Below are 57,671 nucleotides of genomic sequence, written 5' to 3' on the forward strand. Positions count from 1 at the left end.
TTGGATTGGCGAGGTGGATTGCCCTGGGGTCCAACGGAGAAGCTTTATGCCCGGTCCTTATGTCGCCCCCGTTGCCGGTGACGAGACTCTACCCAAACGGGTGGATGTAGTCGTTATTGGTGGAGGCATAGTCGGCAGCTCGACCGCTCTGGAACTCGCGGAGCGGGGGCATTCGGTCGCCATATGCGAAAAGGGTGGAATCTCCTGCGAGCAGTCCAGCAGGAATTGGGGTTGGGTACGCCTGTCTCGCAGGGATGTGCGCGAGATGCCGCTGATGCTCGAGGCGAGGAAAATATGGAGCGGCCTCGCCGAGCGCACGGGCCACGAAGTTGGTTACCGCCAGACGGGCATCGTCTTCACCGCGGCCTCCGATAGAGTGCAGGCTCAAAACGCACGGTATCGTGATCAACTCCAAGACTTTCAGGTGCCGAGCAATATTCTATCGGCGAAGGAAGTAAGTGACAAATACCCTGAGCTCGATCTCCCGCTTTATGGTGCCTTGTTAACGCCCGACGATGGTCGCGCCGAACCACAGCTTGCCGGACCGGCCATCGCCCTGGCTGCTCGCGATCGTGGAGCGACCATTCACCTGGAATGCGCCGTTCGCGGCTTGGAGCTCTCCGCTGGCCGGGTCTCTGGCGTCGTAACCGAACGCGGGACGATCGCGTGCGACTCCGTTGTGCTCGCCGGTGGCGTCTGGAGCAACTTTTTCGCCCGTCGGTACGGCATCGATATTCCACAGCTCAATGTTACGGCCTCGGTGCTGCGAACCGACCCTTTGGAGGGGGGACCCGAAGAGCCGATCTGGTGCGAGGAATTCGCCCTGAGGAAGCGTCTGGACGGTGGCTACACGATTGCCTCCGGTCACGAGAACGTGGTCGATATCGTGCCGCGGTCATTTAGATACATGTTCCAATATCTGCCGGCGCTTCGTTCGGATTGGAAGTCTTTGAACTTCCGGATCTCCGGCCAATTCTTCAAGGACATGTTTGACGCACAGCTTCGGCCATTGGATGAGGCCAGCGCTTTCGAATACACCCGTGTCATCGACCCAGTACCTTCAAAGCGGATGACCGACGGCGCTCTCAGGGCGCTCGCAAAGCGTTGGCCGGTCTTCACACGAGCGACGATCGCGCAACGCTGGGGCGGGCTCATCGATGTCACCCCTGATGCCATTCCTGTAATCGACGAGGCGGCAATGGTCCCAGGCTTTTTCATAGCCACGGGCTTTTCCGGTCATGGGTTTGGGATAGCGCCCGCGGCAGGCCGACTGATGGCGGACCTTGTTACCGGCACGACACCGATCGTTGACCCGACCGCATTCAAATTGTCGCGCTTCAGCGACGGGACCAGAATCATTCTTTCGCCCGAACAGCCCTGAGGGCCGGCCGTAGTCGCAGGAGACAGCTCTTTGGAATATCGTTCGCTTAGACGTTCCGCGCCCAGGACTTCGGCTGCCCCGTTCGGCGGCGAGGGTTGGGTTATGCAAACAGACGGTCTTGGTGTGTCTCGGGTTGAGACCCTTCCCCGGTCAGCCAAGCCTTACTGGCATCAAGCGACGGGCCGAGCCAGGCGAACCTGGCATTGCTCGCTCGACACGTGAGGTGAACCCGGGGGGCAACTTAGAATTTCCCTTTGCCCTCAAGACCCACGGACCAACGCCGCGCGGTCAAACCAATTCCGGACTTCGCCTTGTGTAGGGCCGAGCCGGAGAGCCGGGGCGCCCTCGCCCCGTATTCCAACCGAGTGCCAATTCACGGAGAATGCAATGTCGAACCTTACAACGTTCAGCCTAGACGTAAACACGCTTCCGGCTCCGACCGGCCGCAAGCCGGTCGCGCCCGAACTCATCTCGGGCGATCCATCCTTCCGAAGCTGGATACAGGATGAGTCGTTTGACGGAAAGGTGCGCTCCGGAATTTGGGAGGCAACACCGGGGCTAACGCAGTGCCTCAAGCCACATACCTACGAGTACTGCTACATTATCGAAGGTGCAGTCGAGATTTCCGAAGAAGGCGGCGAGACTACGATCTATCGGACCGGCGATTCCTTCGGGCTGAAGCCCGGATTTGTGGGGACCTGGCGAACCCTGGAGACGTTGAAGAAGTTCTACGTGGCGGTCACTCTGTGATCTGAGGCAATTGTCGCGTAAGCGAGGACGAAGGCAAAAATCCTGCTGCGCGGCCTTGCGCGCAGTAGCGCCTCACATGCATGTAGTTGGGCCCCGCGCTAGATGCGTGCCCAATGATTGAACGAACATGCCCACTGCATCAAACGACGACACGACCAAGAAGGTGGCCCGTGGGCGCCCACTAAGGATGGCCGACATCGCTCGCATCGCGGGCGTCGACATTTCGACGGTGAGCCGGGCCCTCTCTGGAAGCCCGCGCGTCACAGAGGAGACGCGGGCCAGAATCGACGAGATTGTCCGCGACACCGGATATGTCGTGAACAAAACGGCTCGTACTCTGCGTGACGGCCGCGCCAACCAAGTACTTGTCATCATTCCTGATCTTTCGGCGTCTTTTTACCCCGAAGTCGTTCAGGGGATAATTGAGACCCTCGCCAAGCACGGAATCAACGTTCTGCTGGGTGCCACAATGCGCCAGGCGAAGCGCGAGGCCGAACTCGGTCGGCGCCTGATGACTGGCGTTGTGGACGGTATCATCACCATCACGGGAAGCGTTCCCGAGACGATCCTCAATCTGCCGGACTTCGCCGGCAAGGTCGTGGCCCTGGCCCGTCCCGTCCCCCACGACGGCATCCCCTGGGTGACGATCGACAACTACGCGGCCACCCGACAGGTAATGGAACACCTTCATGACATGGGGCACCGGCGCATCGTCCACATCGCAGGACCAAGTCGCTCGGAGACCTTCCGTGATCGTTCCGCAGCCTATGTTGATTTCATGCGCGACAAGGGCCTGGCTGAACTGACAGACGTGCGCTCGACCGAGCAGTTCAACGCCGACGCCGGCGTCAAGATCATGAAGGCTATTCTAGACGATGGCCGACGCCCGACCGCGATCTTCTGTGGTTCCGACGAGTTGGCGTTCGGCGCGATGGCAGCCGCACGTCAGGCCAATCTCAGCATCCCCGATGACATCTCGTTCTTCGGGTTCGACGACCTTAAGCTCGCAGGGCTGATGTATCCCCCACTCTCGACAGTCTCGGTTCCCCGCTTCGAGATGGGCCGCAAAGGCGCGGAGGTGATCTTCAACCGTATCTACAAGGGAACTCTCGAGTCGCAGAAGATCGTGCTGCGGCATCGGCTGGTCCTTAGGGACAGCGTCGCGCGAATCAGCTGATCCCGTGCGATCCTGATAGCCGCCCCGACGCGTACCGACGAAATGAGGATGCGATCTCGATCTCTCACGGCGTTAGACAGTGGGCACTCCGCGCGATGTCCCGCATTGGCGATTGACAATCCAACCGATTGTACAGCTACTACAAACGATTGGATTTCGACGTTGCCGTTTCTGACTCGGCGTGGAGTTACATGCCTTCTCGCAATGCTTCCCCGGTACTACCCGTTGGTCAGCAGCTCCGCCACTCTCGTAGTGGGCAGAGTTGGCCTTCGCTCATGGCGAAGGTCACCCAGCCAGACCTGTATTCCCTGTCGCAGTGAGCGGGACGAGAACCCACAATGCCCACTGAATCAAAGGACGATACGACCGAAAAGGTGGCCGGCGGGCGTCAACTGCGGATGGCCGACATCGCTCGCATCGCGGGCGTCGACATTTCGACCGTTAGCCGAGCTCTCTCAGGAAGCCCGCGCGTCACTGAGGAGACGCGCGCGCGGATAGCGGAGATTGTCCGCGACACCGGCTACGTCGTGAACAAGACGGCCGTCACACTGCGCGATGGCCGCACCAACCAAGTGCTGGTCATCATTCCGGACATCTCTGCGTCGTTCTATCCCGAGGTCGTCCAAGGTATCGTCGAGGTACTTGCCAAGCGCGGCATCAACGTTCTGTTGGGCGCGACGATGTACCAGGCCAAGCGCGAGGCTGAACTCGGAAAGCAATTGTTGACCGGTGTCGTAGACGGCATCATCACGATCACCGGAAGCGTTCCTGAAACGATCGCCAACATGGTCGACCTCGATCGCAAGGTCGTCGCCCTGGCGCGGCCGGTCGCACATCAAGGCGTGCCGTGGGTGACGATCGACAATTACGGGGCAACCAAGGAGGTGATGGAATACCTCCATGGCATGGGGCACCGCCGCATTGTCCACATCGCAGGACCAAGTCGCTCGGAGACCTTCCGTGATCGTTCGGCTGCCTATGTCGATTTCATGCGGGACAATGGCCTTGCCGCGCTTACGGACGTGCGCGAAACCGAGTTGTTCAATGCGGATGCTGGCGTCGAGATGATGAAGGCGGTGCTTTGCGATAGCCAACGTCCCACGGCGGTTTTCTGCGGCTCTGATGAGCTAGCTATTGGCGCTATGGCCGCCGCCCGTCACGCAAAGCTCAGCATCCCCGATGACATCTCGTTCTTTGGGTTCGACGACCTCAAACTGGCCGGGCTGCTGTATCCACCGCTCTCAACAGTGTCGGTTCCGCGCTTCGAAATGGGCCGAAAAGGCGCGGAGGTGATCTTCAACCGAATCTACAAGGGAACCCTCGAGTCGCAGAAAATCGTGCTGCGGCATCGGCTCGCGATTAGAGACAGCGTCGCGCGGATCGGCTGATCGGTAAGGGAAGCTGTGTGACGGGCGCCCGTGGGACCAGACGGGGACCCAGTGGCGCGCCAATCTCGCCAAAGCTCGGCGCCCCGCGAGCACGACAGGCCAGCGTCCAACGAGCGTTCCATTTGGCCTATGTCGAGCTGATCTACCGCAAGGCACCTTAGCGGCGAGCGCGTGCTCGGCTGTCCATTTACAGGAAGCCAGCCAAACGTCCGCTGCCTGGGAAGGACGGACGCCTTCGAGAAATCTCAATTGACAATCCAATCGATTGTACAGTTAATACAACCGATTGGATCAACGTCCTCGCTGTGCGGGTCCCGCCTACGCAAACGGAAATCAGCTGTGACACACAGGCATAGTGCGCTCGACATGTGCAAACGGCCCTGCCGGCAAGACGGGGGTGCGTCGAACGTTATTCCTTGCTGAACCGATATCCTGGCTGAGCGGCGGCATAGCCAGGACGCCGGTGGGCGTCGATCCTCCCCGGTTGGCCCACCGGCGACTTCTTTAAGCAGGACAGCTCGGCGCCACCGTCGGACCGTTCGTCCTCTTCTCCACATGACAAAAATGACGATCGCTGGTGCCTTGCAGAGCGTGCTTGACGAGATTGTCGCGGCATTAGCCCAGACCACCGATCGTGGTGTGGTTGCTGACTACATTCCGGAGCTCTCTCGGGCGAACCTAGCGATGTTCGGAATCGCGGTCGCCTTGCCGGGTGGCGAGGTGCTGGCCGCCGGTGACGCCGACACCCCGTTCTCAATTCAGAGCATCTCCAAGGTATTCACCTTGGCCATGGCTCTGGGGCGGCTCGGCGAGGGTCTTTGGCGCCGCGTTGGACGCGAACCGTCTGGATTGGCCTTCAACTCGATCCTCCAGCTCGAGCAGGAGAACGGACGCCCGCGCAATCCCTTCGTCAACGCTGGGGCGATCGTCGTCACCGACGCGATTCTTGCTCACAATGAACCCCGGGAATTGCTTGCTGAACTGCTGCGGTTCGTGCGCGAGGCGGCGGGGGACGACGATATTCATATCAACAGGGACGTAGCTCGGTCGGAAGCCACCACTGGTCACCGCAACTTAGCTTTGGCCCATATGCTCAAGGCACAGGGCAATCTGCACAACACACCCGACCGGGTGCTAGGCACCTATTTTCATCAGTGTGCCATCGAGATGAGTTGCGTGCAGGTGGCTCAAGCCGGGCGCTTCCTGATCGGCGCTCGCGAAACTGCACTCATCGCTGGGGACAACGTCAGGCGCATCAATGCACTGATGATGACCTGCGGTCACTACGACGGGTCGGGAGAATTTGCCTATCGCGTGGGCTTGCCGGCCAAAAGTGGTGTCGGCGGCGGCATACTGGCCATTGCACCTCGCCGCGCATCCATCGGCGTCTGGTCATCAGGGCTCAACGCTCATGGCAACTCCAAGATCGGTACCTTGGCCGCCGAGATGTTGGCCGATCGGATGGGCTGGTCAGTGTTTAACTAGGGAGACCCCATCCCCCTGTGGAAGGAACCGATGACCGATCTTGTAAACGGGGACGGAGTCCTGACGATTGGAAAAGGCACCTACGAAAAGCTCGCGAGTGCCGGCAGAGCATCGGCGAAGGCAGGACCTATTGGGCATGCGCCTGACCTTGGCCTGTCGGAGCAGGCGCGGTGCCGCCCTAAAAGCGTTCGCACAAACTCCTCCGCCGAAAAGCACTCACGCTGGCGCCGGAAATTCTCGTTTGGAATTGCTCGAGGTCCGCGGAGGCTGACGCCGCTCCTATTTCGTCTCGAGTGTCAGTCGCGCAGGGCAATGGTCCGAGAGTCGCTTCGGGTCCGCGGCGGTGGCAGGAGCCCATACGATCTGCTCTTCGGTACTTGGGTCGATGAGAGCGGCCGCTTGCTTGCCAAACACGAAGAACTCAATCGGGCTCATGTTGTAGTCGTCAGCATCTGCAAGCGTCGTCGGATAGGGGTTGGCAAGGTCGGCCCAACACAGCGAAGGCTTCTTGTAAGGGGCGCGGAAAAGCTCGGTGTCGGGCCGCGCATCACGGTCCAAGCCGTCTGAGCCAGGCGAGTACGCTGACAGGGCCTGCCAGACTTCGTCCTGGAAGGTCCCGGCCCCAGCATCGAGCCTGCGATTGAAGTCGCCCACGATCATCCAGGTATCTCCGGCCTCCTCCCGGGCACGGAGCCACTTATGAAGAGGGTACATCTGGCGCGCTATGGTGTTGCAGCTACTGCGCTCCGGCGGGGTGGTCGCCGGATCCACCGTAAAAAACTTGAAATTCATGAAGTCGTCGAAGCAGCCGGACTTCAGATGCACGACAAGCACCCGCACGGCCGTCTCGCCACTGTGAAGGGTAACGTCCAATCCCCATCGAACATTGCGGATACCCTGGGGATCGTCGGAGCGAACGTTGAGATCGGCAACGTCAACGACGGAATCGACGGTGACGCCGGCCGAGGGACGCCATGCGACGCCGGTATATTGTGTCCTCGTTTCTCCAGCAGGCTTGATTAGGTTGTCGCCGGCCTTGGTGCAGATCGGCCCCTGCGTCAGATTTTCATCCTGGGCGAATTGCCCGCTGATGCAGTGCTCCCATCCATCGGCGACCGGGAACACTTCGTTAAGGGCGGCGGGGCTTGTCACTTCCTGGAGGAAGAAGACCGGCGTAGCAACCTTGTCCCGCCATGACCGCAAGTCGGCAAAATCGGCTGGCTGGCGCACATGATCGTCCGGGAAGACGGTGTGTGGATCGCCGGCATAGACCAGCGTTTGGATGTTCCAGTTTGCGATACGGACCTCGGCCGCAGCGCCCTGGCCGATGGAGCAAATAAGGATCGATGCCGCCATTGCGGCCAAACGAGCAAGGCTCACAATATCCTCCTAAAATCGGCGAGAAAAAAACTCCCGGCGGACGGAGCGCTCTGTGCTTCCAAAGTAGTCAGACCACCAGCGGTCCGTTCTCAACGGTTTGGGCGGATCGGCAGGATCGCGCCAGGCTAGGGACTCGCGGAAGGCGTGATGCGAATAAAGGCGCATGAATTCGCCGAGATAGATGTCGGCGACGCGCGTGTTCCCGACGACGATGAGCATGTTCTCGTCATTCTGATCGGTGGACGCGTCACTAAAGTTTGCCGAGCCAGCGACGACCGCAGGATTGTCCGACATCGGGTCGATCAACATGAACTTGTTGTGCACGTATTTCACGTTGCTGTTGAGGCCAGAAAGGTGCTCCTGGACCCAGCCGTCGATCTTGTTAGTGGCGATCAAGGATCCGATCGCGAAGGTGTTTTCGGGCATGTTGCGCAGCAGTTGGATAGCCTCTTCCTCCGCTAGGCGCTCCGGGCTGCCCTCCTTCAATGGACGCGTCGCTTTCTCGAGCAGGGCGAGGCGAAAGGGCGCTGTGCTGTTGCGGTAGACGTTCTTGAAGAGATCGTGCATGCCGAAGGCAAAGGTCATGAACACGCCCTCGCGGGCTGTCATGGCTAGGTCCGCGTACCATTGCAGCGCAGTGAGGTCGGAGCGCGGGCTGAAAATGAGGCTAGTGCCACCTGGCGGGGGCATGGCGGGGAGCGGAGTTAATTCCTCCGTGATGTCGTTGAGCTTGCCGTTGGTGGGGTCGCCGTGCAGCGCATCCCAATATTTACGATAGAGATCAGCCGTGTCGGGATCCTCGACCACGTGCGCCACGTTCGAATGGCCGAAGATACCCCCGTCTGAAAAGTTCGTGCCTCCCGTCCAAACCGAGATTGGAGCGCCGTTCTCCAGCTTCACAATGAACTTGTTGTGCGAAATGTAGGTTTTGTTGGTCCTGCGCTCCATGCAGTGGTCGGCGAGTGCGACGCCGCCGGCCTCGTCGACCTTGGAGACTGCAAGGCGATTGTCATCTCCGGGCTTTGCCTTGCGGGCATCGTAGATGATCTCGACATCCACGCCCCGATTGATGGCGTCTTTGAGCACCTTGAGAAAGGGTTCGTAGTTGAACTCATACGCCGCAACTCGCAGCGCGTGGGTGCCGGCCACGGCGTCATTAACGAAGGCAGTCATGGCCTCATAAAGGCCCCGAGACAGCCAAATCCAGGCTTGCCCATTTTGCACCTGCTCTGGCCGACGGTTTCCGAAGCGGGCAACATAGGCCTGCGAGGCAGCCACACCACGATTGAAATAGACATCGTGGTTGCCATTTTCAGGGCTCTCGGTCGTCACTTCGACTGCGACTTCGGCGAAGGTAGCCAAGGCAGATGGCGAGCCGTTCAGGGCGGTGATCGTGTAAGTGTAACGGTACCCTGGCTTGGCCGAGTAGTCGGCCCACTGAAAGCTTTGAACGGGCTGTTGGTTTGTCGGGTAGGTCGCGCCGGCCGGAAAACCCGGATCAGTCTCCGCGAAGCACTTCATGCCTTCAAGGTAGTAAGCTTCGTTCTCCTCATGATCGAGCCGATGGATTGCAAAGCCGAGGAGGCCCTCGCACTCCACTTCAGGCAGGTCAAAACCCAGGGTGACCACGTAGGTGCCGGCGACGGCTGTTACCGCCAATGGACCGTTACTATTCCACGCACGCATGCCCCCTCCGCGTCGCTGAATTATTTGCAAGAACAGTAACAGCATGCCCTGTCACAAAGAAGGCTATTGTAGCGAGCGCCCCATAAGTTTGCTGTCTTTGAGTGCGAAAGGTCCGCTACCCTGCGGAACAGCGTGCCGGCACTTCACAACGCCAGCGGGGGGCATGCCCCGTTTGCTCTACATTAGCTCACAACCCCAAGATCGCGATCGCTGGCCGCCGCCTGCCGCAGTGCCTGAAAGAGTTCCTGGACGACCTTTCTGGAAGATCGATCTCTCGCCAGCTCGACGACATAGTTTCCGGCACCAGCAACCCCAGGAATTCCTGAGCAGACCGCTAGTCCCATAGATTGCAGAAGTTGCCGCGAGACCGGCCACGGCACCAGGGCCAGTACGAGTCCCTCACGCACCATTGCAAGGGCGAGCGGGGTGGTCTCGACCGCATCGATCTTGAATACATGTCTCTGCGCGAGGCCCGGGTAGCGAGCTAGAAGCGTGTTCCATCCCACGGCATGTGAGCGCACCTCCAGCAACCTAAACCGCGCCAGATCATCAGCTCCGTGAATTTCCGCCACGTCCGTCGGTCGACCCACGACAACATGGGTCAGGCCCATCAACCAGCCCGGATGTCGAACTGAACCCGGCTCTTCGGAGCACCGTATCGTCAGGTCGGGGACGACCTGGCGTTGGATATCCTCCATCAGCAATTCGACTTGGGCGGACGGCTGGGTCTGCTCGAAAACCGAGACGACACGAGGCAGCCAGCTCATGGTCATCAGCTGACTGGCCACCAGGGTCACGCGCTCTACGTCTTTCCGCGGAAAGAGAGCTGCCGCCTTGGCTTCGATGGCGCGCAGTGAAACCTGCACCGTGGGAAGAAACTCGTCGCCCTCTATGGTGAGTCGAACGCTATTCGCGCTCCTCTCAAAGAGCGGCCTTTTGAAATATGTTTCGAGAGCCAGGACCTGCTGGCTGACCGCAGCAGCGGACATGTTCAATTCGCGCCCGGCCGAGGCGAAGCTTTGATGCCTCGCGGCCGCATCAAAGACGCGTAGCCAGTTTAGTGAGGGAATGCCGCTCATTTGCATGACCTAGCATAAGCAGAACTTACGCTGAGGGCCAACAGATACAGGATGTCCGATTGCCCGCCCGGAGCGGTACAAAAATGCTGAGCCCGGAGTTCAATGGACAAATCATGAAAAGGGGGACCTCGCTATGCTGAAGCGTACGACACTGCTTGCGCTTGCGCTCGTACCGCTGCTCGCAGCCAACGCCGCTGCCGGCGAACTGCCGAAACAGATCACGATCGCCACCGAAGGTGCCTACCCGCCGTGGAACTACGTCAACCCTGACGGTTCGGTCGCTGGTTATGAAATCGACCTCATCAACGCGCTCTGCCCCAAGATGCAAATCGAATGTAAAGTCGTCACCCAAGACTGGGATGGGATCATCCCAGGGCTGACCGTTGGCAAATACGACGCCATCGTCGCGTCGATGGGTGTGACTGAAGAGCGCAAAAAAGTGGTCGCCTTCTCGATCCCCTACGCCAAGGCGCCCAACGGTTTCTTGACGACCGGGTCGGGCGGTCTCACCCATCTTCCGGGCACCGGAGCGTCGTTCGACCTCGCTATCAAGCCTGACGAGGCCACCAAGGCGATCAATGATTTGAAGGCCGCACTCACCGGCAAGAAGATCGGCGTCCAGTCCGGCTCTACCGCGGCCAATTTTGCCGACGAGTATCTCAAGGATCTCAATCCCATCGAGTATCCCTCGTTCGAGCAACTTGGGCTCGAGCTGACCGCCGGCCGGCTGGATGTCGCCATCGCCAACGTCACCGCGTTCAAGGCAGTGATCGATGCCAACGCGCCCGGCACTTTGGCTCTGACGGGTCCTACCTTTTCGGGCGGTGTGCTCGGCTTAGGCACGACCAATGTCGCCCTGCGCCCCGCCGATGAGGACCTGCGCAATGCCTTCGATGCCGCCATCGATGCCCTGAACAAGGATGGCACCAACAAAACACTTACCGAGAAGTGGTTCGGCGTGGACATCTCGATCCACGATTGACCGCTGACGATGCGGCCTCGCCCGCCTCCCGGCGGGGCCACCATCTCATCAATTCGCTGAGCCGCTGGAGCGGCCACCTCCCACTCCGGATGCTCAAATTGTTCGTACCCGTTGGCCCCAACGTCACATCCATAACCATTCATGTCGACGACCGACCAGTCGCCGCGCGAAGCGGAGAAACTGTGGCGGCCTGCCTCCTTCGGGAAGGAACCACGTACTTTCGCACGACGCCGGTCTCGGGCTCGCCGCGTCTTCCGTACTGCATGATCGGACACTGCTTCGAATGTCTCGTCGAAATCGATGGGGCGGGAAATAGGCAGGCTTGTCTGATGATCGTAGCCGAGGGCATGCGCGTGCGCCTCCAGCATGGCGCTGCGTCGATCCCGGAGCGCGCCGCATGACGATGGACGATAGCAAGGGCACCGGGCCTGTTCTGCCTCGGCCAGACGCTGACGTAATCGTTGTTGGGGCTGGGCCCGCCGGGATGTCAGCGGCGAGCGAGCTTGCTGCAGCGGGATGCTCGGTTATCGTCCTCGACATGCAGCCGAGCCCCGGCGGCCAGATCTTTCGCGGCCTTGAAGCGAATGTCTCGGAAAAGGGGCAGGCTTCAGATCTGCTGCGAGCACTGGGGGAGAGCTATCGGGCGGGGTCCGCGCTCATCACGAGGTTTCGCGCGGCTCGATCCATCGACTACCGCGATCAGACGACGGTCTGGGAGGTGCGGCCCGACGGCACCGTGGGCTGGCTACGAGGGGCGGACGCTGGCTATCTGCGCGCGCGTCACGTGCTGCTGGCTCACGGTGCCATGGAGCGCCCCGCGCCGTTTCCCGGCTGGACGCTCCCTGGCGTTATGACGGCAGGCGCCGTCCAGACTTTGCTCAAAGCGGGCCGCATGAAGCCGGTCGGCCGCGTTGTGCTCGCCGGTTCCGGCCCATTGATCTTGCTGCTTGCAGACCAGCTTCGACGCCTCGGATCGCCGCCCGTTCTCATTGCCCGGACTGACCGACTTTCCGATAGCGTGGCCGCAATCAGACACCTTCGGATCCCCGCGATCGGTGATTTCGCAAAGGGCGTTAAATGGCTTGCTGAGCTGCACGGCGCCCATATCAAAATGGCCTCCGGTATCTTGGATCTTGAGGCGCTAGGGCAGGATAAGGTCGAGGAAGTCCGCTACTCGATCGGCCGTCGTCGGTCTGCAGTCCGATGCGACCTTCTCGTGGTCCATGACGGCATCATTCCTTCACTCGATCTTTCGGTGGGTGCTGGCCTCACGCTCGAGTGGGACGGCCAGAACGCGAGTTGGCGACCGCGCACGCGTGAGGACGGCACAGCCACCGCAATCGATGACAGCGGGCGACCGGATCAACTGTCTCGAATCCGCGTGACCGGCGATGCGCGCCGCATAGCAGGTGCCGATGCGGCAATTGCGCATGGTCGAGTGGCGGCACTGGCAATCTTGGAGGAATTGAACAAGCCAAGAACCCGCTCACACGAGACAGCGCAGGCAGCCATGAGCCGGGCCATTGCAGCACGGCCATTCCTTGACGCTGCTTTTCCGCCTGGTCTGTCGACCCACTCCATTGCCAACGAGACGATCGTTTGCCGATGCGAAGAACTAAGCGCCGGACTCCTCCGCGAACGCATCGGAAGCGGGGCTACCGATATCAATCTCTTGCGGGCCGAAACCCGCTGCGGAATGGGCCCCTGTCAAGGTCGCAACTGCATGACGACCCTCTCGCGATTAATCGCCGAGCAGGGGCCCGGTGCGACCGCCGCGCCAGCGTTTCGAGGCCGTCCGCCAATCCGGCCGTTGCCGCTTCGCGCCCTGGCGCACCTTTCCGGTCTCGATCCCGTGGCCGCGCAGATGAAGACGCTCGAAGACAAGCCTGACGCCGGGGAGCCCCCGCATGCCTCTGCTTCGTGAGACCGTACTTATCGTGGGAGCTGGGCTCCATGGCTGCGCGATTGCCCTTTTCCTGGCTCGCGCCGGCGCAAAAGTCGTCGTCATCGAGAAGAACACTGCCGGCCGCCACGCGTCCGGCGTAAACGCGGGCGGACTCCGGACCCTCATGCGAGACGTTCGGGAGTACCCACTCTCACAGAGAGCAATGGCGCTCTGGGGCTCTCTCGAGGACGTGGTGGGAAGCGACGGTGCGAGAGCTGCGGAAGTCCGACTCGGAGCCGGCCAAGTTGCTGTTGCGTTTGACGAGGCGGAAATTGCCTGGGCGGAGGCTCGCTCCAAGGATGTCCGTAAGCGTGGCCTCGGCGACGAGGAGCTCCTTTCGGCCGATGACGTGCGTCGCCTCCTTCCCGGTATCTCCGCCACGGTCTTGGGCGGGCTGATCGTCCGCGGCGATGGGCATGCCAATCCCGCCGGGGCCATGGGCGCATTTCGGGACGCGGCAAAAAGAGCGGGCGTCACCATCGTCGAAAACAGCCGCGTTCTAGGTCTCGATCGAGCGCGGGGAGGGGGGTGGAAGGCAGAAACCACGAGCGGCGTCTTCGAAGGGGGAATTCTCATCAACTGCGCAGGCGCATGGGGACGCAACGTGGCCGCCCTTGTCGACGAGGATCTGCCTCTAGCGGTCGCGGCGTTGTCGATGATGGTGACGATCCGGGTGCAGCCCTTCGTCACGCCAGTGGTCGTCGGCATCGATCGCACTCTGTCGTTCAAGCAGAGTGCGGCGGGCTCACTGGTTATCGGGGGCGGTATTTTCGGAAATGCCTGTACCGACCGCGATACCTCCTTCACGATCATGGACCGGATGGCGCAAAGTGCGGCAGCAACCGTCGCGGCATTTCCCGCCCTAGAGGAAATTCCGATTCTTCGCACGTGGACAGGGCTCGAGGGCCTGACCCCGGACGGAGTGCCCATAATCGGACCTGGGGTACGACATCCTGACCTGTGGCACGTCTTCGGTTTCTGCGGCCACGGATTCCAGTTGGCGCCTGCGGTCGGCGAGGCCGTGATGCGATCGCTGGCTGAAGGGCAGACCAGCAATCTCCTCGCACCCTTCTCTCCGCAACGGTTTACAGCCTCTTCCGTCCGGCGTTCGAAAGGAGCGGCTTGATGAGCCAGGGCCCGTTCACGTTACTGGGCTTCGGACCCGAGGGATGGGGTCTGCCATTGCTAACGGCAGCAGGCCTCACGCTAGCTGCGGCAGTGTGTGGCTTCGGCGTTGGAAGCATCCTCGGCATCATCGGTGCCACGCTAAAACTTTCGCGCGCTCTGCCGCTGCGCTGGATCGGCAACCTCTATACGACGATCTTTCGAGGCGTCCCCGAACTCCTGATTGTCTATCTGTTCTACTTCGGCGGCTCGGTTGCGGTCACTCAACTGATGAACCTCGGCGGGTTCCCCGGGTTCTTCTCCGTGCCGTCGTTCCTCACAGGCATCCTGGCTATTGGCTGTGTTTCCGGCGCCTACCAGACGGAGGCCTTCCGCGCCGCATTCCAGCGTCTCGACCGAGGCCAGATCGAAGCGGCCCGATCTTGTGGCATGTCCGGCCTGCTGCTTTTGCGGCGGATCGTTGCGCCCCAGGCCCTGCGCTTTGCGCTGCCCGCTCTGGGGAACATCTGGCAATCGGTCCTGAAGGAGACCGCACTGCTCTCAGTAATCGGCCTGATCGAACTCCTGCGGCAAGCCAGTACGGCCGCCGGCTCAACAAGGCAGCCTTTGGTGTTCTATGCCGCCGCTGCGCTCCTCTACCTCGTTATCGGGCGCATCACCGGACTTATCCTGCGGAAGCTCGAAGTCCGCCTTGCGCACCCTTGGAAGCGATAAGATGGATTGGTCATTCCTCATCGACGTCGCGAAGCAGCTGGCATCTGGCGTTCCGCTTACGCTCCAACTCGCGGCGACCTCCATCGTCGTCGGATTTTGCCTCGCGGTTGGCATATCGGCCGCGGCTTCGAGCCGCTGGAGAATACTCCGTTGGTTGGCCACGCTCCACGTGGAGCTGTTTCGCGGCACCCCACTGTTGGTCCAGATCTTCCTCATTTATTACGGGCTAGGCCAGATACCCGAGCTTCGCGCCTCTATTCTGTGGGTATTTCTCTCGCAAGCATATTGGTGCGCGATCCTCGCGCTGTCGCTCAACACCTCGGCCTACGGTGCTGAAATTATCCGTGGGGCAATCGCGGCGGTGCCGGAGCAGGAAGTTGAAGCGGCGCGGGCCTTGGGCATGTCGGGCTTTCTTCTTCGCAGGCGCATCATCTGGCCGATCGCATTGCGACATGGGCTGGCCAACTACGGCAGTGAAGCCATTCTCATGCTCAAGGCAACCTCACTGGCGAGCGTGATCACGCTGATGGAAGTGACGGGTATCGCCCGCAAGCTGATTTCCGCCTCTTATCGAGCCTTCGAAATTTTCATCGTCAGCGGCGCGATCTATCTGGCGCTCACGTTTTTGCTCACCGTCATCCTGCATTGGGTGGAATGGCGGCTCAATCCCCACAGGCGGACTTAACCAGCGGAGGCCACCATGGCGGCAGACATTGAAACCCAGTCGAATAGGTCGATACCTGGCTCCGTACCCGCGATCAGGGTGGAAGGTCTCGTAAAACGCTACGGGCAGCTCGAGGTCCTCAAAGGCATCGATTTCGAGGCACGGGAAGGAGAAGTGATCTCAATCCTCGGTGCGTCGGGGTCGGGCAAGTCTACCTTCCTGCGCTGCCTCAATCTTCTTGAGCTTCCAACTGCGGGGCGGCTGCACGCATTTGGGGAAGAGATCCGATTGCGATCGCAAGGAGACAGACTGCAAATCACTGATACCAAGCAGGCCGACCGTCTGCGCACCAAAGTTGCAATGGTGTTCCAGAACTTCTGCCTCTGGAGCCACAAGACAGTGCTCGAGAATCTCATCGAGGCCCCCATCTACGTTCAGCGACGCAATCGCAGTGAAGTAAGGTCCGAAGCCGAGGCGGCCCTCGCCCGGGTGGGTCTGCAGGATCGGGCTGCATCCTATCCGGCGCAGCTCTCGGGTGGGCAGCAGCAACGCGCTGCGATTGCCCGCGCGCTCGTCATGAAGCCGCGAGCCCTCTTGTTTGACGAGCCTACATCGGCGCTCGACCCGGAACTGGTGGGGGAAGTGCTCAAAGTTATGCGCGATCTAGCTTCGGAAGGTCGCACCATGTTGGTCGTGACCCACGAGATGGGCTTTGCCCGTGATGTGTCGAGCCGCGTCCTGTTCCTGGAGAGAGGTGAAATCCGCGCGCAAGGGCCCGCCAGAGAGCTCTTCTCTGGCGGTGTAGACGCACGGTTCGATCAATTTGTCGGTCTGTTTCCACCCAGTTGAAACGGGCTTCTACGACGAGCTAGACCCGCTTGCCGGTATCGACAATCCAAGGGATTTGTTCGGAATGGTGCAGCGAGCGGCGACCTCCTAGGCGCCGCACCATGGCCAGATATTGGCGGCGGTATCAGGCCGCTTTCGTCAGCTGCAGCTTCCCAAAGGTCTCGGCAAAGGACGTCGCGAGCTTTCCTGCCGCGATGTCATAGGCGGTCGCGTCCGGCCAGTTCGCCCGCGGGTCTAGTTGACGTTTGGCCAGACCTTCGACCGACAGGGGGATATCAAAGCCAAAGAACGGGTCTCGGCGCATGGGGGTCCCAATGAGTTCCCCCGAGACCGCCGCCTCGACCAGCCGGCGCGTGGCAGCAATGTCGATGCGGGTGCCGACGCCATAGGGGCCGCCGATCCACCCGGTGTTGATCAACCAAACGCGTGCCCGGCTCTTATCCAACCGGTCTGCGAGGAGTTTTCCATAAACCTGAGGGTGGTGCGACATGAACGGCGCGCCGAAACACGCTGAGAAGGTTGCCGTGGGCTCCGACACGCCTCGTTCTGTACCCGCAAGCCTCGCTGTGTACCCTAACAGGAAGAGCCGGATCGCTTCATCCGGACTGAGCGATGCGATTGGCGGCAGCACACCGAACGCATCGGCGGTCAGAAACACGACGTTATTTGGTGTCGGGGCCGTGCCGGTCTCGACCACACCCTTCAACGTCGAAAGCGGGTAGGCGGCCCGTGTATTCTCAGTCTGGGACAAATCCGCATAATCGGGTTCGCCATTCTCGATCACAACGTTCTCCAACACCGCGCCGAAACTGTGGGTTGCGGTGTAGATTTCTGGCTCGGCTGAGGATGAGAGTTTCGCGGTTTTTGCGTAGCAACCCCCCTCGATATTGGCGATGCCTGCGTCACTCCACAAATGCTCGTCATCACCCACCAGCGCTCGTTTCGGGTCCGAGCTGAGTGTTGTCTTGCCTGTCCCACTTAAACCAAAAAACAGCGATGTCTCGCCTGCTGCATTCATGTTAGCCGAACAATGCATGGGCAGAATTCCCATGAGGGGAGCGTGGAAGTTCACGAGCGAGAACACCGATTTCTTGATCTCGCCGGCATAGGCAGTGCCCCCGATCAGAACGACGTTTCGACTCATATCCAGGGCGATGACAGTGCCGGTACGCGTCTCATGCCTTGCCGGGTCCGCGACAAAGCTCGGAAGGTGCAAGATGGTGGCATTGATGCTTGCGGAGCGACTCCGGGGCCTAAGCAGGTTGCGGATGAACAGCGCGTGCCATGCCGTCTCCGTCACGATGTCGACGTTCGCCTGAAGCGAGGGATCAGCGCCGGCGCCGAGTTGTTCCAGATAGAGCTCCCGTCCCTGCACATGCTCGAGCATATCAGTGAGCAACAGATCGAAGGCTGCAAGCGTCATGGCAGCACCGTTGTCCCACCACACATGGGGGTCGGTTAGTTCGTCACGTACGATATATTTGTCCTTGGGCGATCGTCCGGTGAACGGCCCGGTTGATACCGCGACGGCACCTGAATTGGTGAGCTGCGCTTCTCCCCTCTCGCATGCTCTCATCACCAACTGCGCGCGAGTGCTTTCGCGACGAACTCGCGCCAATTTTTCGATGCGGTTGACCAGTGTCAGAGTGAGGGGCATGGTGTCTTCCAAATGGGAGTTCAGTTGAAGCGGGTTCTATCGGAGCAGCAAACGAATGACACTTCGAAATGCGTCGTAATACTGAAGTAGTGTCATCAATTTCTATTTCGGAAAACATGACGCCGCATCGCCCGCATATTGAACGATCTTCGCGATGTCGAAGTGGTTATTACGACTAGTCTACATAGACGACGACATTATCGTTTGGTGGTTCATCGCGGGTTTCCGCCTCGGCGCGGAGGGCTGCGGCCGATGGTGGGCCGCCATGCGAGAAGGCCAGGTTGATGCACCTCCTCACCGCTTCCTGCCTGCTGACGTATTCCGACTGTTCTGCAATCCATGCGTCGACCCGCGCCAGCATCTCGGGGGTCATCCGCACTGTGATCCGATCGTCCATCTGCCCATCCCTGAACATGCCATCGCAGCTGCTCCCTAGATACCGATCGCGTCGTAGTGTCCTTTGATGCGGTTGAGGGCGATCACGTACGCCGCCGTGCGCAGATCAGTGACTTCAGGATTGCCGTTCCACAGCGCTGACATTTGCGCGTAGGTCGAGCGCATCTTTTCCTCGAGGCCCGAGCGCACCAGGTCGATCTCCGATGCTCCGGCCAGAAAGCGAGCCCGGCGATCGGTGGGGACCGGTGACCCCAACATGGTCTCGAGCGTCTGCAACAACTGTCGGTTCTCGTGTTCGCGCTGCCGCCGCTCCATAAGTCCGAAGGGCATGTGGGTAATATTCTTGACCCACTCGAAGTAGCTAACCGTCACGCCGCCGGCGTTGGCGAAGAGATCAGGGATGATGACGATGCCCTTCTCCCGAAGGATCCGATCAGCCGCGAAGGTGACCGGGCCGTTTGCGGCCTCAACGATGAGACGCGTGGAAAGGCGCGCGGCATTGCCTTCGTGGATCACACCTTCGAGCGCTGCAGGAACAAAGATATCGCACGGCGTCTCAAGAGCGCCCAACCCATCGGCACTGTAGCTGCCGCCCAAGAAACGAGCGACGCCGCCGGTCGCGACGAGATGTTGCTTCAATGCTTCTATGTCGAGCCCATCGGCATTGCTGACTGCACCATCCCGCTCAATGACACATACGATCCTGCAGCCGTCGTCGACGAGGAACTTCGCCGCATGGTAGCCAACATTGCCCAGACCCTGCACGACCACCCTCAAGCCGGTGAGACTGTCCGGCAGTCCTGCCCGTTTCCGATCAGCAGGCGTGCGGAAGAACTCCCGGATCGCATATTGAACGCCCCTACCGGTTGCTTCCGACCGGCCCGCGATTCCCCCGGCCGCGATCGGCTTACCCGTGACGCAGGCCGCGGCATTGATGTCGTGGGGGTTCATGCGCTGGTACTCATTGGCCATCCACACCATGGTCCGCTCCGAGGTTCCCACATCGGGCGCTGGCACGTTCAGTGAGGGGCTCAGGAAATTCTGGCGGGCGAGCTCCTGCGTGAATCGCCGGGTGATCCGTTCGAGTTCGGCGTCAGTCCATTCGGACACGTCGATCTTAAGCGCGCCCTTCGAGCCGCCGAACGGCAGATCCAGGAGGGCGCATTTGTAGGTCATAAGGGCGGCCAGCGCCTCGACCTCATCTTGATCGACGTTGGGCGCATAGCGGATCCCGCCCTTGGCTGGCGCGGGATGGTTGGTGTGTACCGCCCGCCAGCCCTCGAATGTGTACATGCGCCCGCGCAGCCGCACCCCAAAGCGTGTGATGTAGGTCTCGTTACACACCCGGATTTTTTCCGCGAGGCCGTCCTGCATCGGGACGAGCGCCGAGGCGCGACGGAACATGGCATCCACGTCGGCAAGAAAGCTGCCGTGCTTTTGGTCGGTGATGACCGGTTCATCCTTTAGGTCCAGCAATTAGGTCTCCGGCCCGCCAGCAGAGGCAGGCGCTTATCAAGAATTCAGATAGGTCCTGGTGTCCCAGGATGGTCAGGGCGCCCAAGCCCTTGGCGGAGCCCGACCGGCTCCATCCGAACGATTGGGTTCAGTCTTCGGACCAATCCTTGTCCAGGGCAGCATTGCCGACGCTGGCGAAGGACTTGACCAGTACCGGCCTCTCGCCCGATTGCTTGCGTGACGCGGGTTTGTCCCTCGTGTTCAACACCTCTGGTTCAGAACCCTCGTCGATTAGGAAGAGGTCGACGATCCGGTCCAGGTCGGAGGCTTGCGCCTCGGTCTGCTCGATGGCCGCATTCGTCTGCTCTACCAACGCGGCATTGTGCTGCGTCATCTCGTCGAGCTGCCGAACGGCCATGTTCACTTCCTCGATGGCAAGAGCCTGCTCCCGGCTCTCTCGAGCGATAGCCTCCATCAACTCGTTCTGCGAACGAGCGGCCGCCAACATGCTGGCGAGCTTGTCACTCGCTTCCGCAACGAGCTTTGAACCCTGTCCGACGTCGAGCGCCGATTTCTCGATCAGCCCCTTGATCTCGTTGGAGGCAGTCGCCGCTGACTGGGCAAGTCGCCTCACTTCGACGGCCACCACAGCAAAACCCTGACCCGCTTCGCCAGCTCTCGCCGCCTCGACCGACGCGTTGAGCGCCAGTAGATTGGTCTGGAAAGCGATGTCTTCGATCATTCCCACGATGTCGGCGATTTTGGAGGATGACGACGTGATCCGGTCCATGGCGTCATTTGCCCGGGACATGACCTCGGCGCCTTCTTCGGCGGTCCGCGATACGCCACGCGCACTCCCGGACGCTTCTTCGGCCTTCTTAGCGTTCTCGGTCACCGTAACCGCCAGTTGTTCGACTGCGGCCGACGTCTCTTCGATGGTCGCCGACTGCTTGGTCGTGCGTTCCGACAAGTCATTGGCGCCCGAGAGGATCTCACCAGTGGCGGTCTTTACCCCGCGCGACGTCTCTCGGAGCTGGCGCACAACGGCGCTCAGCCGATCGGCTACCGCATTGGTGTCGAGCTTCAGCCTCTCGAACGCACCTTGGAATTCACCTTGGACCCGGTGAGACAGATCGGTCTCGGCGACGGCTGAGAGCACCCTGCCCGTTTCGGCCAATCCACGATCGACCGTCTCTACCAAGTCATTCACGCTCGCTGCCAACGCGTTAAGTGCGGCATCGGGGAAGGTCGCATCGACTCGCTTGGAGAAGTCACCCGCGATAGCCGCATCTACAACCTCGCCGAATGACAGCTGCAGGGATTGCATCATTTCGGTACGTTCGAGCCGGCGTTGAACGGAGGCCTGTTTCTCCTCGTCAGTCAGCGCTTCAACCTTGCGACCGTTTTCGCGGAACACCTCAACCGCTCGGGCCATGTCGCCGAGCTCGTCACGGCCTCCGACGCCGGCAATCGCGACGTCGTAATTGCCTCCAGCGAGAGCCTTCATTGTATCGGTCAAACGCGTGATAGGCCGTGTGACAAGCCGCGAGACGAGAATGCCAATGACGATCGCGGCCGCCAGCACGATCAGTCCCCCGATCGTGAGACCGACGGCCATGGCGCGCACGGGCTCCAGACTCTCGGTCGCTGTACGTTCGGCTACAACTGCGAATTGCTGACCAAGAATGCTGATGGGCGAGGCCGCGACCATCACTTCCTCGCCATCGGGGCGAGTTTCGGTCCCATTGATCGTGCCGGCCGAGCTCGCGCTCTCTTCGATAGTGCGGTAGTCGAGCCGCTCGGTGAGCGGTGACACCTCGGGTCGGCGCGGCAGAGTGGTCAACACAAGCCCATCAGGGGTCGAGAGAAACGTCTGACCGGTCAATCCCAACCCGTCAGTCGGCCCCAGGATCGTGTTGAAGAATTCCTCGTCGAGCCGGATCGCAACTGCGCCGTAGAACGCTGGTTTACTACCAAGCTGCTTCCACACAGATTGGATCAGGAAGATCGCGGGTTTGTCTTGATTGTAGGCATATCCGGCAAAAGCGGAGGCGACTTGAGTGCCGTCCGGGCTGCCTGAGACTTGCTTAAATAACTCGTCCAGGGTCGTCTTTCCAACGCGCTCGTCATCGTCGGCGGGCAGAAAATCGTCGGACTTCGTGACGCTGTAGACCACCTTGCCCTGCTTATCGAGAACATAGATGTCGCCATAGCCGCCGTTCTTCCAAACCGTCAAAATGCCATTGTGCAGTATGGCGTGGCGATAGGCGTATATCGGAGCCAGACCGTCTCCCGTCAGCGCGGCGCGCTCCTCCGGAGTGCCCGGGGCGGAGAAGTAACCCTTGATGGTCGGATTATCGACCGGCACCGTGGAGAGATAGGGCCCGATTTCTCGCAGCAGCTGATCGACCGCGCTACCGCTGGCCAACGATGAGAGATCGCCAACGGCGGAGCTGACCCGCAGTTCCAGCAGGGCCTTGCGAGAGCTAGAGAGGGTTTGCAGCTCCGAGGCGGTGGCCTTGTTCAAACCCTCCAAACCATTAACATAACCGATAACTGCCATGGAGAGGCACGTACACACAGCTATTCCCACCACCACCAGCGGCAGTAAAACGGACTTTTTGGCTAGCTGTGTCCTCAGCCCCTCTAGTGTGGCCATAAGACCTCCCCCGTGATCTGATCAATAGATGTCACGCCGCACGACGCCATGGTGCGATCGAGTTCCTTGTGCAGGATATCCAAGGCCGTCGTCACACCGGCCTCACCGTTGGCGGCGAGGCCGTAGAGCGCCGCGCGACCAATGAGGACACCCTTGGCCCCCAGGGCGAGCGCTTTCAGAATGTCCTGGCCGGTCCGGACACCTCCGTCGAGCAGGACTTCGATGCGCGAATTAACGGCTTTTGCGACGTGCGGCAGGGCCGCGATCGAGGACGGGGCAGAGTCCATCTGCCGTCCGCCCAAATTGCTGACGCTTATTGCGTCTGCGCCGATAGAAATTGCTTCAAGGGCATCTTCTGGATCGAGAACCCCTTTGATGATCAACTTACCCGGCCACATGTCGCGAACGCGTTTGATCTCCTCCCACCGCAGGTCGAGCGAATAGGGGTCTTGCGCGTACCAGCGCGCGAAAGATGCCAGGTCGTGCACCCCGTCGACGGAACCTGTAAAATTCCCGAAACCGCGGCGCTTGGCCCGCAGCATCGATAGCAGCCAGCGAGGATGGGTGGCGAAATCGAAGACGCTGGACGGGGTGATCGGTGGGGGGATCGTCAAGCCGTTCTTGATGTTGACGTGCCTTTGCCCTTCAACATGGAAGTCTATTGTCAGGATCAGTGCACTGCAGCGAGCTGCCTTCGCGCGATTGATCTGACTTTCGAGGATGCGCCAGTCCTTGAAAATTGAGACTTGTTGCCAAATCTCACCGTCCGAAACCGAACGGACATCCTCGACGGAGCACGTGCTCAACACCGATAGCCCAAAGGCGACGTTGCGTTTGTATGCGGCTCGTGCCGCCGCCATTTCCCCATCGGGATAAAGGAAGCCGGCGACCCCCGTAGGCGCGATCGCCACGGGCATTGCAAATGGCATCCCTAGAAGGGTCGTCGCCGTGCTTCGACCCCCAACATTCTTTCCCACCCGCTGGCGCAGCCTGATGTCGTGAAAGCCGGCTTCATTGGCTTGGTAAGTGATCTGTGACCAAGAGCCGCTGTCCACGTAGTCGTAGAGCATCCGCGGCACGCGCCTTTGCGCGAGAACGCGTAGATCGTCGATGGTCGTCACTGGGGTCGGTCGATACTTTCGCGTTTGCATTCGTCCCCACCGCCTTTAAGCGGCTGCCTGTTTGGCGGCCCGCAACAACATGCCATAGAGATCTCGCGGCTCGTCGGGGTCAGCCAGAAGGTCAAGGTCCTGGTAGAGGGGCGTGGTTTTGAGCTGTTCGCTGACGTAGCGCAGCGCCGAAAAGTCCTCGATAGCGAACCCGACGGAATCGAACAGGGTGATCTGATCGTTGGAGCGGCGCCCCTCCGACTGCCCAGACATCACCTGCCACAACTCGGTGACCGGATGATCAGGCGCAAGCTGCTGGATCTCACCCTCGATCCGAGTCTGCGGCGTGAATTCCACGAAGATTCCGGACCGCATGAGAATATCCCGGTGCAGTTCGGTCTTGCCGGGACAGTCGCCGCCAACAGCGTTGATATGAACGCCGGCGCCCACCATGTTGTCGGTAAGGACGGCGGCGTAGTGCTTGTCGGCGGTCACCGTCGTGACGATGTCGGCGCCCTCAACCGCTTCCTGGCCGCTCGAGCAAATGGTGACATCAAAGCCCATGCCCGACAGGTTGCGGGCGCACTTCTCAGAGGCCCAACGGTCGATATCGTAAAGCCGTAGTCTGTCGACGCCCAACAGGGCTTTGAAAGCGATTGCCTGAAACTCGGACTGTGCGCCGTTTCCGATGATGGCCATCGTTCGAGCGTTTTGGCGCGCCAGATATTTTGCGGCCAAGGCCGACGTCGCCGCGGTGCGAAGCGCCGTGAGGATCGTCATCTCTGTCAGCAGCATCGGGTAACCCGAACCAACATCGGCGAGGACGCCGAACGCCGTCACCGTCTGCTTGCCGTCGCGCGTATTCTTGGGATGCCCGTTGACGTATTTGAAACCGTACAGATTGCCATCGCTAGTTGGCATAAGCTCGATGACGCCATCATCGCTGTGAGAAGCGACGCGCGGCGTCTTGTCGAAGAACTCCCAGCGGTGGAAATCTTGCTCGATATAGGCGGCGAGCTCGGTAAGGAACCGCTCGACACCAATAGCGAGCACGAGCTTCATCATGTGGTCCACACTGACGAAGGGAACGATTGCGAGACGAGAAGGGGAGGTCATTGTACCAACTCTGAAGCGGCTTGGCGGGAAGCAGCCAGGCCTAGGAGGCGCCCATCTTGGAAGAGCGGGGGGAAAGTTCATCGGACAAAACGGCGCTCAGCCGGGCGGCCCAACGATCGGCACCTGCCTCGTCCGCGATCAGGTCGTTTCTGATCTCAAGAAGCACTGCGTCGATCTGACGGTCGTCGCCATGCACCGGAATGGCATAGTCGCTATCCCGGCTCACAACATAGGGTTGGTTCAGCGCGGCGTTGATCGAGGGATTTTCTCTGATCCCGTTGAGGACGTCTTTCGCGAACCCCTCGGCGCGGCCGAACAACACTCCGAAGTGCCAGGGTCGGGCGACCCCGAAGTAGATCGGGGTAAAACTGTGGATGGTGACGAGCTTGGTTGCCCAGCCTTTCGCTTTGCGGCCGTCGAGATAGCCGCTCACCGCACTGTGGAAGGGTTCGAAAATCATCGCCTCGCGGCGGGCGATTTCGCTGGCCGGAAGACCTTCATTGCCGGGGATCGCGGTTCCTTCAGAGTGCGCTGGGACGCTATCGCTGCTGCGCAGCGGCCTGTTCAGGTCGATCAAAAGTCTAGAATAAGTTCCCAGAAACGCGGGCGCGCCTAGAATTGCGGCGAGTCGTCGAGTGACTTCGGCGGCTCCGATGTCCCACGCGATGTGACGTCGAAGCGCTGCGTCGTCCAATCCAAGCTGCCGGTACTCGTCAGCGATGAAATTAGAGGCATGCTCGCAAAGCAGCACGATCTCTCCAGCTCTCGTCTCCTCGACGAACTCCAACGCGGGACGCGCTGACGCATAGTTTGGAGTGGACATTAGTAGAGCCCCCCGTAGAGGTTGCAAACCTTGTCCGGCTCCAGGCTGGCGCAGTGCTCGATCTCGGCCAGCTTGACGCCCACAAAGCTCTGGACCAGCTGCGGGGCAAACCAACTCGTTACCGTCTCGCTGGCCTTTAACTCGTCGATCGCTTCCTGAAGGGATTGCGGAAGACGACGAAGGCCGAGCGTGCCGCGCTCCTCGACAGTCAACTTTTCGGGATCGCCGGAGAAAAGTGGCGGGGTTGCCATCTCGGTCCGGATGCCATCCAGGCCGGCTCGAACGATTGCCGTCATCGCCAGGTATGGATTGGACGTTGCGTCGGCGACCCGATACTCGATGTTGTACTGCTTCGAAGGATCGCGATTGCCCATCGTCACGGTTGGACAGATGCGTAGGCTCGCTTCTCGATCCTGCTGGGCCAGCCAGGTGTACGACGAACTCCAGCTGTGTGGCTTCAGGCGATAGTAGGAAGGAACGGCGGAGGCGGTCAGGCATGTGATCGCCGGCAAGTGCCGAACGACTCCTGCGCAGAAGGCCGCGGCTATTGGCGATAGGCCGCCGGGCCCTGCTGGGTCATAGGTGGCAGGGTTGCCCGATCCGTCGGCGAAACTGAAATGGATATGCACACCATTGCCGACGGCGGTCGGGGCTGGTTTCGGCGTGAAGCTGGCGCGCCAACCAGAGTTGCGAGCGAGCTCCCGAGTGATTTCGCGAATGACGACCGCTCGATCCGCAGCGACGAGCGCGTCGACGGGCGCATTTGTAATCTCGAACTGGTCCGCCCCGAATTCGGCGAGAACCATTTCGGGCGCAGCGCCGGCCTCACTTAGCGCCGCAAACAGCGTTGTGGGGAATGGATCAGTGCGGCGCAGGGCCGAGATCGAGAAGGGGTGCGCTGGAGCTAAGGCACCATCGAGAAGTTGGAATTCCTGCTCGAATGTTCCGATAATGGAGTGACCGGTCGCGGCTGTAAAATCCGTCAGCGCCGCCTTCAGCAACGAACGCGTACAGCCGATCCACGGCGCGCCGTCCAACTCCACCAGGTTGCCGAGCACGATGTCGAACGGGGTCGCGGAACCCGTCAGCGCAGTGTGATATCGAGCATCGAGATCGGGAATGAGACGCAAGTCCCCCGCCGATCCCCAGGGATTATCTGCAACGATGCCGCCGAACGGTGTCAGTGAGAGGTTTGCGGGAACCCAACCCACTCCGGACCCGACCGACTTCTCCAACTGGCTGGCAGGGACCGGCCGGCCTCGCGTTATCGCCGTCAGGTCGGTGGTAGCGATCGTAACCAGATGCTCGATTGTCATTTGGACCGCTCCAACTCTGCAAAGCGCCCAACCACGGTCTCGGTGTCAGTTGCCCAGCAGTAGCCGCCGAAGGCGGCGAGCGCGCTCCGATGCCGCTCCTCCGTTTCGGCTGCGCACGCATCCGAAACGCACGTAACGAGATACCCACGGTCCGCAGCGTCACGAACGGCCATGTCGACGCATTGATCCGTCATGATCCCGGCGATGACGAGTTGCGCCACGCCGAGGTTTTTCAGAATGTAATCGATATTGGTAGAGTTGAAGACGCCAGACGACGTCTTCGGGATGAGGATCTCGTCCCCTCTGGGCGCCAAGTCGGCCACGGGCAAGCCCTCTGCCAGGCTCGGAGGCACATGTATCGGAGTAAGCTTGTGGTCGAGCGAGCGGTCACGCCCGTCTTCCGTCAGGCTTTGGATGATTGTCTGGATGACCTCCACCCCGGCGGCGCGAGCGGCCTCAAGCAGGCGCTTCTGGTTCGGGATCGTTACCGTCGACGTCCAGCGATAGAAATCGTGGTCCGCTCCGCGCTCGGGATGTGATGGGTCAAGCCCAGGCTCGAGCCAAATCCTCTGCATGTCGACAAGCAACAGGGCGGCCTTGCCATGCTGAAATGGGCCATCGCGGGTGGGAAGAGCTTGTTTCACAGTATTGTATCCGGCATTCGAGCTATTAGGATTGGGCAACATCGTCTTGATCACCTGCGTCATCGAAGGTGATCCTGTTCGCCTTGCGGACCGCCTCGAAACGCTGCATTCGCGCTAGGGGCTCGTCGCCAGAGATGGCCAGGATGTTTGCAAGCACGGCCTCGGTCTGGGCGATCGCGGGAGCCATCGTGTCGAAAGGCGATTCAACATCGAGGCGGCTAACGACCGACACTTCGGCCACTTGCGAGATCGGCGACAGCCATTGATCGGTGAAGAGAACGACCCGCGCGCCCTTTTCCGCCGCTTGACGCGTGTAGGAAGTCACGTCGTGCTGGTACCGTCTGTAGTCAAAAGCCACGACGACATCTTTGCGTCCCAGGTCGGCCAATGTGTCGAATGCCGACGCTGACAGGTCGTCAACGCTCTGCACGCCTGGCCGCATCTGACGAAGGTACTCGGCCAGCATTCCCGCGATGAAACGGCTAAAACGACCGCCTAGAACGACGACCCCGCCCTTGGCTTCCATGATCAGGCGCGCGGCACGCTCATACGAAGCGTGAGGCGTCAGCGACTGCGATTCATGCAGGGCAGTTTCTACAGAGGAAAGGTACCGCAGTGCCACGCCCGACTTCTCGGTACCTCGCTTCGTTTCCATCATCTGCAATGGCGAGTGCACACGCTCTTCAACCTCCGCAAGGAGGCGCCCCTGAAAGTCCGCAAAGCTTGGGAAGCCGAGCTTCGCAACGAACCTCGCAACGGTCGGATCGCTCACCGCAGCTCGTTTCGCTAGCCGCGATGCTGGCCCGAGGCCCGATGTAGGGTATTCGGCGAGCAGTAGATGAACGATCTTCTGCTCGGCTGGTGTGAGCGAAAGGCCTTCGCTCATCAAAACCTCCCTAATACTCATCGCCTTCGCCCCCGATGCCGCCGTCATGATCATCCGCCCACCCACTACCGTGGCTCAGTTTTGTTGCCCTGGTAGGGCATGCGAGGCGCAGAGCGTCGGGCCCTCGCCGTTGATAGATACCTGACATTTTTTATGTATTCCGTCAATCACGAAAGAAACTTGACATTGCACCCTCTCCGTCGCACCTTGTGCTCCGGCCCGTGCTGCGAGTGGGAACAAAGCCAAGGTCAACAGCAAGTCCCCGCCCCTTTCAGCAGTCGGGCCGGATTGGGGAGATCGAACAATGGAGGTACATACATCGTGAAGAATGACAAAGGTGCAATTGATCGCGGACCAGAGGCCCTCGCCGTCACCCGCCGCCGGTTTCTAGCAGCCGGTGCTGCCGCCGGCGGCCTGGTGTTTCTCGGCTCGTCCGGAGGATTGCTGACGGCATCCTTCGCCGCGACGCCGCCCACCCAGCCAACCGGACAGATCATCGCCGGCCTATCGCAGGAGCCGACTGTCTTCATGCCGTCAATCCCGCATGCGGACGTTGATTCAGCGGTCTACTACAACCTGTTTAGCGCTCTTTGGAGCGTCGACCAGACGGGCACCTTCCAACCCGACTTGGTGACTGAGGTGCCAAGCCTCGAAAACGGGGGGATCTCGGCGGACGGCCTCAACTGGCGGCTGAAGCTCAACCCTGATGCCAAGTGGCATGATGGTACGCCGTTCACGGCCCAGGATGTGAAGTTCAACTTCGAGCTGATCCAGAAACCGGACTTCCCGGCGGCCCTGCGGGGCGGCATCGAACTGATCACCAACATCGTCGTCGTCGGGCCGAATGAGCTGACCTTCAGTCTCAGCAAGCCCTATGCCCCCTTCCCTTCCATCATCGCCTGGACCTTCTTGGTACCCAAGCACCTGATGGAGAAGGAAAGTGACCCGGCAAAGCCAACCAACTTTATCGCGAACCCTGTTGGTACCGGTCCGTTCAAATTCTCCGAGCGCGCGCCAGGCGACCATGTCACCCTGGTAGCGCATACCGACTACCACGGGACCGGTCCTTACGCTCAAACTCTCGTCTTCAAGTACATCCCCGACCAGACGGTACTGTACACCCAATACCAGACCGGCGAGATCGACTATGTCGGCCTCCTGGGTATCTCGCCGGACAAGTATGAAGAAGCAAAGCGTCTACCGCAGCGCGTGGTTACCGCGTCGCCGCTGCCGATGATCGAGACCGTCCTGTTCAACGTGGGGAAGCCCGTCTTCCAGGATGCCGCCGTGCGCGAAGCACTGTACCTCGCGACGGACAAGCGGGGCGTCATCGACCAAATCTACTATGGCCTACCCAAGGACGCAGAAAGCTTCTTGCCAGAGGGGTCCTGGGCATTCAACGCTGACCTGCCGACACACGAGTACAACGTGGAGAAGGCCAACAAGCTGCTCGACGATGCGGGCTGGATCCGTGGTGCGGACGGCGTCCGTGAGAAAAATGGGCTGAGGCTCGAGTTCACGAACTCGACGACGGCCGGGAACCATGTCCGCGAACAGACGCAGCAGCTCCTGCAGCAGAACTGGCTCGATATCGGCGCCAAGATGACGATCAGCAATTTCCCCGCTGCGGTTATCTGGGGCGATTTCTGGAACCTCTCGCAGTTCGACTCCGTCATGGCCGGCATCAACTTCATGGTCGGTCCGGATCCGGATGCAACGAGCTGGTTCACCAGCGGCGCCACGCCGGCGAAGGGCGGAAGCGGCAACAACACTGCTCAGTATGCCAATTCGGAAGTCGACGCGCTGTTTAGTCAGGGTGCTACGACATTCGACCACGATCAGCGCAAGACGGCCTATCTCAAGGCGCAGGAGATCATTCGTCGGGAACTGCCTTACCTTCCGCTGTTCCAGTACAACATGGTGCAGGGTGTCAAAGAAGGGCTCGAAGGCTTCACACCGAATGTGAATGTCCAGGAGAACTCCTGGAACGCCAAGGCCTGGTACTGGGCGAGCTGATCTGCCGCCGCAGCGGGGCGGATTGCCCCGCTGCCTATTTGGCCGGATCCGATTCTGGAACAACGGCCCCTGTGATAGGCTGCTCCCCCTGAGGAGCACCCCATTGGAACAATGACATGGCGAGTTTTTTCCTCGGCCGCCTCGTGCAGAGCGCCGTTCTATTATTCATAGTGTCGATCATTGGGTTCGGTGTGCTCCACCTCGCTCCAGGCGGCCCGCTCGCGCAGTTCGCATTGACTCCTGGCATTTCGCAGGATGACCTCGCCCGAATGGCCCATGAGATGGGCCTCGATCGACCGCTTCCGCTGCAGTACCTCGAGTGGCTGTCACGCATCCTTTCCGGGGACTGGGGCCACTCCTATCGTGATAACCGTCCTGTTCTCGAGATTATCGCGGGCCGGCTTCCAGCTACTCTAGAGTTGGTTGCGAGTGCGACGTTTCTCGCCGTTATTCTCGGCGTTTGGATCGGGGTGATGGGCGCGATCCGCCGCTATTCCGTATTCGACATGCTGGCGACCGTCGGCGCCATGGTCGCCCTCTCGATCCCCACCTTCTGGTTCGGACTGATAGTCATCTACACATTTTCCGTCAGTCTCGGCTGGCTACCCGCGGGCGGTCGGGCGACAATTGGTGGTGACGGTTCCTTCTTGGATCATCTGCATCACCTAGTTGGGCCCGCATTGGTCCTGACGTTGGTCGAGGTAGCTTTATGGAGCCGCTATATGCGCAGCTCCATGCTCGACGTTATAGGCCAGGATTACATTCGAACGGCCCGCGCCAAGGGCTTGCCCGAGCGCGAGGTGCTTTGGCGCCACGCAATCCGCAACGCTCTCTTGCCGATCATTGCCCTGGCCGGCGTTGAGATACCGGCCCTACTCAGCGGCGCGTTAGTCACTGAAACGGTTTTCACTTGGCCCGGTATGGGACGGCTCCTGCTCGATTCACTTGGTTACCGCGATTACCCAGTTGTGATGGGCATCCTCATGGTTGCTGCAGTGCTCGCCCTTGCCGGCAACCTTATCGCCGACATCACCGCCGCCGTCGTCGACCCGCGCATCCGGCTTACGTGAGCAAACCCATGACCACTGGCATTCATCTAAACGGCTCTCTGGCCGCATCCGGGCGAAACAACGGCAACCGCGTTTGGCGCAGGTTCCGCCGCCACAAACTTGCGGTCGTTGGCATTGTGCTCATCACCGTGCTGGTGATGTCTTGTGCGGCGGGCCCGTTGGTCCTCCCCTTCGACCCGCTGCACATCGACATCCATCAACGGTTCACTCCCCCGACCCTCTCCGCACATTTTTTCGGTACAGATCAGCTAGGCCGTGATCTTTTGGTGCGGGTTTTGTCAGCAGGTCGCATCTCTCTCACGATCGGCCTCGCGGCGATGGTCGTCAGCACCGCCTTTGGCACCCTTGTCGGCATTCTCGCCGGCTATTATGGCGGGTGGGTTCGCATGGTGCTTATGCGCTTCGTGGACGCCATGCTGAGTTTCCCTCAGATCTTTCTTTTGCTGGTTCTGGCCGCCTTTATCCAACCCTCGATCCTGACCATCACGCTTCTCGTCGCTGCCACCACTTGGATGGAAGTCGCGCGGGTCGTCGAAGGTCAAATTAGATCCCTGCGCGAGCGGGATTTCGTCCACGCGGCCGAAACATTCGGCGCTTCCGGCCGATATGTCATGTTTCGGGAGCTGCTTCCGAACGCCATGGGCCCCATCATCGTTGCCGGCACGCTCGCTATCGCTCGCGCCATCCTGTTGGAAGCCTACGTGAGCTTTCTCGGCTATGGCGTCCAGGCGCCTACTGCGAGCTGGGGCAATATGCTCAATGATGCCCAGCAGTATCTTGGTTCTGCGCCTTGGTTAGCGATTTTCCCGGGACTGGCGATCACCTTGGCAGTTGCGAGCTTCAACTTCGTTGGCGATGGGCTTCGCGATGCTCTCGACGCCCGCGGCGATCTACACTGAGGTTATGATGATGAATATCAGCCAACGAGCAGAAGCGTCCTTCCCTTCAGCAATGGCGCCCATCCTGGGCGTCAGAGATCTCTCGGTTTCGTTCGGGACCGAGAATGGCGTAGTGCATGCGGTACGTGACGTATCGTTCGACCTCCATCCCGGCGAAACGCTCGCCCTCGTTGGGGAATCCGGATCAGGCAAGAGCGTCACGAGCCTCGCGATAATGCGCCTCACTCCGACCGGTTCAAATGTGCACTTCGGTGGACGAGTTCAGCTCACGACCGCGGACGGAAAACAGCGCAGCCTGCTCGAGCTTCCAACTGACGAGATGCGTCAGATTCGCGGCAATGAGATCGCGATGATCTTCCAAGAGCCAATGACGTCGCTTAATCCTGTCCTGACCGTCGGGTACCAGATCTCCGAAGCGCTTGTTGCGCACAAGGGCCTTACTCGATCAGCCGCGACAGCAGAGACCGTCCGCCTGCTCGACAAAGTTCGCATCCCTGATGCGAGGTCTCGATTGAACCAGTATCCACACAATTTCTCAGGCGGCATGCGTCAGCGAGTCATGATCGCAATGGCGCTGGCCTGCAATCCGAAGGTGCTGATCGCCGACGAACCAACAACCGCACTCGACGTCACGATTCAGGCGCAGATTCTCGAGTTGATCAAGTCTTTGCAGAAAGAGGAAGGCATGGCCGTCCTCTTCATCACGCATGATATGGGCGTCGTGGCTGAAATAGCTGAACGAACGGTCGTCATGTACAATGGGGAAGCCGTTGAATCGGGGGAAACAGCGGATATCTTTGCCCGACCAAGACACCCCTATACCCGCGCGCTACTTTCGGCCGTGCCAAAGCTCGGCTCCATGCAGGGTCACGGTAGGCCGATGCGTTTCCCTGTTGTCGATCGGACGACCGGAAAAGCCGACGTCCCTTCCGAGGTGCCAGAGACAGTCAAGCAAACCGCCAACCCATTGCTTGACGTGAAGGGCCTGACCAAGCGCTTCGAGTTGCGTTCAGGACTGCTTGCACCGCTTAAGGGTCGCGTCTATGCGGTTCAGGACGTGTCGTTTCAGTTGAACGCGGGGGAGACGCTCGCGCTTGTTGGTGAATCCGGCTGCGGCAAGTCGACGACGGGGCGAGTTATGATGCGTCTCACCGAACCAAATGCAGGCTCTGTGGTGGTCGACGGCATCGACATCCTCAAGCTCAATCGTGGTGAGCTGCGAAGGCAACGTCGGCACATGCAGATGATTTTCCAGGATCCATTTGCGAGCCTCAATCCCCGCATGAATGTGGGAGACGCCATCGCAAATCCGCTCATCATCAACCAACTAGCCACAGCTTCTGAGGCGCGTGACAGAGTCGCCGACCTGTTGCAGCGCGTGGGGCTCGAGCCGGAAATGGCAACTCGCTACCCGCACGAGTTTTCCGGAGGTCAACGCCAGCGCCTTTGCATAGCGCGTGTGCTCGCGCTGAAACCCAAGATTATCATCGCCGACGAGGCTGTTTCCGCGCTCGATGTTTCGGTGAAGGCGCAGGTAATCAATCTCATGCTGGACCTGCAGGCGGATCTCGGCCTCGCCTACCTGTTCATCTCGCACGACATGGCGGCCGTCGAGCGCGTGAGCCACCGGGTCGCCGTCATGTACCTAGGTGAGATCGTCGAGATCGGACCACGCGCCGCCATCTTTCAAAATCCCCAGCACCCGTACACCAAGCGCCTGTTGGCTGCCGTGCCCGTGGCAGACCCTGCCCGGCGCCTCCAAGAGCGCACGATCGTCGCAGATGAGATCAAGAGTCCAATTCGGTCTCCCGCTTATGTCCCACCAATGCGCACCTACCGCGAGGTGTCACCAGGACATTCGGTCATGGACGGGGCCGAGCACTGGACATAGGCAAGCGCCCGCTCCCCGGGGCCCCAGCGTCGACATCCAGGCGCTTCATGGCCTCCTCCACTCTCGACGCTTTCCGATTGAGCAATCGCAGCGGCGCAGCCAAAACAAGGAACAAGCAGTGAGCAGCATTCGTCGCTTTGAAACCAGTCCCCGCAGCAGCAAGGGCGTTGTCCACAACGGAATCGTCTATCTCGGGGGCACGACGGCAGGCGACTACAGCCTAGACATCCGCGGTCAGACGAAACAAACGCTAACCGAAATCGAAAGGCTATTGGTCGATGCCGGCACGGATAAGAGTCGTCTGCTGACCGCGCAGATCTGGCTCAAGGACATCGTTCGCGATTTTTCCGCCATGAATGAGATGTGGGACAGCTGGACGGTGCCCGGTGAGGCGCCGACCCGCGCGACCGCACAATGCGAAATGGCCGCACCGGAGGTCTTGATTGAGATCATCGTAACGGCCGCTGCCGCCGCGTCGGGGTCGTAAGAGCGGTTTCAGTGGGGCTCGTCTTTGACGGCTTGCATCGAGACGTGAGTTGAAGTGTTTGCCACATGGGGCAAGGCGGAAATCCGCTCACCGAGCACCTCCCGGTAGGACGCAATATCCTTGGTGCGAACTTTGAGCAAATAGTCGAAACTCGAAGCGATCATGTGCGCCTGCTCGACCTCTGGCAGCTTGCGCACGGCATTGTTGAAGGACTCCAGCGCTGCCTTGCGGGTGTCACTGAGGCGAACCTCCACAAAGGCCACGTGAGACAGGCCCAGCCGACTAGGATCCACTACCGCGCGGTACCCCAAAATGTAGCCCGCTTTCTCGAGTCGCTTCATTCGCGCCTGGCAAGGCGTCTTCGACAGATTCACCCTCCGGCTCAGCTCCGTGACGCTAATTCGACCATCCGAAACGAGCTCGGCCAGGATCCGGCGGTCAATCTCGTCGATTTCACTAAAAATGCTGTCTTTCATAGGCAGTCCGATCTGAAATAACCACGAGCTTTGATGCGAACGGGAGATATTTGTCCTCACTTTAGAGGAAACGACTGCCGAGTCGATGGCATTCTGCCCCAGAGGAAATCCGGTAAATGCCGCTCAGTGGCATCATCGCATTCGCCTCGCACGATCCCTCAAATGGCGCGGCTCATGAACACCTTGCAAAGCCTTCGAACCGCTATCCGCCAACAGCACTTTGCCACCGAGGCAGAGTGCATTGCGGCACTCCTCGACACGCACGCGCCTACACGCGAGCAGCGGCAAGCAATATCGGCGCGAGCAGCATCCCTCATCACTGACATTCGCGCTGACGCTCGTCCGGGGTTGATGGAAGTCTTCCTTGGACAATACGGGCTCTCGACAACCGAAGGTATCGCCCTGATGTGCCTCGCAGAGGCCCTGCTGCGCGTGCCGGACGCCGCCACCGTCGATGAGCTCATCGAAGACAAGATAGCCGGTGCGAGCTGGGCTGAGCACCTCGGGAAATCTCCCTCGTCGCTGGTCAACGCCTCGACATGGGCGCTGATGCTCACCGGCAAAGTATTGGATGACGAGTCGTCGCGAGGCCTGACGCAGGCCCTCCGCTCCTTGGGCAAACGATTGGGCGAGCCGGTCATACGCATCGCAGTGCGTGCCGCGATGAAGGAACTCGGCAACCAGTTCGTGCTGGGTGAGACCATAGACAGTGCACTTAAGAGGGGCCGCTCCCTCGAGCGCAAGGGATACACCTATTCGTTCGACATGCTCGGCGAGGCAGCCCTGACCGCGTCGGACGCACGAAAGTTTTTCGAGGCCTATTGCGACGCCATAACCGCATTGGGCCGCCATGCGACATCTCGCGACATTCGCGAGAACCCAGGCATCTCGATCAAGCTGTCTGCCTTGCATCCGCGCTACGAGGTAGGTCAGCGTCGACGCGTGCTGGAAGAGCTGGTGGAGGTGACCCTCCGGCTCGCAATATTGGCCAAGAACGCTAATATAGGTCTCAATATCGACGCCGAAGAGGCCGCCCGGCTAGACCTCTCATTGGACGTGATTAAAGCGGTGCTCCGCGACGAGCAGCTGACCGGCTGGGCCGGCTTCGGCGTCGTGGTTCAGGCTTACGGCAACCGTGCGCCGCTCGTTCTAGACTGGCTTTACGCCCTCGCCAGTCAGCTCGATCGCAACATCATGGTGCGATTGGTCAAGGGTGCCTATTGGGACAGCGAGATCAAGCGCTCGCAGGTCGAAAACCACCCAGGCTTCCCGGTTTTCACCCGCAAGCAAGCGACCGACGTTTCGTACCTCTGTTGCGCCGGCAAATTGCTGGCGATGACCGATCGCATCTATCCTCAGTTCGCCACCCATAACGCCCACACGGTGTCGGCCATCCTCGAGATGGCCGCCGACCCGTCTGCCTTCGAGTTCCAGCGATTACACGGCATGGGCGAGGTGTTGCATCGCCTGGTTCATGAACGTGAAGGAACACGCTGCCGCATATATGCCCCGGTAGGCCCTCATCGCGACCTGCTGGCCTATCTCGTCCGGCGCCTGCTCGAAAACGGCGCGAACTCGTCCTTCGTCAATCAGATCCAGGACAAGGACGTGCCGGCGTCGATTGTGGCAACCGATCCCTTTGAGTCCCTCACCGAGTCATCGGCCATGGCCACGGTGATCAGGACGCCGAACGATCTATTCGCCCCCGAACGACGCAACTCGACTGGTTGGGATCTCCAGCGTGAGATCGACCTCGAGCGTATCGATGCGGCAAGAGCGCCCTTCGCCGATCGCCCCTGGTCGGCTGGGCCCCTCATAGCGTCCTCCGTTGAGGGAACTACGCCCAAGCTCGTTTTCAATCCAGCCAACCCTGAGGATCACATCGGGACCGTTACCGAGGCGACGGCCGGCGATGTCGATGCAGCCCTCAAAGCCGCAAGCGCTTGGTCGGACCATACTGGAGACGAACGTGCCGACATGCTCGCTCGGGCCGCCGATCTCTATGAGCAAAACTTCGGCGAGTTCTTCGCTCTGCTGACCCGCGAGGCAGGAAAGACACCGAGCGACGCCGTCGCAGAAGTCCGTGAGGCGGTGGATTTCCTCAGATACTACGCGGCGCGAATTTCGGAGCTCGATGGCCGTCTGCCTCGCGGCCTCTTCGCCTGCATCTCTCCTTGGAACTTTCCGCTGGCAATCTTCACTGGGCAAGTTGCCGCAGCGCTGGCCGCCGGAAACGGCGTTCTAGCGAAGCCGGCTGACCCGACGCCAATCGTCGCTCATTTGGCGGTGAAGCTCCTGCACGAGGCCGGTGTGCCGAAAAAAGTCCTGCAGCTGCTGCCGGGAAGAGGCTCGGTCGTTGGTGCCAAGCTTGTTAGCGACCCACGGATTGGTGGCGTTTGTTTCACCGGTTCGACGGCGACGGCGCAAACGATCAATCAAAGCATGGCCGCCGCAGTGACACCTCACGCCCCGCTTATCGCAGAGACAGGCGGGCTCAACGCCATGGTGGTCGACTCGACAGCGCTGCCCGAGCAGGCGGTTCGGGACATCGTGAACTCGGCTTTCCGCTCGGCAGGGCAACGCTGTTCGGCGCTGCGCATCCTCTTCCTTCAGGAAGACATCGCGCCGACCTTCCTCGAAATGCTCTATGGCGCGATGGACGAACTCGTTATCGGAAATCCTTGGGACTACGAAACCGACGTCGGGCCGGTCATCAATGCCGGCGCCAGAGCCGACATGATCGGCTACATCGCGAGCGCAGCGTCCGAGGGCAGGTTGCTCAAGCAGCTGAGGGCACCCGATCATGGCACGTTCGTCGCTCCCTCGGTGATCAAAGTCGGCGGAATGAAGCATATGCAGCGGGAGGTCTTCGGCCCTGTCCTGCATGTTGCGACGTTCAGGGCCGACCAAATCGATCAGATCATCACCGACATCAACGCGAGCGGCTATGGCCTGACATTCTGCTTGCATACCCGCATCGACGGGCGCGTTGAGCACTTCACCAGTAGCCTCAACGTCGGCAACATTTACATCAACCGCAACCAGATTGGCGCCATTGTCGGATCCCAGCCCTTCGGTGGCGAGGGATTGTCGGGTACAGGGCCGAAGGCAGGGGGCCCCAACTACGTCCGGCGCTTCACAGCGCCACCGGTGCGGTCTGGGCGGCGAGTAACGCCCTCGGCGCCAGTGGACCCCAAATCTGTACAGTCCGCGCTCGATCGTCTGCCGCCCACTGGCAGACGGCCACTCTTCAAGCTCGACATGCCTGGTCCCACCGGAGAGTCCAACGTCCTATCGCTCTATCCGAGAGGTCGAGTTCTGTGCCTCGGGCCCACACCCGACGAGGCCATGGAGCAGGCAAAGCTTGTGAGCGAAAGCGGATGTCCTGCTCTAATCGTTTGCCCAGGTGTCAATCAGGAAGGAGCCCTACCGGGCTTTCTCCACCGTGACGATCTCGCCACTCTGTCAGGCTTTGAAATGGTGGCCCTCTGGAGTGATGAGGCGGATCTGGCATCGGCGCGAAAGGCGCTAGCCAAGAACAAGGGGCCGCTCGTCCAGCTCCTTACTGATCGTGACTTAGCGGACCGATGCGTCCTTGAGCGTCATGTTTGCATCGACACAACGGCATCGGGGGGTAACGCGTCCTTGCTGGCGGCCGCGGGGCGATAGAGCACCACGATGCCCGGAGACGACCAGCGGGTGAAGTGACATCCAGGGTTCCGATTTTGATGCCGACGCGCCCAGCACGCCCACCGACTGTCGACGTTGCCGAAATGAACGCATTGCCGAACGTGTTGAACAAAAGGAATTCACCCCGATGCCCCGCCCAACTCGCGATCATACCAATCTCGAACTGTTGGGGTTGCTGACCCAAATCGACCAGATGACCGACGTGGCCGAGATCCCTGGCCTGCTCGCAAAGCTGCTCGAACTCTACGGTCTGGAATCGGTTGCGTACTTGGGGGCTGGCCTCAGCGGTCGACCCCAAGAAGGTCCCTTTCTCGCGGTAACCTATTCGGCCGAATGGGTCGCGCGCTATAAGGGCGAACGCTTCGTAGAAATTGATCCCGCGATCCAAGTCGGCATGCGTCGCCTCCTGCCAATCGACTGGTCCGAGTTTGACCGAAACGATGAAAAAGTAAGACGCCTATTCGGTGAGGCCGCCGAGTTTGGACTCGGCCGTCAAGGGCTCTCCTTGCCCGTTCGCGGGCGAAACGGTGACCGTGCGCTCGTCTCGATCACTAGCGATGCTCACGACGGGGATTGGAAACACCTGCGCTTCAACTACCTGCGCGATTTTCAGCTGCTCGCGCTGCACCTTCACCAGGCAATCCTCCATCTAGAAGGTGGCGAGCGTAACGACCGCGCCAGCTTGTCTCCACGGGAACGCGAGTGCTTGCTGTGGATAGCTGAGGGCAAAACCTATTGGGAATGTGCGATGATCCTTGGCCTTTCCGAGCACACGGTGCGCTGCTATCTCGAGAGTGCCCGTCACAAGCTTGGGGCAGCCAATACGGTCCATGCGGTGAACAAAGCAGGCAAGGCTAGTTTACTTTCTGACCTCCCGTAAATCCGGCGTTTCCATCGGATTTCACACCCTTGATGGAGGGTCTAGTTGCTTCAGCGTTTTTCAACAAACGTATGGAGCAACACCATGATTACTGCGATTGAAGGCGTGGATCGTGACCGCCATCCTCTGCTCATCGAAGCAATGTTTCGAATGCGTGGGGCAGTTTTCGCCGAACGGCTCGAATGGGACGTCACCGTCACCAACGGCCTGGAGATCGACCGCTTCGACGCCGAGGATCCCCTCTATCTCCTCTCCGTTGAGGAGGGTACCAGCGCGTTGCAGGGCGCGGTCCGCCTGCTTCCCACCACCGGGCCCAACATGCTGCGCGACGTATTTCCCGTTCTCGTGCCGGGCGGCGCGCCGGAAAGTCCGCTCATCTGGGAGAGCTCGCGTTTCGCGGTGAACCCTGAGGCCTTTGACGCTGGTGATCGCGCATTGGCCAACCACGTCGTCAACCGCACCACGATCGAGCTGCTCTGCGGCATCGTCGAGGTCTGCCAGCGCGCCGGCATCGAGCACGTCGTTTCCGTCTTCGACGCCCGCATGGCCCGGATCTTCCGCTCGATCGATTGCGCCTTCGAGATCATCGGCACCCCGACGCGGATCGGCAAGACCATGACGTATGCCGGCGTCTTCGACATGTCCGACCAGATGCGCGAGCGCCTCGGCGAGGCCGGCCGGCTTTATCATCCCGTCCTGGCGGCAGGCACTACGCTGCGCGCTATCCACTCCCCTGCCCCCTAAGTTTCTCGCGGGATTTCGCAGATCGTTATCTGGCATGGGCCGTAACGGTGTCCTATAAGTCCCCCAAGGCGGTACGCGCCGCCTTGGGGTGTAGAAACCCCTGCGCAACGGTTTGGTGCTGGCCGTGTCAGCACCAAGGATCCTCTGGCCAATGGCCGGGGGCCTGTGACGTATGTCCAGGCATCTCGGTGCTAAAGGTCTCAGGACCGTGTGCGCACGGTTTCTACCCCCCGGCTTGGGGTCATGGTCTACTGTTCGCGGGGGCGTACCGCGGACCAAGCCGCGGGTACTAGATGCGAAAGCCAAGCGCCGAAATTGGGACAAAGCTGGCTCCGACCTCCAGCGTGATCCAAGCTCTGCTGGAAGAGCTCACCGCCGACGAACTTGAGCGAGTGGCAGCCACCGTGATCCGCGAGCACCGTTGCCGAGTGCAAAAAGCCCAGGACCTGTTCGAAGAGATCGCCCGGCTCGAAGCGGCCGATGCGCAAGATGAGTACCTCGATCCGCTACAGCACGAGTACCGCATCGCCATGCTCAATGTGCATGCGCAGCACCAACTGGTGAGCCTCGTTGTCAATCGACTGGGTCATGTCCCCGAAGTTGATGGGCAGCGCCCCGTCCTGAACTAACCGGACCGCTGCCGCTGGCCTGCTAGATCAACCCCATGCGAGCTGCCATCGTCCCGGCCTGTCGGTTGTTTGCCGCTCCAACCTTGCGGGTCGCCACATCGATGTAGGAGCGCACCGTGCGCTCCGAAAGGCTGAGCATCACGGCAATGTCGGGCATCGAGACACCTTCGGCGAACCAGCGCAGGCACTCGGCCTCGCGCGGCGACAGCTTGATCTCCGAAGCGAGAGATGTGTCGCTCCTCACGCCCGCGAGACGGGAATGGACGAACGCCACCGCCACAGCGGCCGTGACCGGATCAATGCCGCCTTCGACATAGACCCGTGGCCTTGGTCCTGCGAGCGTGAACACCATGCGGTCGCGGAATCCCACCGGGACAGAGACGGATAGTCCCGAACAAATGTCGAAGCGGGCTGCGTCCGAAAAGAACTGGCTGACGGCGCGCCGGCCAAGCCGGCGCGTATCCTCGCCCGACCAGGTGAAGAGCGGCGGGCCGTGCTTGGCATTTGTCACGACCGGGTCGACCCTGAGGTAGTTCTTCTCGACATAGAGCGCCTGCCATTCGCGCGGGTAGTTGGAGACCACGAATGTCTCCGGGCCCCGCAGATGCAGGTAGGCAAAATACTTGAACCCGGCCTCCTCCGCGAAATCGCGCAGCGCCCGCCGTGCCCCGCTGTCATCGAGCGGTAGAGCCAGGGTGTCGATCAGATGGAGGAAAAGCTCGTTCAATATAATTAGATTCCAGAAAACAATGGCCAGTGACGGTAAGGGCCTGCAACACGAGTCCGTGCCGGCGACCACCATTGTGATCATTGAAATGCCCCCGGAAGCACCATGTCCTGGTCGACAAGGACGTTGAACTGATAGCCGGGTCGGATCTCGAGGGTCGGCTGGACATCGAGGTTTTTCGACACTGTCTGCTCGGAAATCTGGCCAAACGTCTCGGCGAAAGACTCCCGAGCAGAATTCTCGGTGTTGTTGCCCGTGCTATTGCCGTCCTGCGGGAGCATCATTTCGGTGCCGGCGCCGATCAGCGCCACGAGGATAGCCGAGCCAAAGGTCTGCAAGAGATGGTTGTCGACCCTATCATGGAAGCCGCCATAGCCTGCGGCATCCGTACCCGCCATGCCGCCAATCTGCAGGGTAGAGCCGTTCGGGAAGATGATGTCGGTCCAGATGACCAGAACGCGGTTCTGCCCGAAGGCGACCTTGGAATCGTAGCGGCCGAAGAGCTTGCTCCCCTGTGGAATCAGGAGATAACGGCCGGTCGCGCTGTCGTAGACATTCTGCGATACCTGGGCCGTGATGCGGCCTGGAAGGTCGGAGTTGATGCCCGTCACGAGCGTGGCAGGGATAACCGACCCGCGCTTGAGTTCATAAGGCGACATCTGAGGAACCACCGACTTCGGCAGGTAGCCGAGATCGGCAATATCCTGGTTGAAGAAACTCTCCTTGGTCGCCTGCCCATTCGGATCGGTGTTTTGCGCGCCGGCCTTCATCGCGGCCGCATAGAGATCGAGCGCGCTCAGCGGCTGACTGGTGGCAGGCGGGGCGCCGGCTGGGAGGTTCGGGTTTGTCGTGACGCCCCTCTCGCCGACCTGGCCGATGTCGACGGCGATCGGCGAGTCGAGGGCCGCAGCGTCGGCCTGCAGGCTCGCCATACGCTGGCGTTGTAGCTCGCGCAGCCATTGCTCCTGCTGTTCGCGTTCGAGGCGCGCCCGCCAGATCGCCTCCGCCTCGAGCGCCGGCCGCTCGGACGTCACTTCCTGCGGTTTGACCGGCCCGAAGGGATTGGTTGTCGGTTCCTGTGGTTTGGTCGGCGTGGGCTGGAGGATCACCGGAGCGGGCTCCCCGATAATGCCATCCGGAATCCCGCGCTTAAGCTGGTCGGCATCACTTGACGCCGGCCGAACCGTGCTCGGCCCATCATTGGATCCCTCCCCGAACCGCAAGCCGCGCGACGTCAGCCCGTAGATGATCACCGCAAGAAACGCCACCACCAGGACGATCGCGACGATGATCGGCACCCGGTTGAGCCGCCTGACGCGCGGGGCTTTCCGCTCGTCGACGCCGCCGAGGTTCAGGGACTCGGTCATGAAGTCCCTCCAGGACCGCGCTGCATCACTGAGACCGGGCTGACAGGTTCGGCGCCGCCCGCGCCGAGCTTGTACATGCGGGTAATATCGACGCTCGTGGTCGATAGCCGGACAAGCACACTGCCCTCAAAGGCGTCCACGACATAGGCCAGCGGCAGCGTCGCAGTGCCTTTGGTCTGCTGGTCGGTGACGATCGCATAGCCCCACCCCTTCAACGACGCCTCTAGCGCCTGGCCGAAGACCGAGCTGTCCGGGGTGATCGCGATCGTGGTGTTGCCAGGCCCAACCTGCTCGGCCAGCCTTCCGACCATGTCGCCGGCGATCGAGCTCGCCGCTTCCGGCGTGAGCTCGGTGGTCACGGTGCTGGGGACGAGGCCGGCGCCACCCAGCGTCTGACAGGCCGCCAGGCTTGCGGCGAGAAGGAGGCCCCCGAGGATGCGACCGGCAAGAGAGAGCATCGACATGGCCCTAGCCTCCCCGCCTGAGGGTGATCTTCTGCTGGCGGCTGCCTACTCCCGAAACGAGGATAGCCTGGTCGATGTAGTAGTCGACCACCATCATGGTGCCGTTCATCCGGTAGTTGACGATGCGGTTCTGCCCGCCCGAGACGACGAAAAGGACCGGTGCATCCTGGCCCGACATGGCCGACGGGAACTGGATGTATGTCTTGCTGCCGTCGCTGTAGATGCGTGTCGGCTTCCAACGGGCCGAACCCGACATGCTGAAGGCGAAGTTGAGCTGGTCGGCCGGCACGCCGGCGCCGGGGACGATGCTCGCCTCCATCCGGGCATTGATCTCGGCGAAACGCGCATCAACGTCCTCCGGATAGTCGAACCCGGTGCGGGCCATGTACTGGCTTTGATCTGACTTGAGCTGGATGTGGTAGGTCCGACGTGACGTCGTCACCACCATCGACGTCACGAGCCCGGCCTCGGCCGGCTTGACGATGAGATGCACGGACTGCGCGCCCGGCGCCCCCGACGTCGCAGGCTCGACCTTCCAGCGCACCGTGTCGCCGACGAGGACGTCGCGGACGATCTCGCCGGGCTGGAGCTCGATGTCGCAGACCTGCAATGGCGAGCACACGACCGAGGGCTGGATCTCGCCATAAAGGAAGATCACCTGCCCGTCTGGACCGCGGGTGACGACACCATTACCGTCCTGCCACTCATCGGAAAGCGCCGTGCCACGCACCTCGGTGGCACTGAGGTCCTGCGCCAAAGCGGGCAAGCTTCCGGCCGCGACCAACAATCCGGCGCAAACGAAACCGCGCCGGAATCGAGACAACATCATCAAATTACCCTCCGGGCGCTCATAGTTGCGCCGTCCAGTCGAAGTCGGTGAGATAGAGGCCAATCGGATTGAGGCGGATCACCGCCTCGTCCTGCGGCGGTGTCAGCGTCACCGTGGCCACGCCGCGGAAGCGCCGCACGGCGAGCTCCTTGCCCTGCCGGTCACGCTCATACTCTGTCCAGTCGACCTGATAGCTCTGGTTCGACAGCGGTACGATGTTGGTCACCTCGATGGCGACCGTGAGAGCCTTGGCACGCTCGAAGGGTGAATTGCCCCGGAACCAGGCGTTGACCTTCTGCGTCGACGGATCCCCGCTACGCAGCACCGCATAGGCTTTGTCAATATATTGCTTTTGGACGACCGCATCGGGCGTCACCGAGCGGAAGTTGGCGACGAAGCTTCCGAGCGTCGCGCGCACCACGCGCGGGTCGGCATACTCAATCTGCTGCGGGAAGCCGATGCTCGCGGCCGTCCCCAGCTTGTCGACCTCGACGATGTAGGGGACCAGCTTGACCTGGGTGCTCTGAAAGAGCGCGTAGGAAAATCCGATGACCGCCATCAGCATGCCGGTCACGCCGACAATGCGCCAGGAAGCCGCGGCCTTCACATAGGAGCCGTAGCGCTCGTTCCATTCCTGGCGCGCTGCGATGTAGGGGTTTTCAGGGGGCCTGGAAGTGGCCATCGTCACGCCTTTTCGTCGGAAGAGGGACGGGGGCCGGGCTGGCCAAGGCTCTGATCGAGCTTGGCGTTGGCGAGACCGAGCGTGGACGCGCCCCAGGTGCCCGGCACGCCGATCGATTTGTCGCGCGCGGCCGAGGCAACCGCCCCGCCGGCGGCGCCAACGCCGCTGGTCATGCCTTTGAGCGCGGCCGCGCCAAACGAACTACCCGCAGCGCGGGCATCCGAATAGGCCGCCGCCCCGGCCCGGGCGCCGCCCCAGGCAAGGGCGGCCCCACCGGCGGCAAAGCTCGCCGCCTGGCCGCCATGGCGGATAGCTTCCATGCCGCCGGTCACCGACACACCTTGCACCACGCCCTGGACGATGTTGGGCACGTACATGGCAATGACGAAAACGACGACGGAGATACCGCCGATCGCCAGCGTCGACAGGAACTCGTCGGACTCCGAGGGCGAGTTGGCGAGGTTGATCAGCACCTCGGAGCCTATGCGGGCGATCATCACCAGCGCCATCAGCTTCATACCGACCGAAAAGGCATAGACCAGGTAGCGGACGGCAAAGTCTTTGGTGAAGGACGAGCCCCCCAGACCGAGCATGATCATGCCGGCGAGGAGGCCCACATACATCTCGACCATCACCGCAACGAAGATCGCGGCGACGAGGCTGAAGGAGATAACGACGATCACCATGGCGAAGACCGCCGCGATCGCCAGAGCATTGTCCTCGAAAAGGCCGAACCGCGCCTTTTCAGACATCTGGCTCGCAACCTGTAGGCCGGCATTGAAGACATTGGATGGCGAGGCCGAGCCGCCCCCGGCCCCGATCTGGAACAGGCTGTCGACGACAGCGCGAGCGAAGTTGGGTCCCTGCTCGAGGATGAAGACGAAGAGGCCAACGAACAGGATGCGGCGCACCAGTTCGGCGAACCAGGTGTCTAGCGATGCCGACGAGAGCGCGAGCCAGACCGCGGCGATCGCCAGCTCGATTCCGGCGAGGATCCAGAACAGCGATCGCGCCGCCTGCATAACCGTCGATTCCCAACCCTGCGAGGCCGTTGCGATCTCGTTCTCGAGATTGGTCAGCAACGCTCCATCCTGCGCGAGCGCCGGATGGATCTGTGTGGCGATTGCAATCGCGATGAGGGGGATCAGCCTAGTTGCCGGCGGCGTCATCGCCCTGCCCCCCACTGCTGTCCCAGCGGGGGCGCATCTGTTGCCCGCCCGTCGTATCGTATTGACGCGGTGCCTCGACCACACCCGCCGGCGCCGGCGGGTTCGGCTGCAGCGTCCGGAACAGAAACGTGATTCCAATGGCGACGATGGCGACGAGGCTCGCCACTATGACGACGATCCTCATCACCAGCGCGGCTCCATCTCCTGGCCGCCCGTGGTCGCGGGGGTCGTGGATTTGAAGAAGTCTTCCCGGCGCGTCTGCGCCAGGTCCTTCCCGGCCTGCTCCGATTGATACCAGGTAGCCATCATGGTGATCTGTTGCGCGACGAGCGCGCGGAGCTTTTGCGCCTGCTCGACCTGCTGCGCGGCGATCTCGTGACCAACCTGCAGCGCCTGCATCTGGCCGACAGCGCTCTGCGACGCGGTGCGCAGTTGCGACATCGTCCCCTCCTCCGTGCTGAACTGATCGGAGGTCAATCCAGCAGCGCGCAGGGTCGCGGCGATCGTGTCGCGATTGGTGTCCGACCACGACTGATAGGTGTCCGAGAAGCTTTCGCCGTTCTCAAGTCCGGTCTTGAAGTCGGCGAAGCTCTGGAAACGCTGCTTGAGCACGTCGTCGATGTTGCCCATCGAAAAGGCGATCCCCTGCCCCTCGGAAACGAGCTGCTGCAGTCGCGCGAGGTCGGCCTCGGCCTGCCCCCAGACGTGGTCGGGAAGTTGCAGCGTGTTCTGCAGCATATTCTCGTAGATCTTGAGCTGGTTCTGGATCTGCTCGGCCAGCTGTCCGATCTGGGTGACCTGGTTGCTGATCTGCTCGGCCGACTGGCCGGTGAGGTTCACCAGCTCGGCATTGTTGAGCAGTTGCGTCCACTCGGTGGCATTGCCCGTCACCGCGCCGGCCGAGACCGGCGCAGGAGCCAGCAGACCCGCGATGACGAGTGGCGTGATTGCCAGCCTAGCGGTCCGCAAGGAGTGTTTCGGCATCTCCAATTCCCCTTTCCGTCAACCATGCAACCGGCCACAACGCACCGTGTGCCTCACTAAGAGCCTGTATTCGTTTGATATTTTCCTTGCTCGCAGCACCGACAAAGGCAAGCGTGACGCGCCCGAGCGCCATGTCGAACAGGCGCCTACCTTCCGGCGAAGCGACGTAATATTCGCGCTTGGGTGTCGCCGTAGCGACGATCTCGATCTGCCGTTCGTTGAAGCCAATGCGCTCGTAGAATTCGCGGGTGCCCGGCTCGCGCGCGGCGCCATTGGGCAAGCAGATCTTGGTCGGGCAGCTTTCCTTGAGCACATCGATGATCCCTGACCTCTCGGCGTCTGAGATCGACTGCGTGGCGAGCACCACGGCGCAATTGGCTTTGCGCAACACCTTGAGCCATTCGCGGATCTTTTCGCGGAAAGTGGGATGACCCAGCATCAGCCAGGCCTCATCGAGTAGGATCAGGCTCGGCGCGCCGGTCAGGCGCTTTTCGATGCGGCGGAAGAGATAGAGCAGCACTGGAACGAGATTCCGCTCGCCCAGGTTCATGAGTTCCTCGACCTCGAAGGTCTGGAACGAGCCGAGCGTCAGACCGTCCTGCTCGGCGTCGAGAAGCTGCCCCATCGGCCCGTCGACGGTATAGTGCAGCAGCGCATCCTTGATCTCGCGCAGCTGCACGCCGCTGACGAAATCCGACAGCGAGCGCCCACGGGCTGAGGCCATGAGTCCGACCTGGCGCGCAATGGCATTGCGATGATCCGGCGTTACCTTGACGCCCTGCATCGCGACGAGCGTCTCGATCCATTCGACGGCCCACGCCCGATCGCCATCGCTTCCAAGCTCGGCGAGCGGGCAAAAGGCGAGGGCGGACGCCCCCTCCCCTGCCCCGACCTCGTAGTGATCGCCGCCGGCGGCCAGCGTCAGCGGTAGCAGCGATCGCCCCTTGTCGAAGGCGAAGACCTGTGCGTCCGCGTAGCGGCGGAACTGCGCCGCGATCAGCGCCAACAAAGTCGACTTGCCCGAGCCGGTGGGGCCGAAGATCAGCGTGTGACCGACGTCGTCCACATGGAGGTTCAGCCGGAAGGGCGTCGAACCGCTGGCGACCTGCATCAGCGGCGGCGAGCTGGGCGGGTAGAACGGGCATGGCGCGTTTGCACTGCCCGACCATACCGAGTTGACCGGAATCAGATCGGCGAGGTTGCGGGTGTTGACCAGCGGCTCGCGTACATTGGCGTAACTATTGCCGGGAAGGCTCCCGAGATAGGCCTCCGTGGCATTAAGGGTTTCGATGCGCGCGCCGAAGCCCTCGGCCTGCACCAGCCGGCGCACCGCCTCCGCCTGCTCGCGAAGCCGCTTCTCGTCGGTGTCGAACATGACGGTGACCGGCGTGTAGTAGCCATAGGCCACGAGCTGCGAGGACGCCTCGGCGATCGCGTCCTCAGCCTCGGCTACCATCAGCATGGCGTCTTGGTCGACCGATCGACTCTGTGTCTGGAAGAGTTGGTCGAAGAACGGCCGCACCTTCTGTTGCCACTTCTTGCGCGTCCGCTCGAGCTTCTGGCGCGCCTCCTGGTCATCGAGGAAAATGAAGCGCGATGACCAGCGATAAGTCAGAGGCATCAGGTCGAGGCTGTTGAGGATGCCCGGCCAGCTCTCGGCCGGGAATCCGTCGATCGCCACCACGGCGAGGTAGCGGCCATCCACCACCGGCGATAGGCCGTGATGGAACTCGGCCGTGGCCAGCCAATCGAGATACATCGGGATTTCCGGCAGGCGCACGGGATGGTTCTCGCCGCCGATGCAGAAGCGGATGAACTGAAACAGCTCGTCATAGCGGGCGTCGCGACCGCTCTCCGGCTCGCGCACAGCGCGTGTGACCATGCGACGGATCGACAGCACGTTGCCGAGGTACTGCTCGACCTCGCGGATCGACCCGCGAAAACTGTCGAGCACCAGGTCGGCATAAGTCGCGGACCGACTTTCGTCGTCCGAATAGACGTAGCGCGTCATCGCGGAGCGTCGCCGTTCCGGTGGGCGGTAGGTCAGGATCAGCGCATGCTGGCTCTCGTAATGCCCACGCTCGGCCTCGAAGTGCCGGCGGCGCTCCTCGTCGATCGCCCGCGTAACCGCATCGGGGAAGAAGGAGTCCGCGGCTTCGGGATAGGCCCTGGTCGGGACGCGCACCGCCTCGACCTGGATCATCCAGCCCGAGCCGAGCTTGGCCAGCACCGCGTTGATCTGGCGCGACACCTCGTTGCGCTCCTGGTTGGTCGAGCTCTCCGAATCCGGGCCGGCAAAATACCAGCCCGCCATCAGCGAGCCGTCCTTGAGCAGGATGACACCGTCGTCGATCAGGCCGGCATAGGGCACGAGGTCGGCGAAGGACGGCCCAGGATTGCGAAAGCGGCGTAGCGCGACCATGCGGTCAGTACCTCCGCCACGGCGTGGACGTCGGCCGGTAGCTCGGGCGGTAGCCGATATGGCGCACATAGACCTGGCGCATCATCGGGTCGGCCTTCGCCATGACGCGCAAGGCGCCCATCACCACGATCCAGATCGCGACGCCGAACAGCGCCGAGAACCAGGTCAGGACCACGAAGATCAGGATCGCCGTCGCCAACCCCGTCAGTAGGACCAGCTCGCGATCCGCGCCCATCAGATGGTTCGGGCGCGACAGCGCCCGGTGAATGCGCGCGCGAGCGAGCGGAGCACTGACCTCAGCCATTCTCCGGCTCCCCTGCCCTGGCCTGCGGCGCCTCGTCGGCAAAAGCACCGATCGAGGCGCCGCTCGCGCCGAACAGGCCGACAATCTGCGTAGCGCCGAGGAGGATTCCGGCGACCAGCACGACGTACATGAGCCTGCGGGCGAAATCGTTGAGCTCGCCACCAAAGATCAGCATGCCGCCGGCGATCGCCACGGCAGCTAAGGCAATGAAGCCGGCCACCGGGCCGGTGATTGATTCCTGGATTTGCTGAAGCGGCTGCTCCCAGGGCAGCCCGCCGCCACCCGAGCTGGCCAGTGCCGGCGTCGCCAAGGACAGGCAAAGCAAGGCGAGCGTGAGGCCCGTCGTTGCGGTCTTGCGGAGATCATGCGGCATGGCTGTCCTCGTCGAGCTGGGGGCAATGAATGGTCTGGTAGTGCGAGCCGTTGAAGCCGGCGACGCGCATCACGTCGCGTACGCGCCGGCCCTTGCCGGCCCGTTCGATCGAGACCACGAGGTCAACGGCCTCGCCGATGACGGCGTGCATTGGCTGCTGGCTGACTTCGGCCGTCAGCTGCTCGAGCCGCCGAAGCGCCGACAGCGTGCTGTTGGAATGGATAGTGGTGACGCCGCCCGGATGTCCGGTGTTCCACGCCTTGAGCAGCGTTAGCGCCGCGCCGTCTCGGACTTCGCCGACGATGATGCGGTCTGGCCGCAAGCGCATAGTGCTCTTGAGCAGCCGCGCCATGTCGACGTCATCGGAGGTGTGGAGCGCGACGGCGTTCTCGGCGGCACATCGGATCTCGGCCGTGTCCTCGAGGATGACCATGCGATCCTGCGGTGATGTCGAGACGATCTCGGCGATCACTGCATTGGCAAGCGTGGTCTTGCCCGAACCGGTGCCACCGCAAATGACGATGTTCATGCGGGCGACGATGGCTTCCTTGATGGCCGCGGCTTGGAGGGACGTCATAATCCCCTCCCCGACATAGTCCTCGAGTGGGATCAGTCGAGAGGCTCGCCGGCGGATGGTAAAGCTGGGCGCTGCCACAATCGGCGGCAGCAGGCCCTCGAAGCGATGACCACCGATTGGCAGCTCGCCTGAAATGATGGGACGATCGGTGTCCGCCTCTGTCTGCAGGGCATGGGCGACGCTGCCGATGATGATCTCGGCCGCACCCGGTTCCAGAGCGGCGAGCATCACCATCCCCTGACCCAGCCGCTCGACGAAAAGTCGCCCGTCCGGATTGGCCATGATTTCGACCACGCTGGTGTCATCGAGGGCCCGGCAGATCGGATCGCCCAGCGCATCGCGGAGCTTGCGGATTAGGCGATGATGGGACGCGTAGACGCGCGCCGGAGCGCCGCCCGGGCGCTCTTGCTCCCCCTGATCCTCTGCTGCCAGTTCCCCCGCCATGTCGTCGTCTTCGCCCCGTGTTTGGTCAGGGCGCGATAAGACCGAACGATGCCTAGCGGGTCACCCCGGCGTTTCTGACGGGGTGACGGAGGACGGTGAGTCGGGTCTGTTGCGCTGGGAAACAGTCCTGGCCGTCGAGATGGCGACGGATCGTTTTAAGGTTGTCATCTGACAATTTGCCGAAAAACCAAATTGGAACAACAGGCTACGGGATTCGGCCTCGGCGCGTTAGTAATGCGTTAACCCAATATTCCTTGACCGATGCGAGGGAGTCGGATCAATTTGCGGAAATTTAGCAGAATGGCTCTCTTTTGCGACTTTCACGATGAACACCAATACAGCCGCAGATTTGCGACCAAGTGGCGCCCAGGCGTTTGACGAAACGATCTGGGAGGACTCACAAGCCTTGGGCTCACAGCTCCAGGTCTTGCGTGAGCGTCTCTTCCCGCCTGAGGCAAAGAAACAGCTCCGAACCTTCTCCACCGCCGAGGCCGCCAAGCTGCTTGGCCTGACCGAAAGCTATATCAGGAGTCTGGCGACCGACGAAGACGGACCCATTCCCGAAAAGCTTGCCCCCGGGCGCCGCCGCTACACCCTCGAGCAGATCCACGCGCTCCGCCATCACCTGACCAAGGGCAAGACGTCCTATGTGCCCTGGCGCAAGGGCGAAGAGCACCTTCAGGTTATCGCCGCCACCAATTTCAAGGGCGGCTCGGGTAAGACCACGACGGCGACCCACCTGGCACAATACCTTGCTCTTCGTGGGTTTCGCGTGCTGGCGGTCGACTTGGATCCGCAAGCATCGATGTCGGCGCTGTTCGGCTATCAGCCGGAATTCGACGTCGACGAGAATCAGACCCTCTATGGTGCAATCCGTTACGACAGCGAGCGGCGCCCACTGGCCGAAATCGTCCGCAAAACCTACTTCGCGGGCCTCGACCTCGTTCCCGGCAACCTCGAACTGCACGAATTCGAGCACGACACGCCGCGTGTCCTCGCCAGCGGTGAGAACGATGGCGATGGGTTGTTCTTCATGCGCGTCGCCAGCGCCTTGCAGAGCGTCGGCGACAACTATGATGTGGTGGTGATCGATTGCCCGCCCCAGCTGGGCTTTCTCACGATGTCGGCGCTTTGCGCCGCAACAGCCGTCTTGATTACGGTCCATCCGCAGATGCTGGATGTGGCCTCGATGAACCAGTTCCTCGCCATGACCTCGCAGCTGCTCTCGGTGGTTCGCGATAACGGCGGCAATCTCGATTATGACTGGATGCGATATCTGGTCACGCGCCACGAGCCCAATGACGGCCCGCAAAATCAAATCGTAGCCTTCCTGCGCAGTCTCTTTGGTGAGCGTGTGCTGACCCCAATGATGGTGAAGTCGACGGCCATTTCCGACGCTGGCCTGTCGAAGCAAACCGTTTATGAGGCGCCGCGCGAGTCCATGCACCGCCAGACCTACGACCGCGCCATCGAATCCATGGATGCGGTCAACGGCGACATCGAGAAACTGGTTCTGCAGGCTTGGGGGAGGGCGCCCAAGTGAAAAAGCCAGATGGACGGGGCAGGGACATTCTTCAGGGGCTGGTCGCCGCCGGCAAGCCGAACCCGCCCAGCGAGGCATCAGTGCACCCCGCACGCCCCTCCGGCGCGGTCAGGGCGATGAGCCTCGGGCTTGATCGCCTGACGGCCGAAGCGGCGCAGGCCAAGGCGCTGCGCGAGGAGCTCGCCAGTCGAGAGACGACGCAGGAGCTCGATGCGGCCCTGTTCAGCCCGTCGATCGTGTCGGACCGCATTCCCTCGACCACCGACACCCGGTTTCAGGAACTCAAGGCGGCGATCGCGGAGAATGGCCAGCAGATCCCGATCATTGCTCGGCCGCACCCCTCGGAAGACGGTCACTACCAGATCGCCGCCGGACATCGCCGTTGGCGCGTCGCCCAGGAACTTGGCCGCCCAGTCAAGGCGATCATCCGGGCGCTTTCCGACAAGGAGATGGTGATCCTGCAAGGCCAGGAGAACGGACCGCGTGAGGACCTGTCGTTCATCGAGCGCGCCCGTTTCGCCATGCAAATGGAGTCCCGCGGCTTTGACCGCGATACGCTTTCCGCAGCGCTCAACGTCGACAAGCCGGAGGTCTCGCGCTTGCTCACGGTGTCGCAGGTCTTGGGCGACGAGCTCATCGTGGCTATCGGGCCGGCGCCAAAGGTCGGCCGGCCGAGGTGGCTCCAACTCGCCAAGGCGCTCGAGCATCCCGGTGCCCGAGACCAGCTCAGCGACGTGGTGTCAGACGACGCGTTCAAGACGGCGGATAGTGATCGGCGGTTTGCGATCGTCCTCGGTGCCGCCGGCACGCCGAAACGGCCGACGAAGCGGCGGCCGCCATCATCGGACCGCGTAGCCTGGATCGAAAAGAAGGGCGGCAAGGTCAGGCTCGTGTCGGACAACAGCAGCTTCGCCAGTTTCCTTCAGCGCCGCTTGCCGGAGCTCCTCAAGGAGTTCGGTGAGAGCCACGAAGGCAAATCCACCACCTCGCAGAAAGGAGCAACGCACTGAAAAACAACCGCTTTCGGCTGGATTGTCACCTGACAATTTCCGACCCGGAAAGCGGGAAATAGCAACCCGGGCAAAGAAAAAGGCCCCCGAAACGACATTCCGGAAGCCCTTCTCAGTTGTGGTGACGAGAGAATCGCACTTCCCGGAATCCCAGTCAAGGCCCTTGGGCCGTGAGCGTCGATTCGGCGAGCGGATTTCTATTGCCTAGCAATAGGTGATGAAAGATGCAGACGCATATCTCAACGACGCCCTTTGGGCGGCGGTCGATCACGCTTGGCATGATCGCAAGCCAGGTCACGGCGAAATCGGCCCCGCAGGGCGCCACCGTCGACAAGTGGAAAGTGTTCTACTCGATCCGCGATGCCAAGGAACTCCTGGGCGCCACGGATCGATCGCTTACGCTCCTCAACGCCCTCTTGTCGTTCCATCTCGAGCCGCAACTCTCGGCCGAAGGCGATCTCATTGTCTGGCCGTCGAACGAGGCGCTGACTGCCCGCGCCAACGGCATGCCTCCGACGACGCTGCGCCGGCACTTGGCGGTGCTCGTCGATTGCGGCCTGATCGTTCGCCGCGACAGCCCGAACGGCAAGCGTTTCGCCCGCAAGGGCAGGGGAGGGGAGATCGAGCAGGCCTACGGCTTCGATCTGTCGCCGATCGTCGCCCGCGCGCGGGAGTTCGAGGACTTGGCTGCGGCCATCAGAGAGGAGAAGAAGGCCTTCCATGTCGCCAAGGAACGCCTCACGCTGTTGCGCCGCGACATCGTCAAGCTTATCGACGCCGGCATCGCGGAGAACGTGCCGGGCAACTGGACCGGCGTGCTGCGAACCTACCAGGCCATCATCGGCCGTCTTCCTCGCTCAGCCCCCCGCCAGCTCGTCGACGACGTCTGCACAGACCTGCACGGCCTCTACAGCGAGATACGTGAGGTCCTGGAATCATTCGCAAAAGCGGAGAATCCGGACGCCAATGAGTCCCATAGTGGTCGCCACATACAGAATTCAAATCCAGACCCCCTTCGTGAATCTGAAACGGGCTTACGAAAAGAAGATGAAGCGGGCGGCACTGCCGCGGAAACCGACAACCTGCGGAGCCTGCCGCGACGGGAGCTGCCTTTGGGGATTGTGCTGGACGCCTGCCCCAGCCTGCAGGACCTGGCGCAGGGCGGGAATATCCGCAACTGGCGCGATTTCCTGGCCGCGGCCGAATTGGCGCGGCCGTTCCTCGGGATCAGCCCGAGCGCGTGGCGCGAAGCGCGCGAGGTCATGGGCGACCAGCATGCCGCGATCACCATTGCGGCGATCCTTCAGCGGACCGACCAGATCGGCAACGCCGGTGGCTATCTGCGTAGCCTGACCGACCGCGCCCGGGACGGCAAATTCTCGACCTGGCCGATGATCATGGCTCTCGTGCGGGCAAAGCTCGACGCCGCCAAGCCGAAAAGTCCGCCGTCCGGCAGGCCACGTGACGGAGATCCTGACGCGAGTGCCGACCTACAGGTCTCGCCGGCGTTGTTGAAGACCCTCCAGAAGCCGAAATTCCGATGATGGCGCGTTCAGGCGTCCACCTCGGCAATCCCCGGCTCTTCCGCGATCAGCCCGGTACGGCGAGCCCGGTCGATGAGGTTCTTGACCGACGATGGCGACCATTTCGAGCCGCCGCGAGGCGTGCGCTCGTGCAATTGCTCGAGCTGGCCGGCGATCTCGCGCAGCGTCAGCGTGGGATTGGACACATGCATGCCGGCGACCAACGTCATCAGCCGGTCTTCCGGCAGGCGGGGAAGGGACTTTTTGAGCAGCGCCGGATCGGCGAGGTGCTCGGCGACCAGCCACTTGACCGCCCGGCGCAGGCGCTCAGGCGTCCAGTCGAGACCGCGCTGTTTCAGCACTCTGGCGATGTCGTCCCAGGTATGATCCGGCCGCATCCGGCGCACCGTCGGGAGCCATTGGTTCACCGTCGCTTGTACGCGGGTGGCGAACGCCGCCTTCTGGGCCGCCCTTACCTTGGCCAAGGCGTCCGGTCGGCGGTCGCGGATCCCAGGATTGCCCGGCAGCTTGCCCTTGGACTTCGCCGCCCGGATTCCGGCCTTGGTCCGTTCGGAGATCAGCGCGCGCTCGAGCTGCGCCACGGCGCCCAGCACCTGCAGCGAGAACATGCCTTGCGGCGTCGTGGTGTCGATCGGATCTCTCAGCGACCGGAAATGTGCGCCCTTGACGGTCAGATCCTCGATTACCTCGAGCAGATGGCTGACCGAGCGCGCCAGGCGGTCGAGACGCACGACGACGAGCGTGTCGCCGGTGCCGATCTCGCGTAGGAGCTTGGATAGGGCAGGGCGGACGCGCGAAGCACCCGAACCGTGCTCTTCGACGATCGCGTCGCAACCGGCTACGCGCAGCTCCATCTCCTGAGCTTCGGTCGCCTGCTCGTCCGTGGAGACGCGCGCGTAGCCGATTTGCCGGCCCTGTGGTCGACGGGAAGCGCGATTTTGCGTGTCAGCGGCCATCCGGAGCGCCTGAGAGTGCGAATTGGAAGCGGTTTTCCAAACACAGAGAATAAGGATAACCGATCGTTTGTAAACGTCTCGTGACGCTCTTTCTTGATGACGAGAACCCTGCAAAGCCCGGGAAAACGGGCAATCTGATCGATCTGGGCCTCGATCGACGTCCCTCTGTTCAATCCGGAAGGCTTGGCGCGTCTATATAGTACGCGCGCGGGAAAATCTGTCGCTATGACGGAAGTGAAACCCGTGATAACTTCTGTTTGAGAATAATGCTGCGCGGTAACAATGGCTTACACAATCGAGAGCCTGCCCCTCCAGACCCTGTTGCCGGCCATCGGGAGGGCGGAGGACCAGCTGGCCCGGCTTGACGAGCAGGTCCGCCGCAATCCGGTGGGTGACGGCTTTGTCGAGCGCGGCCACTTTTTCGATGCGGCGGCCAGCATGTGGGTGGGAGGCGAGCTTGTCCATGTGGAGGATCTAGTTCTCCACGATGAGCGTATGGACGCTCGGGCGCCGACCCACGAACTGACGATCGCCCACCGGATCCTACGAGCTCGGCGCCGCATCGCCGGCGCGAAGCCGGACTGGGCCGTGAGCGATGCGGGGATCGCCGCGCTCACCGGCTATGACGAGCATGAGCGCCAGGCCGGGGAAGGGGAGGGGACAGCATCGCCCGACGAGACGGACTACCTCGGCCTCATGGGTGAGGACGATCCGCTTGCTCAGGAACTCGCCAATGTGGACGCGCTCCTCGAGCAGTCGCAGCGCCTGATCGATCGGGTGTCTGATCGGAAGGATGCAGGCCGGCCCGCACTTGTGGTCGGCGATCTC

General features: G+C 61.4%; 52 protein-coding genes (1 of these 52 only partly in view). 25 read left to right on the forward strand and 27 right to left on the reverse strand.

From position 1 onward, the window contains the following. The first annotated feature begins 46 nt into the window (after positions 1-46). From FJ434_RS20710 to FJ434_RS20730, 5 genes are all read left to right on the forward strand, one after another. Positions 47-1,381, forward strand: a complete 1,335-nt coding sequence (locus tag FJ434_RS20710) for an FAD-binding oxidoreductase (RefSeq protein ID WP_140750854.1) — start codon at positions 47-49, stop codon at positions 1,379-1,381. 387 nt (positions 1,382-1,768) lie between these two features. After that, complete coding sequence (locus FJ434_RS20715) at positions 1,769-2,131, forward strand: cupin domain-containing protein (protein WP_140750856.1); 363 nt, start codon at positions 1,769-1,771, stop codon at positions 2,129-2,131. Between the two features lie 187 nt (positions 2,132-2,318). Continuing rightward, a complete protein-coding gene (locus tag FJ434_RS20720; protein WP_181166038.1) occupies positions 2,319-3,308 on the forward strand; it encodes a LacI family DNA-binding transcriptional regulator in 990 nt (329 codons plus the stop codon). Positions 3,309-3,646: 338 nt separating this feature from the next. After that, on the forward strand, positions 3,647-4,696 hold the full coding sequence (locus FJ434_RS20725) for a LacI family DNA-binding transcriptional regulator (RefSeq protein ID WP_140750860.1): 1,050 nt from the start codon (positions 3,647-3,649) through the stop codon (positions 4,694-4,696). Between the two features lie 564 nt (positions 4,697-5,260). Then, positions 5,261-6,181 carry a glutaminase gene (locus FJ434_RS20730; RefSeq protein WP_246678342.1) on the forward strand — a complete coding sequence of 307 codons (921 nt, stop codon included), beginning with the start codon at positions 5,261-5,263 and terminating at the stop codon, positions 6,179-6,181. Positions 6,182-6,460: 279 nt separating this feature from the next. Here the strand turns inward: FJ434_RS20730 and FJ434_RS20735 are convergent, their stop codons facing one another. From FJ434_RS20735 to FJ434_RS20745, 3 genes are all read right to left on the reverse strand, one after another. Beyond that, entirely contained in the window at positions 6,461-7,561 is a 1,101-nt protein-coding gene (locus FJ434_RS20735) for a hypothetical protein (RefSeq protein ID WP_246678343.1), read from the reverse strand. Between the two features lie 9 nt (positions 7,562-7,570). After that, a complete protein-coding gene (locus FJ434_RS20740) occupies positions 7,571-9,247 on the reverse strand; it encodes a phospholipase D-like domain-containing protein (RefSeq protein WP_140750863.1) in 1,677 nt (558 codons plus the stop codon). A gap of 182 nt (positions 9,248-9,429) precedes the next feature. Beyond that, positions 9,430-10,326 carry a LysR family transcriptional regulator gene (locus FJ434_RS20745; RefSeq protein WP_210242185.1) on the reverse strand — a complete coding sequence of 299 codons (897 nt, stop codon included), beginning with the start codon at positions 10,324-10,326 and terminating at the stop codon, positions 9,430-9,432. Between the two features lie 133 nt (positions 10,327-10,459). On the opposite strand from FJ434_RS20745, the gene FJ434_RS20750 reads away from it, so the two are divergent. From FJ434_RS20750 to FJ434_RS20780, 7 genes are all read left to right on the forward strand, one after another. Continuing rightward, entirely contained in the window at positions 10,460-11,308 is an 849-nt protein-coding gene (locus FJ434_RS20750) for a transporter substrate-binding domain-containing protein (protein ID WP_140750867.1), read from the forward strand. A gap of 89 nt (positions 11,309-11,397) precedes the next feature. Beyond that, a complete protein-coding gene (locus FJ434_RS20755; RefSeq protein WP_210242187.1) occupies positions 11,398-11,709 on the forward strand; it encodes a (2Fe-2S)-binding protein in 312 nt (103 codons plus the stop codon). Then, positions 11,706-13,232, forward strand: a complete 1,527-nt coding sequence (locus FJ434_RS20760; RefSeq protein WP_246678344.1) for an NAD(P)/FAD-dependent oxidoreductase — start codon at positions 11,706-11,708, stop codon at positions 13,230-13,232. Before FJ434_RS20755 ends, FJ434_RS20760 begins: the two co-directional genes overlap by 4 nt. Next, the gene (locus FJ434_RS20765; RefSeq protein WP_140750872.1) at positions 13,216-14,379 is read left to right on the forward strand and encodes an FAD-dependent oxidoreductase; all 1,164 of its coding nucleotides are present in this window, start codon (positions 13,216-13,218) and stop codon (positions 14,377-14,379) included. Before FJ434_RS20760 ends, FJ434_RS20765 begins: the two co-directional genes overlap by 17 nt. Next, a complete protein-coding gene (locus FJ434_RS20770) occupies positions 14,379-15,092 on the forward strand; it encodes an ABC transporter permease subunit (protein WP_140750875.1) in 714 nt (237 codons plus the stop codon). The genes FJ434_RS20765 and FJ434_RS20770 overlap by 1 nt, the downstream gene beginning before the upstream one ends. A 1-nt stretch (position 15,093) precedes the next feature. Continuing rightward, positions 15,094-15,777 carry an ABC transporter permease gene (locus FJ434_RS20775; protein ID WP_140750877.1) on the forward strand — a complete coding sequence of 228 codons (684 nt, stop codon included), beginning with the start codon at positions 15,094-15,096 and terminating at the stop codon, positions 15,775-15,777. Positions 15,778-15,792: 15 nt separating this feature from the next. Beyond that, entirely contained in the window at positions 15,793-16,605 is an 813-nt protein-coding gene (locus tag FJ434_RS20780; protein ID WP_140750879.1) for an ATP-binding cassette domain-containing protein, read from the forward strand. A gap of 124 nt (positions 16,606-16,729) precedes the next feature. Here the strand turns inward: FJ434_RS20780 and FJ434_RS20785 are convergent, their stop codons facing one another. From FJ434_RS20785 to FJ434_RS20830, 10 genes are all read right to left on the reverse strand, one after another. Beyond that, entirely contained in the window at positions 16,730-18,262 is a 1,533-nt protein-coding gene (locus tag FJ434_RS20785; protein WP_140750881.1) for a phosphoenolpyruvate carboxykinase (ATP), read from the reverse strand. A gap of 175 nt (positions 18,263-18,437) precedes the next feature. Continuing rightward, positions 18,438-18,659, reverse strand: a complete 222-nt coding sequence (locus FJ434_RS20790) for a ribbon-helix-helix domain-containing protein (RefSeq protein WP_140750883.1) — start codon at positions 18,657-18,659, stop codon at positions 18,438-18,440. A 35-nt stretch (positions 18,660-18,694) separates the two neighbouring features. Beyond that, positions 18,695-20,134 (reverse strand): Glu/Leu/Phe/Val dehydrogenase, encoded by a 1,440-nt coding sequence (locus FJ434_RS20795; protein WP_348640975.1) that lies wholly within the window; start codon positions 20,132-20,134, stop codon positions 18,695-18,697. A 127-nt stretch (positions 20,135-20,261) separates the two neighbouring features. Further along, positions 20,262-22,772 (reverse strand): methyl-accepting chemotaxis protein, encoded by a 2,511-nt coding sequence (locus FJ434_RS30315; RefSeq protein ID WP_246678345.1) that lies wholly within the window; start codon positions 22,770-22,772, stop codon positions 20,262-20,264. Continuing rightward, complete coding sequence (locus FJ434_RS20805; RefSeq protein ID WP_348640976.1) at positions 22,760-23,893, reverse strand: alpha-hydroxy acid oxidase; 1,134 nt, start codon at positions 23,891-23,893, stop codon at positions 22,760-22,762. Before FJ434_RS20805 ends, FJ434_RS30315 begins: the two co-directional genes overlap by 13 nt. A gap of 45 nt (positions 23,894-23,938) precedes the next feature. Then, on the reverse strand, positions 23,939-24,997 hold the full coding sequence (locus tag FJ434_RS20810) for an ornithine cyclodeaminase (RefSeq protein WP_140750887.1): 1,059 nt from the start codon (positions 24,995-24,997) through the stop codon (positions 23,939-23,941). 40 nt (positions 24,998-25,037) lie between these two features. Continuing rightward, on the reverse strand, positions 25,038-25,820 hold the full coding sequence (locus tag FJ434_RS20815) for an N-formylglutamate amidohydrolase (RefSeq protein ID WP_140750889.1): 783 nt from the start codon (positions 25,818-25,820) through the stop codon (positions 25,038-25,040). Further along, positions 25,820-27,136 carry a glutamine synthetase family protein gene (locus FJ434_RS20820; protein WP_140750891.1) on the reverse strand — a complete coding sequence of 439 codons (1,317 nt, stop codon included), beginning with the start codon at positions 27,134-27,136 and terminating at the stop codon, positions 25,820-25,822. The genes FJ434_RS20815 and FJ434_RS20820 overlap by 1 nt, the downstream gene beginning before the upstream one ends. Continuing rightward, positions 27,133-27,780 carry an isochorismatase family cysteine hydrolase gene (locus FJ434_RS20825; RefSeq protein ID WP_140751026.1) on the reverse strand — a complete coding sequence of 216 codons (648 nt, stop codon included), beginning with the start codon at positions 27,778-27,780 and terminating at the stop codon, positions 27,133-27,135. The genes FJ434_RS20820 and FJ434_RS20825 overlap by 4 nt, the downstream gene beginning before the upstream one ends. Positions 27,781-27,805: 25 nt before the next feature. Continuing rightward, the gene (locus FJ434_RS20830) at positions 27,806-28,720 is read right to left on the reverse strand and encodes a MurR/RpiR family transcriptional regulator (RefSeq protein WP_348640977.1); all 915 of its coding nucleotides are present in this window, start codon (positions 28,718-28,720) and stop codon (positions 27,806-27,808) included. A 267-nt stretch (positions 28,721-28,987) separates the two neighbouring features. Here FJ434_RS20830 and FJ434_RS20835 point away from each other — a divergent pair, with 267 nt between their 5' ends. The 5 genes from FJ434_RS20835 to FJ434_RS20855 all read left to right on the forward strand — a co-directional run bounded on the left by FJ434_RS20835 (position 28,988) and on the right by FJ434_RS20855 (position 35,029). Further along, the gene (locus FJ434_RS20835; RefSeq protein WP_246678346.1) at positions 28,988-30,682 is read left to right on the forward strand and encodes a peptide ABC transporter substrate-binding protein; all 1,695 of its coding nucleotides are present in this window, start codon (positions 28,988-28,990) and stop codon (positions 30,680-30,682) included. A 116-nt stretch (positions 30,683-30,798) separates the two neighbouring features. After that, complete coding sequence (locus FJ434_RS20840; RefSeq protein ID WP_140750895.1) at positions 30,799-31,752, forward strand: ABC transporter permease; 954 nt, start codon at positions 30,799-30,801, stop codon at positions 31,750-31,752. A gap of 8 nt (positions 31,753-31,760) precedes the next feature. Continuing rightward, on the forward strand, positions 31,761-32,651 hold the full coding sequence (locus FJ434_RS20845) for an ABC transporter permease (RefSeq protein WP_140750897.1): 891 nt from the start codon (positions 31,761-31,763) through the stop codon (positions 32,649-32,651). 10 nt (positions 32,652-32,661) lie between these two features. Next, positions 32,662-34,542 carry an ABC transporter ATP-binding protein gene (locus tag FJ434_RS20850; protein WP_348640978.1) on the forward strand — a complete coding sequence of 627 codons (1,881 nt, stop codon included), beginning with the start codon at positions 32,662-32,664 and terminating at the stop codon, positions 34,540-34,542. A gap of 118 nt (positions 34,543-34,660) precedes the next feature. Further along, complete coding sequence (locus FJ434_RS20855) at positions 34,661-35,029, forward strand: RidA family protein (RefSeq protein WP_246678347.1); 369 nt, start codon at positions 34,661-34,663, stop codon at positions 35,027-35,029. An 8-nt stretch (positions 35,030-35,037) separates the two neighbouring features. On the opposite strand, the gene FJ434_RS20860 is transcribed toward FJ434_RS20855, so the two are convergent. Continuing rightward, entirely contained in the window at positions 35,038-35,505 is a 468-nt protein-coding gene (locus FJ434_RS20860; protein WP_140750901.1) for an Lrp/AsnC ligand binding domain-containing protein, read from the reverse strand. Between the two features lie 174 nt (positions 35,506-35,679). On the opposite strand from FJ434_RS20860, the gene putA reads away from it, so the two are divergent. The 4 genes from putA to FJ434_RS20880 all read left to right on the forward strand — a co-directional run bounded on the left by putA (position 35,680) and on the right by FJ434_RS20880 (position 41,448). Then, positions 35,680-39,174 carry a bifunctional proline dehydrogenase/L-glutamate gamma-semialdehyde dehydrogenase PutA gene (gene putA / locus FJ434_RS20865; protein WP_140750903.1) on the forward strand — a complete coding sequence of 1,165 codons (3,495 nt, stop codon included), beginning with the start codon at positions 35,680-35,682 and terminating at the stop codon, positions 39,172-39,174. A gap of 148 nt (positions 39,175-39,322) precedes the next feature. After that, positions 39,323-40,075, forward strand: a complete 753-nt coding sequence (locus tag FJ434_RS20870) for a LuxR family transcriptional regulator (RefSeq protein WP_140750905.1) — start codon at positions 39,323-39,325, stop codon at positions 40,073-40,075. 45 nt (positions 40,076-40,120) lie between these two features. Further along, positions 40,121-40,819, forward strand: coding sequence for an acyl-homoserine-lactone synthase (locus FJ434_RS20875; RefSeq protein ID WP_246678348.1), 699 nt, complete (start codon positions 40,121-40,123; stop codon positions 40,817-40,819). Between the two features lie 293 nt (positions 40,820-41,112). Next, on the forward strand, positions 41,113-41,448 hold the full coding sequence (locus FJ434_RS20880) for a transcriptional repressor TraM (protein WP_140750907.1): 336 nt from the start codon (positions 41,113-41,115) through the stop codon (positions 41,446-41,448). A 22-nt stretch (positions 41,449-41,470) separates the two neighbouring features. Here FJ434_RS20880 and FJ434_RS20885 read toward each other — a convergent pair whose 3' ends face one another. From FJ434_RS20885 to trbB, 12 genes are all read right to left on the reverse strand, one after another. Beyond that, on the reverse strand, positions 41,471-42,175 hold the full coding sequence (locus FJ434_RS20885; RefSeq protein ID WP_181166039.1) for an autoinducer binding domain-containing protein: 705 nt from the start codon (positions 42,173-42,175) through the stop codon (positions 41,471-41,473). 80 nt (positions 42,176-42,255) lie between these two features. After that, a complete protein-coding gene (trbI, locus tag FJ434_RS20890) occupies positions 42,256-43,542 on the reverse strand; it encodes an IncP-type conjugal transfer protein TrbI (protein ID WP_140750911.1) in 1,287 nt (428 codons plus the stop codon). Beyond that, positions 43,539-44,006, reverse strand: a complete 468-nt coding sequence (gene trbH, locus FJ434_RS20895; protein WP_140750913.1) for a conjugal transfer protein TrbH — start codon at positions 44,004-44,006, stop codon at positions 43,539-43,541. The genes trbI and trbH overlap by 4 nt, the downstream gene beginning before the upstream one ends. Positions 44,007-44,010: 4 nt before the next feature. Continuing rightward, the gene (gene trbG, locus FJ434_RS20900; RefSeq protein ID WP_246678354.1) at positions 44,011-44,832 is read right to left on the reverse strand and encodes a P-type conjugative transfer protein TrbG; all 822 of its coding nucleotides are present in this window, start codon (positions 44,830-44,832) and stop codon (positions 44,011-44,013) included. A 22-nt stretch (positions 44,833-44,854) separates the two neighbouring features. Next, positions 44,855-45,517 (reverse strand): conjugal transfer protein TrbF, encoded by a 663-nt coding sequence (locus FJ434_RS20905; protein WP_140750917.1) that lies wholly within the window; start codon positions 45,515-45,517, stop codon positions 44,855-44,857. Positions 45,518-45,519: 2 nt separating this feature from the next. Continuing rightward, a complete protein-coding gene (trbL, locus tag FJ434_RS20910; RefSeq protein ID WP_140750919.1) occupies positions 45,520-46,686 on the reverse strand; it encodes a P-type conjugative transfer protein TrbL in 1,167 nt (388 codons plus the stop codon). Beyond that, entirely contained in the window at positions 46,667-46,870 is a 204-nt protein-coding gene (locus tag FJ434_RS20915; protein ID WP_140750921.1) for a hypothetical protein, read from the reverse strand. The genes trbL and FJ434_RS20915 overlap by 20 nt, the downstream gene beginning before the upstream one ends. Further along, the gene (trbJ, locus tag FJ434_RS20920) at positions 46,870-47,670 is read right to left on the reverse strand and encodes a P-type conjugative transfer protein TrbJ (protein WP_140750923.1); all 801 of its coding nucleotides are present in this window, start codon (positions 47,668-47,670) and stop codon (positions 46,870-46,872) included. Before trbJ ends, FJ434_RS20915 begins: the two co-directional genes overlap by 1 nt. Next, positions 47,642-50,092 carry a conjugal transfer protein TrbE gene (locus FJ434_RS20925; protein ID WP_140750925.1) on the reverse strand — a complete coding sequence of 817 codons (2,451 nt, stop codon included), beginning with the start codon at positions 50,090-50,092 and terminating at the stop codon, positions 47,642-47,644. The genes trbJ and FJ434_RS20925 overlap by 29 nt, the downstream gene beginning before the upstream one ends. 4 nt (positions 50,093-50,096) lie before the next feature. Beyond that, on the reverse strand, positions 50,097-50,396 hold the full coding sequence (locus FJ434_RS20930) for a conjugal transfer protein TrbD (protein ID WP_140750927.1): 300 nt from the start codon (positions 50,394-50,396) through the stop codon (positions 50,097-50,099). Beyond that, positions 50,389-50,769 (reverse strand): TrbC/VirB2 family protein, encoded by a 381-nt coding sequence (locus FJ434_RS20935; protein ID WP_140750929.1) that lies wholly within the window; start codon positions 50,767-50,769, stop codon positions 50,389-50,391. The genes FJ434_RS20930 and FJ434_RS20935 overlap by 8 nt, the downstream gene beginning before the upstream one ends. After that, the gene (gene trbB, locus FJ434_RS20940; RefSeq protein WP_140750931.1) at positions 50,759-51,790 is read right to left on the reverse strand and encodes a P-type conjugative transfer ATPase TrbB; all 1,032 of its coding nucleotides are present in this window, start codon (positions 51,788-51,790) and stop codon (positions 50,759-50,761) included. Before trbB ends, FJ434_RS20935 begins: the two co-directional genes overlap by 11 nt. Positions 51,791-52,115: 325 nt before the next feature. Here trbB and repA point away from each other — a divergent pair, with 325 nt between their 5' ends. The 3 genes from repA to repC all read left to right on the forward strand — a co-directional run bounded on the left by repA (position 52,116) and on the right by repC (position 55,887). Continuing rightward, positions 52,116-53,333: a plasmid partitioning protein RepA gene (gene repA / locus FJ434_RS20945; protein WP_140750933.1), complete on the forward strand. Its 1,218-nt coding sequence runs from the start codon at positions 52,116-52,118 to the stop codon at positions 53,331-53,333. Next, a complete protein-coding gene (repB, locus tag FJ434_RS20950; protein ID WP_181166040.1) occupies positions 53,330-54,343 on the forward strand; it encodes a plasmid partitioning protein RepB in 1,014 nt (337 codons plus the stop codon). Before repA ends, repB begins: the two co-directional genes overlap by 4 nt. Positions 54,344-54,567: 224 nt before the next feature. After that, on the forward strand, positions 54,568-55,887 hold the full coding sequence (gene repC, locus FJ434_RS20955) for a plasmid replication protein RepC (RefSeq protein ID WP_140750936.1): 1,320 nt from the start codon (positions 54,568-54,570) through the stop codon (positions 55,885-55,887). 8 nt (positions 55,888-55,895) lie between these two features. Here the strand turns inward: repC and FJ434_RS20960 are convergent, their stop codons facing one another. After that, complete coding sequence (locus FJ434_RS20960; protein WP_140750938.1) at positions 55,896-56,843, reverse strand: recombinase family protein; 948 nt, start codon at positions 56,841-56,843, stop codon at positions 55,896-55,898. A 282-nt stretch (positions 56,844-57,125) separates the two neighbouring features. On the opposite strand from FJ434_RS20960, the gene FJ434_RS20965 reads away from it, so the two are divergent. Beyond that, positions 57,126-57,671, forward strand: the 5' end (the start) of a protein-coding gene (locus tag FJ434_RS20965; protein WP_140750940.1) for an RHE_PE00001 family protein. It continues 567 nt past the right edge of the window; the window shows 546 of its 1,113 coding nt (coding positions 1-546); it begins with the start codon at positions 57,126-57,128; the stop codon falls past the right edge of the window.

Origin of the sequence: Mesorhizobium sp. B2-5-13, from assembly GCF_006440535.1 — a bacterium.
Classification (GTDB): Bacteria; Pseudomonadota; Alphaproteobacteria; order Rhizobiales; family Rhizobiaceae; genus Mesorhizobium; species Mesorhizobium salmacidum.

Bases quoted from the DNA above. Each gene is read 5' to 3' on its own strand.
- FJ434_RS20710 (WP_140750854.1), top strand. From the start codon at position 47: ATGCCCGGTCCTTATGTCGCCCCCGTTGCCGGTGACGAGACTCTACCC.
- FJ434_RS20715 (WP_140750856.1), top strand. From the start codon at position 1,769: ATGTCGAACCTTACAACGTTCAGCCTAGACGTAAACACGCTTCCGGCT.
- FJ434_RS20720 (WP_181166038.1), top strand. From the start codon at position 2,319: ATGGCCGACATCGCTCGCATCGCGGGCGTCGACATTTCGACGGTGAGC.
- FJ434_RS20725 (WP_140750860.1), top strand. From the start codon at position 3,647: ATGCCCACTGAATCAAAGGACGATACGACCGAAAAGGTGGCCGGCGGG.
- FJ434_RS20730 (WP_246678342.1), top strand. From the start codon at position 5,261: ATGACGATCGCTGGTGCCTTGCAGAGCGTGCTTGACGAGATTGTCGCG.
- FJ434_RS20740 (WP_140750863.1), bottom strand. From the start codon at position 9,247: ATGCGTGCGTGGAATAGTAACGGTCCATTGGCGGTAACAGCCGTCGCC.
- FJ434_RS20745 (WP_210242185.1), bottom strand. From the start codon at position 10,326: ATGAGCGGCATTCCCTCACTAAACTGGCTACGCGTCTTTGATGCGGCC.
- FJ434_RS20750 (WP_140750867.1), top strand. From the start codon at position 10,460: ATGCTGAAGCGTACGACACTGCTTGCGCTTGCGCTCGTACCGCTGCTC.
- FJ434_RS20755 (WP_210242187.1), top strand. From the start codon at position 11,398: ATGCTCAAATTGTTCGTACCCGTTGGCCCCAACGTCACATCCATAACC.
- FJ434_RS20760 (WP_246678344.1), top strand. From the start codon at position 11,706: ATGACGATGGACGATAGCAAGGGCACCGGGCCTGTTCTGCCTCGGCCA.
- FJ434_RS20765 (WP_140750872.1), top strand. From the start codon at position 13,216: ATGCCTCTGCTTCGTGAGACCGTACTTATCGTGGGAGCTGGGCTCCAT.
- FJ434_RS20770 (WP_140750875.1), top strand. From the start codon at position 14,379: ATGAGCCAGGGCCCGTTCACGTTACTGGGCTTCGGACCCGAGGGATGG.
- FJ434_RS20775 (WP_140750877.1), top strand. From the start codon at position 15,094: ATGGATTGGTCATTCCTCATCGACGTCGCGAAGCAGCTGGCATCTGGC.
- FJ434_RS20780 (WP_140750879.1), top strand. From the start codon at position 15,793: ATGGCGGCAGACATTGAAACCCAGTCGAATAGGTCGATACCTGGCTCC.
- FJ434_RS20785 (WP_140750881.1), bottom strand. From the start codon at position 18,262: ATGCCCCTCACTCTGACACTGGTCAACCGCATCGAAAAATTGGCGCGA.
- FJ434_RS20790 (WP_140750883.1), bottom strand. From the start codon at position 18,659: ATGGACGATCGGATCACAGTGCGGATGACCCCCGAGATGCTGGCGCGG.
- FJ434_RS30315 (WP_246678345.1), bottom strand. From the start codon at position 22,772: ATGGCCACACTAGAGGGGCTGAGGACACAGCTAGCCAAAAAGTCCGTT.
- FJ434_RS20810 (WP_140750887.1), bottom strand. From the start codon at position 24,997: ATGACCTCCCCTTCTCGTCTCGCAATCGTTCCCTTCGTCAGTGTGGAC.
- FJ434_RS20815 (WP_140750889.1), bottom strand. From the start codon at position 25,820: ATGTCCACTCCAAACTATGCGTCAGCGCGTCCCGCGTTGGAGTTCGTC.
- FJ434_RS20820 (WP_140750891.1), bottom strand. From the start codon at position 27,136: ATGACAATCGAGCATCTGGTTACGATCGCTACCACCGACCTGACGGCG.
- FJ434_RS20830 (WP_348640977.1), bottom strand. From the start codon at position 28,720: ATGATCATGACGGCGGCATCGGGGGCGAAGGCGATGAGTATTAGGGAG.
- FJ434_RS20840 (WP_140750895.1), top strand. From the start codon at position 30,799: ATGGCGAGTTTTTTCCTCGGCCGCCTCGTGCAGAGCGCCGTTCTATTA.
- FJ434_RS20845 (WP_140750897.1), top strand. From the start codon at position 31,761: ATGACCACTGGCATTCATCTAAACGGCTCTCTGGCCGCATCCGGGCGA.
- FJ434_RS20850 (WP_348640978.1), top strand. From the start codon at position 32,662: ATGAATATCAGCCAACGAGCAGAAGCGTCCTTCCCTTCAGCAATGGCG.
- FJ434_RS20860 (WP_140750901.1), bottom strand. From the start codon at position 35,505: ATGAAAGACAGCATTTTTAGTGAAATCGACGAGATTGACCGCCGGATC.
- putA (WP_140750903.1), top strand. From the start codon at position 35,680: ATGAACACCTTGCAAAGCCTTCGAACCGCTATCCGCCAACAGCACTTT.
- FJ434_RS20870 (WP_140750905.1), top strand. From the start codon at position 39,323: ATGCCCCGCCCAACTCGCGATCATACCAATCTCGAACTGTTGGGGTTG.
- FJ434_RS20880 (WP_140750907.1), top strand. From the start codon at position 41,113: ATGCGAAAGCCAAGCGCCGAAATTGGGACAAAGCTGGCTCCGACCTCC.
- trbI (WP_140750911.1), bottom strand. From the start codon at position 43,542: ATGACCGAGTCCCTGAACCTCGGCGGCGTCGACGAGCGGAAAGCCCCG.
- trbH (WP_140750913.1), bottom strand. From the start codon at position 44,006: ATGTCGATGCTCTCTCTTGCCGGTCGCATCCTCGGGGGCCTCCTTCTC.
- trbG (WP_246678354.1), bottom strand. From the start codon at position 44,832: ATGTTGTCTCGATTCCGGCGCGGTTTCGTTTGCGCCGGATTGTTGGTC.
- FJ434_RS20905 (WP_140750917.1), bottom strand. From the start codon at position 45,517: ATGGCCACTTCCAGGCCCCCTGAAAACCCCTACATCGCAGCGCGCCAG.
- trbL (WP_140750919.1), bottom strand. From the start codon at position 46,686: ATGACGCCGCCGGCAACTAGGCTGATCCCCCTCATCGCGATTGCAATC.
- FJ434_RS20915 (WP_140750921.1), bottom strand. From the start codon at position 46,870: ATGAGGATCGTCGTCATAGTGGCGAGCCTCGTCGCCATCGTCGCCATT.
- trbJ (WP_140750923.1), bottom strand. From the start codon at position 47,670: ATGCCGAAACACTCCTTGCGGACCGCTAGGCTGGCAATCACGCCACTC.
- FJ434_RS20925 (WP_140750925.1), bottom strand. From the start codon at position 50,092: ATGGTCGCGCTACGCCGCTTTCGCAATCCTGGGCCGTCCTTCGCCGAC.
- FJ434_RS20930 (WP_140750927.1), bottom strand. From the start codon at position 50,396: ATGGCTGAGGTCAGTGCTCCGCTCGCTCGCGCGCGCATTCACCGGGCG.
- FJ434_RS20935 (WP_140750929.1), bottom strand. From the start codon at position 50,769: ATGCCGCATGATCTCCGCAAGACCGCAACGACGGGCCTCACGCTCGCC.
- trbB (WP_140750931.1), bottom strand. From the start codon at position 51,790: ATGGCGGGGGAACTGGCAGCAGAGGATCAGGGGGAGCAAGAGCGCCCG.
- repA (WP_140750933.1), top strand. From the start codon at position 52,116: ATGAACACCAATACAGCCGCAGATTTGCGACCAAGTGGCGCCCAGGCG.
- repC (WP_140750936.1), top strand. From the start codon at position 54,568: ATGCAGACGCATATCTCAACGACGCCCTTTGGGCGGCGGTCGATCACG.
- FJ434_RS20960 (WP_140750938.1), bottom strand. From the start codon at position 56,843: ATGGCCGCTGACACGCAAAATCGCGCTTCCCGTCGACCACAGGGCCGG.